41 protein-coding genes and 2 pseudogenes (2 of these 43 only partly in view) are annotated in these 57,671 nt (G+C 72.2%); 19 read left to right on the forward strand and 24 right to left on the reverse strand.

The features are described 5' to 3' along the window. The 3 genes in view from KBY47_RS09445 to KBY47_RS09455 are tightly spaced (at most 52 nt apart) and all read right to left on the reverse strand, a layout consistent with a single transcriptional unit that may run on beyond the window. A protein-coding gene (locus KBY47_RS09445) for a hypothetical protein (protein ID WP_247694441.1) crosses the window boundary here: on the reverse strand, window positions 1-440 show its 5' portion. Its footprint begins 376 nt before the window's first position; only the first 440 of its 816 coding nucleotides appear in the window; its start codon is at window positions 438-440; its stop codon lies beyond the left edge, outside the window. Window positions 441-492: 52 nt separating this feature from the next. Beyond that, window positions 493-1,986 carry an aminotransferase class V-fold PLP-dependent enzyme gene (locus KBY47_RS09450; RefSeq protein WP_210920537.1) on the reverse strand — a complete coding sequence of 498 codons (1,494 nt, stop codon included), beginning with the start codon at window positions 1,984-1,986 and terminating at the stop codon, window positions 493-495. Continuing rightward, window positions 1,976-3,355, reverse strand: coding sequence for an MFS transporter (locus KBY47_RS09455; RefSeq protein WP_210920538.1), 1,380 nt, complete (start codon window positions 3,353-3,355; stop codon window positions 1,976-1,978). Before KBY47_RS09455 ends, KBY47_RS09450 begins: the two co-directional genes overlap by 11 nt. A 162-nt stretch (window positions 3,356-3,517) precedes the next feature. Here KBY47_RS09455 and KBY47_RS09460 point away from each other — a divergent pair, with 162 nt between their 5' ends. Beyond that, window positions 3,518-4,402: an NAD-dependent protein deacetylase gene (locus tag KBY47_RS09460; protein WP_210920539.1), complete on the forward strand. Its 885-nt coding sequence runs from the start codon at window positions 3,518-3,520 to the stop codon at window positions 4,400-4,402. Between the two features lie 2 nt (window positions 4,403-4,404). On the opposite strand, the pseudogene KBY47_RS36385 reads toward KBY47_RS09460, so the two are convergent. The 3 genes and pseudogenes from KBY47_RS36385 to KBY47_RS09470 form a co-directional block, all read right to left on the reverse strand. Next, a pseudogene (locus tag KBY47_RS36385) lies at window positions 4,405-4,488 on the reverse strand (DNA-binding response regulator); the annotation flags it as partial. A gap of 1 nt (window position 4,489) precedes the next feature. Then, window positions 4,490-4,613: pseudogene (locus tag KBY47_RS36390) on the reverse strand (histidine kinase); the annotation flags it as partial. 236 nt (window positions 4,614-4,849) lie between these two features. After that, window positions 4,850-5,575: an alpha/beta fold hydrolase gene (locus KBY47_RS09470; RefSeq protein ID WP_210920541.1), complete on the reverse strand. Its 726-nt coding sequence runs from the start codon at window positions 5,573-5,575 to the stop codon at window positions 4,850-4,852. A gap of 174 nt (window positions 5,576-5,749) precedes the next feature. On the opposite strand from KBY47_RS09470, the gene KBY47_RS09475 reads away from it, so the two are divergent. Next, the gene (locus KBY47_RS09475) at window positions 5,750-6,148 is read left to right on the forward strand and encodes a helix-turn-helix domain-containing protein (RefSeq protein ID WP_210920542.1); all 399 of its coding nucleotides are present in this window, start codon (window positions 5,750-5,752) and stop codon (window positions 6,146-6,148) included. A 49-nt stretch (window positions 6,149-6,197) separates the two neighbouring features. On the opposite strand, the gene KBY47_RS09480 is transcribed toward KBY47_RS09475, so the two are convergent. Genes KBY47_RS09480 through KBY47_RS09495 form a run of 4 tightly spaced genes read right to left on the reverse strand, consistent with a single transcriptional unit; the run spans window position 6,198 to window position 18,754 of the window. Next, complete coding sequence (locus KBY47_RS09480) at window positions 6,198-12,179, reverse strand: hypothetical protein (protein ID WP_210920543.1); 5,982 nt, start codon at window positions 12,177-12,179, stop codon at window positions 6,198-6,200. 31 nt (window positions 12,180-12,210) lie between these two features. After that, window positions 12,211-14,736, reverse strand: a complete 2,526-nt coding sequence (locus tag KBY47_RS09485; RefSeq protein WP_210920544.1) for a hypothetical protein — start codon at window positions 14,734-14,736, stop codon at window positions 12,211-12,213. A 40-nt stretch (window positions 14,737-14,776) separates the two neighbouring features. Further along, a complete protein-coding gene (locus KBY47_RS09490; protein ID WP_210920545.1) occupies window positions 14,777-17,674 on the reverse strand; it encodes a DUF6603 domain-containing protein in 2,898 nt (965 codons plus the stop codon). Between the two features lie 6 nt (window positions 17,675-17,680). Next, on the reverse strand, window positions 17,681-18,754 hold the full coding sequence (locus tag KBY47_RS09495) for a WD40 repeat domain-containing protein (protein WP_210920546.1): 1,074 nt from the start codon (window positions 18,752-18,754) through the stop codon (window positions 17,681-17,683). Between the two features lie 587 nt (window positions 18,755-19,341). Between KBY47_RS09495 and KBY47_RS09500 the strand changes: the two genes are divergently transcribed. Both KBY47_RS09500 and KBY47_RS09505 read left to right on the forward strand, forming a co-directional pair. After that, the gene (locus tag KBY47_RS09500) at window positions 19,342-20,589 is read left to right on the forward strand and encodes a DUF2235 domain-containing protein (protein ID WP_210920547.1); all 1,248 of its coding nucleotides are present in this window, start codon (window positions 19,342-19,344) and stop codon (window positions 20,587-20,589) included. 40 nt (window positions 20,590-20,629) lie between these two features. After that, entirely contained in the window at window positions 20,630-22,576 is a 1,947-nt protein-coding gene (locus KBY47_RS09505) for a phospholipase D-like domain-containing protein (protein WP_210920548.1), read from the forward strand. Between the two features lie 37 nt (window positions 22,577-22,613). On the opposite strand, the gene KBY47_RS09510 is transcribed toward KBY47_RS09505, so the two are convergent. Both KBY47_RS09510 and KBY47_RS09515 read right to left on the reverse strand, forming a co-directional pair. Continuing rightward, window positions 22,614-23,510 carry a peptidoglycan-binding protein gene (locus KBY47_RS09510; protein ID WP_210920549.1) on the reverse strand — a complete coding sequence of 299 codons (897 nt, stop codon included), beginning with the start codon at window positions 23,508-23,510 and terminating at the stop codon, window positions 22,614-22,616. Continuing rightward, window positions 23,429-24,235: a BTAD domain-containing putative transcriptional regulator gene (locus KBY47_RS09515; RefSeq protein WP_210920550.1), complete on the reverse strand. Its 807-nt coding sequence runs from the start codon at window positions 24,233-24,235 to the stop codon at window positions 23,429-23,431. The genes KBY47_RS09510 and KBY47_RS09515 overlap by 82 nt, the downstream gene beginning before the upstream one ends. 293 nt (window positions 24,236-24,528) lie before the next feature. Between KBY47_RS09515 and KBY47_RS36395 the strand changes: the two genes are divergently transcribed. Together KBY47_RS36395 and KBY47_RS09525 are read left to right on the forward strand one after the other, a co-directional pair. After that, window positions 24,529-25,248 carry a peptidoglycan-binding protein gene (locus tag KBY47_RS36395; RefSeq protein ID WP_247694442.1) on the forward strand — a complete coding sequence of 240 codons (720 nt, stop codon included), beginning with the start codon at window positions 24,529-24,531 and terminating at the stop codon, window positions 25,246-25,248. Between the two features lie 9 nt (window positions 25,249-25,257). Beyond that, window positions 25,258-25,926 (forward strand): M23 family metallopeptidase, encoded by a 669-nt coding sequence (locus KBY47_RS09525; RefSeq protein ID WP_210920551.1) that lies wholly within the window; start codon window positions 25,258-25,260, stop codon window positions 25,924-25,926. A 119-nt stretch (window positions 25,927-26,045) separates the two neighbouring features. On the opposite strand, the gene KBY47_RS09530 is transcribed toward KBY47_RS09525, so the two are convergent. The 4 genes from KBY47_RS09530 to KBY47_RS09545 all read right to left on the reverse strand — a co-directional run bounded on the left by KBY47_RS09530 (window position 26,046) and on the right by KBY47_RS09545 (window position 29,438). Continuing rightward, window positions 26,046-26,837 carry an MBL fold metallo-hydrolase gene (locus tag KBY47_RS09530; RefSeq protein WP_210920552.1) on the reverse strand — a complete coding sequence of 264 codons (792 nt, stop codon included), beginning with the start codon at window positions 26,835-26,837 and terminating at the stop codon, window positions 26,046-26,048. Between the two features lie 71 nt (window positions 26,838-26,908). Beyond that, window positions 26,909-27,703: an alpha/beta hydrolase gene (locus KBY47_RS09535; protein ID WP_210920553.1), complete on the reverse strand. Its 795-nt coding sequence runs from the start codon at window positions 27,701-27,703 to the stop codon at window positions 26,909-26,911. 11 nt (window positions 27,704-27,714) lie between these two features. Next, the gene (locus KBY47_RS09540) at window positions 27,715-28,554 is read right to left on the reverse strand and encodes an alpha/beta fold hydrolase (RefSeq protein ID WP_210920554.1); all 840 of its coding nucleotides are present in this window, start codon (window positions 28,552-28,554) and stop codon (window positions 27,715-27,717) included. Window positions 28,555-28,613: 59 nt separating this feature from the next. Further along, window positions 28,614-29,438 (reverse strand): alpha/beta fold hydrolase, encoded by an 825-nt coding sequence (locus KBY47_RS09545; protein ID WP_210920555.1) that lies wholly within the window; start codon window positions 29,436-29,438, stop codon window positions 28,614-28,616. Window positions 29,439-29,751: 313 nt separating this feature from the next. On the opposite strand from KBY47_RS09545, the gene KBY47_RS37175 reads away from it, so the two are divergent. Further along, the gene (locus KBY47_RS37175; RefSeq protein ID WP_210920556.1) at window positions 29,752-30,729 is read left to right on the forward strand and encodes a helix-turn-helix domain-containing protein; all 978 of its coding nucleotides are present in this window, start codon (window positions 29,752-29,754) and stop codon (window positions 30,727-30,729) included. A gap of 96 nt (window positions 30,730-30,825) precedes the next feature. Here KBY47_RS37175 and KBY47_RS09555 read toward each other — a convergent pair whose 3' ends face one another. Beyond that, on the reverse strand, window positions 30,826-31,038 hold the full coding sequence (locus KBY47_RS09555; RefSeq protein ID WP_210920557.1) for an MbtH family protein: 213 nt from the start codon (window positions 31,036-31,038) through the stop codon (window positions 30,826-30,828). A 295-nt stretch (window positions 31,039-31,333) separates the two neighbouring features. Here KBY47_RS09555 and KBY47_RS09560 point away from each other — a divergent pair, with 295 nt between their 5' ends. The 11 genes from KBY47_RS09560 to mpaD all read left to right on the forward strand — a co-directional run bounded on the left by KBY47_RS09560 (window position 31,334) and on the right by mpaD (window position 47,722). Beyond that, on the forward strand, window positions 31,334-36,307 hold the full coding sequence (locus KBY47_RS09560; RefSeq protein WP_210920558.1) for a non-ribosomal peptide synthetase: 4,974 nt from the start codon (window positions 31,334-31,336) through the stop codon (window positions 36,305-36,307). Further along, on the forward strand, window positions 36,308-37,132 hold the full coding sequence (locus KBY47_RS09565) for an alpha/beta fold hydrolase (protein ID WP_210920559.1): 825 nt from the start codon (window positions 36,308-36,310) through the stop codon (window positions 37,130-37,132). Continuing rightward, window positions 37,129-39,123, forward strand: a complete 1,995-nt coding sequence (locus tag KBY47_RS09570; RefSeq protein WP_210920560.1) for a translation factor GTPase family protein — start codon at window positions 37,129-37,131, stop codon at window positions 39,121-39,123. Before KBY47_RS09565 ends, KBY47_RS09570 begins: the two co-directional genes overlap by 4 nt. Further along, the gene (locus tag KBY47_RS09575) at window positions 39,116-40,315 is read left to right on the forward strand and encodes a cytochrome P450 (protein WP_210920561.1); all 1,200 of its coding nucleotides are present in this window, start codon (window positions 39,116-39,118) and stop codon (window positions 40,313-40,315) included. Before KBY47_RS09570 ends, KBY47_RS09575 begins: the two co-directional genes overlap by 8 nt. A gap of 163 nt (window positions 40,316-40,478) precedes the next feature. Next, window positions 40,479-40,649 carry a hypothetical protein gene (locus KBY47_RS09580; protein ID WP_210920562.1) on the forward strand — a complete coding sequence of 57 codons (171 nt, stop codon included), beginning with the start codon at window positions 40,479-40,481 and terminating at the stop codon, window positions 40,647-40,649. 104 nt (window positions 40,650-40,753) lie between these two features. Then, window positions 40,754-42,529, forward strand: coding sequence for a M3 family metallopeptidase (locus KBY47_RS09585; protein WP_210920563.1), 1,776 nt, complete (start codon window positions 40,754-40,756; stop codon window positions 42,527-42,529). After that, on the forward strand, window positions 42,526-43,185 hold the full coding sequence (locus KBY47_RS09590; protein WP_210920564.1) for an O-methyltransferase: 660 nt from the start codon (window positions 42,526-42,528) through the stop codon (window positions 43,183-43,185). Before KBY47_RS09585 ends, KBY47_RS09590 begins: the two co-directional genes overlap by 4 nt. Beyond that, a complete protein-coding gene (locus tag KBY47_RS09595; RefSeq protein ID WP_210920565.1) occupies window positions 43,182-44,426 on the forward strand; it encodes a lipopolysaccharide assembly protein LapB in 1,245 nt (414 codons plus the stop codon). The genes KBY47_RS09590 and KBY47_RS09595 overlap by 4 nt, the downstream gene beginning before the upstream one ends. Then, window positions 44,423-45,676: a PQQ-binding-like beta-propeller repeat protein gene (locus KBY47_RS09600; protein WP_210920566.1), complete on the forward strand. Its 1,254-nt coding sequence runs from the start codon at window positions 44,423-44,425 to the stop codon at window positions 45,674-45,676. The genes KBY47_RS09595 and KBY47_RS09600 overlap by 4 nt, the downstream gene beginning before the upstream one ends. After that, window positions 45,673-46,434 (forward strand): SDR family oxidoreductase, encoded by a 762-nt coding sequence (locus KBY47_RS09605; protein WP_210920567.1) that lies wholly within the window; start codon window positions 45,673-45,675, stop codon window positions 46,432-46,434. Before KBY47_RS09600 ends, KBY47_RS09605 begins: the two co-directional genes overlap by 4 nt. Before the next feature lie 25 nt (window positions 46,435-46,459). Continuing rightward, window positions 46,460-47,722, forward strand: a complete 1,263-nt coding sequence (mpaD, locus tag KBY47_RS09610; protein ID WP_210920568.1) for a daptide-type RiPP biosynthesis aminotransferase — start codon at window positions 46,460-46,462, stop codon at window positions 47,720-47,722. A 3-nt stretch (window positions 47,723-47,725) separates the two neighbouring features. Here the strand turns inward: mpaD and KBY47_RS09615 are convergent, their stop codons facing one another. From KBY47_RS09615 to KBY47_RS09640, 6 genes are all read right to left on the reverse strand, one after another. Continuing rightward, complete coding sequence (locus KBY47_RS09615) at window positions 47,726-48,748, reverse strand: 3-oxoacyl-ACP synthase III family protein (protein WP_210920569.1); 1,023 nt, start codon at window positions 48,746-48,748, stop codon at window positions 47,726-47,728. Between the two features lie 18 nt (window positions 48,749-48,766). After that, on the reverse strand, window positions 48,767-50,566 hold the full coding sequence (locus KBY47_RS09620) for a M3 family metallopeptidase (RefSeq protein ID WP_210920570.1): 1,800 nt from the start codon (window positions 50,564-50,566) through the stop codon (window positions 48,767-48,769). Further along, window positions 50,559-51,932 carry an MATE family efflux transporter gene (locus tag KBY47_RS09625; RefSeq protein ID WP_210920571.1) on the reverse strand — a complete coding sequence of 458 codons (1,374 nt, stop codon included), beginning with the start codon at window positions 51,930-51,932 and terminating at the stop codon, window positions 50,559-50,561. The genes KBY47_RS09620 and KBY47_RS09625 overlap by 8 nt, the downstream gene beginning before the upstream one ends. Before the next feature lie 36 nt (window positions 51,933-51,968). Continuing rightward, complete coding sequence (locus KBY47_RS09630; protein ID WP_210920572.1) at window positions 51,969-52,625, reverse strand: FMN-binding negative transcriptional regulator; 657 nt, start codon at window positions 52,623-52,625, stop codon at window positions 51,969-51,971. 252 nt (window positions 52,626-52,877) lie between these two features. Then, a complete protein-coding gene (locus tag KBY47_RS09635) occupies window positions 52,878-54,056 on the reverse strand; it encodes a Cmx/CmrA family chloramphenicol efflux MFS transporter (RefSeq protein WP_210920573.1) in 1,179 nt (392 codons plus the stop codon). 256 nt (window positions 54,057-54,312) lie between these two features. Further along, entirely contained in the window at window positions 54,313-55,284 is a 972-nt protein-coding gene (locus KBY47_RS09640; RefSeq protein WP_210920574.1) for a pirin family protein, read from the reverse strand. 110 nt (window positions 55,285-55,394) lie between these two features. On the opposite strand from KBY47_RS09640, the gene KBY47_RS09645 reads away from it, so the two are divergent. After that, window positions 55,395-55,889: a carboxymuconolactone decarboxylase family protein gene (locus KBY47_RS09645; RefSeq protein WP_210920575.1), complete on the forward strand. Its 495-nt coding sequence runs from the start codon at window positions 55,395-55,397 to the stop codon at window positions 55,887-55,889. A 12-nt stretch (window positions 55,890-55,901) separates the two neighbouring features. Here the strand turns inward: KBY47_RS09645 and KBY47_RS09650 are convergent, their stop codons facing one another. Beyond that, on the reverse strand, window positions 55,902-57,671 hold the 3' portion of the coding sequence (locus KBY47_RS09650) for a SpoIIE family protein phosphatase (RefSeq protein ID WP_210920576.1). Its footprint extends 375 nt past the window's final position; 1,770 of the gene's 2,145 nt are visible here — the last part of the coding sequence; its start codon lies off the right edge, out of view — the gene reads right to left on this strand; its stop codon occupies window positions 55,902-55,904.

A 57,671-nucleotide genomic window follows, 5' to 3' on the forward strand; every position in this document is an offset into this window, starting at 1 on the left:
TCCGGCCGCCGGGCGGGCTGGGTCCAGCCGGTGATCCGGATCAGCCGGTCCACCCAGTCGACGTCCTCCGCGTCCTCCGCGTCCTCTGGGGAAGCGACCACCAACGGGTCCGGCAGCTTGCGGACGGCGACCGCCAGTACGGCCCGCTCGTCGCCCTCCTCGTCCCGGGCCGATCCCGCGCCGACCCACTGACCGCCGTACGCCCACGCCCGTATCAGCACCGCCCGGTCCCCGAAGGGGGCGAGCAGGGCCGCGCCCGCGGAGTCGTCGACCGTCGGGGCGGTGAAGCCGTCGAGGACCAGGGTGCGCGGGGCGCCGTGCATGGCCGCGAGCCGGTCGATCAGCTCCCGCGGGTCCACGTCGCGGGGCAGGTACAGATGGCCGTCCCCGGGGCCGAGCCGGGTCAGCAGTTCGTGGACGGCCACAAGCGTGAGGTTCATGACGGACAGTGAAGCGCACGGCACTGACATCGGCGGCTCGGGCGGGTCCGGGTCACGGTCTCACCTGGAACAGGGCGGAGACGTACTCCGTCATCAGCCGCTCCTTGAGCCGCACCGGCAGGGCGTCCAGGAGCATCAGCACCGGTGCCATACGGGTGGGCGGTCGCCCCTCGCCGCCCAGGTCCGCGAACGCCAGCACCGCGGCGACCTCCTCGGGGGTGAGGGTGTCCGGGTCCAGTGCGGCCGCCAGGGCGAGCAGTTGGGGGTCGACGGTGACCGGAGCGACGGCGGCGCGGGCGCCGGTGAGCGCCTCGGTGAGGTCGTTCAGCAGGGCCGGGACGTGGGCGGCGGTGGCCGGGGTCAGGGTCAGATGGAGGTTGGGGGGCAGTGCGCCGTACGCCAGCTGCGGCTGGAGGTACCAGCCGCGTTCCCGCATCTCGTCGGCCATGTGCAGGACCCGGGCGAGGTCGGGGGTGGCGTCCGGGCCGGTCACGGTGAACGCGACGAGGTTGCCGACGGGTTCGCCGAGCACGCGGACGTCCGGCAGGGCGCGCAGCGCGGGCAGCAGGCGGTCGGCGGCGTCCGCCACCTGGCGGGTGAGTTCGGTGTAGCCGTCGTCGCCGAGGTGGTGCAGGACCGCCCAGGCCTGGGCGGCGAGCCCGGCCGGCCGGGTGCCCTGCACCGTGGGGTTGACCACCGGGTAGCCGGGCCAGCGGGCGTGCGCGAAGTACTGGTGGCGGCGCAGGTGCGCGTCCCTGTACAGCACGACGGAGGCGCCCTTGTCGGCGTAGCCGTACTTGTGCAGGTCCACCGAGAGCGAGGTCACCCCGGGCACCGTCAGGTCGAAGGGTGCCACCGGGCGGCCGGTGCGGGCGAGGAACGGCAGGAACCAGCCGCCGACGCACGCGTCGACATGGCACAGGACGTCGCGTTCGGCGGCGGCCGCGGCGATCTCGGCCACCGGGTCCATCACCCCGTGGGCGTACGACGGTGCCGACGCGACCACCAGGGCGGTGCGGTCGGTCAGCGCGGCCGCGACGTCCGCCGGCGCGGGGCGGAACGTCTCCGGGTCGACCGGCACGGTGACCGTCTCCAGGCCGAGGTAGTGGGCGGCCTTGTGGAAGGCGGCGTGGGCGGTGGCGGGCAGGACGAGCTGGGGGCGGGTGACACCGCGTTCGGCGCGGGCGTGGTCGCGGGCGGTCTTCACCGCGAGCAGGATCGACTCGGTGCCGCCGCTGGTGAGGGTGCCCTGGGCGCCCGGCCTGCCGAGGACCGCGTTCACGGCGCCCACCAGGTCGTTCTCCAGCCGGAGCACGCTGGGGAAGACGGTGGGGTCGAGGCCGTTGACGGTGGCGTGGACGCGGTAGGCCTCGGCGGCGAGGTCGTCGAGGCCGGGCACGCCCGCGTCGTACACGTAGGCGAAGGTGCGACCGCCCCGGGTGGGGGCGTCCTGCCCGCGCAACTCGCGTAGTTCGGCGAGGAGTTCGGCGGCGGGGCGGCCCTTGGGCAGGGCGGGGGCCGGGGTGGGTTCGGGTTCAGTGGGCACGTCGGGTCCCTTCCTCCTCGGTGGGGTGGGCGAGCCGGGCCGACTCGCGGCGGTAGCGGCGCAGCAGCAGGAGCGAGGCGAGGACCAGGAGCGCGGGCAGCACGCTCATGGCGGTGTTGATGCCGGTGACGGCGGTGTCGGGCTGGCGCACCCGTTCGCTCGCGTCGGAGGAGCGGAACCCGGTGACGGTGAGGACGAGGGCGAACAGGGCCGGTCCCGCCGCCAGGGCGAGGGTCTCCGCCGCCGTCCACACGCCGGTGAAGGTGGCGGCGCGGCGCCGCCGGGTGCGGGCGGCGTCCGCGGCGAGGGTGCGGGCCAGCAGGGTCAGCGGCAGCAGTTGCAGCCCGGCGTAGGCCACGCCCACCCCGGCGACCGCGGCGTAGGCGACGGCGGGGTGGGTGTGCGGGGTGAGGACGAGCAGGGCGCCGGCGCCGGTGAACAGCAGGGAGGCGTACCACAGCGCGGTGCTGGTGCCCACGGCCCGGGCGAGCCGGTTCCATGCCGGGGTGGCCGGTATCAGCGGGCCGATCATGCAGACGAACAGCCAGGTGACGGAGGCCGCCGAGCCGAGGACGTAGGTGGCGAAGTACTGGGTCCCGGCGAGCATGACGCCCACCGCGAGGGCCTGCACCGTCCACATCCCGGCCAGCGCGGCGAACGCGCGGTTGTCCCGGGCCGCCGCGAACTGGGCGCGCAGGGAGGGCTCGGCCGCGCTGCGGGCGAGGACGGGCGCGCGGCGGGTGGCGCGCCAGGCGCCGAGCATGCCGACGGCCAGCAGGACGGCGACGGCCACGCCCATCGTGCGGTAACCGGCCGGGTCCTCGTCGTCGGTCCGGGCGAGGGCCGGGGCCAGCGCGCCGGACAGCAGGATGGACACGCCGAGGAAGGCGACCCGCCAGCCCAGCACCCGCGCCTGCTCGGCGGGGTCGTCCGTCATCTCGGCGGGCATGGTCACGTACGGCACCTGGAACACGGCGTACGCGGTGGCCGCGAGGACGAACAGCACCGCCACGTAGAGGGCGGCGGCGGTGCCGCGCAGCGGGGGCGCGGCGAAGACCAGGGCGAACAGGGGCGGCAGGGTCAGCGCGCCGATCAGCAGGAAAGGGCGGCGGGAGCCGTCCTGGGCGCGGCTGCGGTCGGCGGCGGCCCCGATCAGCGGGTTGGCCACGACGTCCCAGGCCTTGGGCAGGGCGACGGCGGCGCCCGCGAGGGCGGCGGGCACGGCGAGGACGTCGGTCAGGTAGTAGAGCAGCACCAGGCCGGGGACGGTGCCGAAGGCGCCGGTGCCCAGGGACCCCAGCCCGTAGCCGACGCGGACCGAGCGGGGCAGTGCGGTGCCCGGACGGGGTCCGGTGGACTGCTGTGTCATGCGGCTTCCGGGGGGGAGGACGGGAACCTGCGAGGTCAGCGGGCTGGCCGCGTGCGCGGCATTGTCGTCCGCCGGGTGGGCGCCGGACAAGCGGTCGTCGGGCACCGGATGCGGCGGATCGGCGGCGGGGCCGCTTCGCCGCCGGTTCCGTACCCTTGCGGCATGCGCATGCGCCCCACTCTGAGCTGGACACCCACCGAGGACCTGCCGCCGGGTACGACGGACCTGGAGCCGGTCGCGGACGCGCTGCGCGCCGGGGGTGTGCTGGTGCTCAGCGGGGCGGGCCTCTCCACCGAGTCGGGCATCCCCGACTACCGGGGCGTGGGCGGCAGCCTGAGTCGGCACACGCCCATGACGTACCAGGACTTCACCGCCAGCGCGGCGGCCCGGCGCCGGTACTGGGCGCGCAGCCATCTCGGCTGGCGCACCTTCGGCCGGGCCCTTCCCAACGCCGGGCACCGGGCCGTGGCCGCGTTCGGGCGGCACGGCCTGCTCACGGGTGTGATCACGCAGAACGTCGACGGTCTGCACCAGGCAGCGGGCAGCGCGGAGGCCGTGGAACTCCACGGCAGCCTGGAGCGGGTGGTCTGCCTGTCCTGCGGCGCCCTCAGTCCGCGCCGGGAACTCGCCGTGCGGCTGGCGGAGGCCAACCGGGGCTTCGCGCCGGTGGCCGCGGGGATCAACCCGGACGGTGACGCCGACCTCACGGACGAGCAGGTCGGGGACTTCCGGGTGCTGCCCTGCACGGTCTGCGGCGGCGTCCTCAAGCCCGACGTGGTCTTCTTCGGCGAGGCGGTGCCGCCGGGGCGGGTCGAGCACTGCCGCGCCCTGGTCCGTGAGGCGGCGTCGCTGCTGGTCCTCGGCTCCTCCCTGACGGTGATGTCCGGGCTCCGCTTCGTCCGCCAGGCGGCCCGGGCCGGGAAGCCCGTCCTCATCGTCAACCGGGACGCCACCCGCGGCGACCAGTACGCCGTCGCCCGCGTCGCGCTGCCGCTGGGCGGCGCCCTCACCACCGTGGCGGAGGAGCTGGGCCTGCCCGTCGGGTGACGTCAGGGCAGCAGCCGCCGCTCCTTCGCGACGGCCACCGCGCCCGCCCGGGTGTCCACGCCGAGCTTGTCGTAGATGCGGCGCAGGCAGCATGCGCTGGCTGGACGGGCCCTGGGCGAGGGTGTCGTGGATCTCCCGTGGAGAGCCGCTGGCGTTCGGCGAGGGTGCCCGCGCGGCGTTCGGAGGCGGCGAGTTCGCGGCGGGTGCTCAGCGCCGGGCGGGGCGAGGAGTTCGACGGCCTTGCGGTGACTGATGCCGCTGCTCATCGCGCCGGCCCTCGGCAAGCGGTTCTACGGGCGCCGCCACGCCGTGGAACGATGCTGCGACCGCCTAGAGCACTTGCGCGGCACCGCGACCCGTTACGACAAGACCGCCGGGTCCTGCCAAGGAGCCGTCACCCTCGCCTCGCTTCTGATGTGGGCGTGACACATTGACGACAGCCCTTGGCTAGGAAAGCTTGAGAAGCAGTTCGCTGAGTTCGCCCGGCATGGTGATCATGCAGTCGTGGCCGGTCGGCAGCTCCCAGACCTGCGCGGCACTGCCGTTGGGTTGGACCGAGGGGACGGGACGACGGGTGACTCCCGCCGGCATGGCGCCGACATTGTGAATGTGCGTGCGCGGGATCGCGTTAGCGGCGGGGTTGCCCAGTTGCACCGGCTGCTGCAGACAGCGCGCCGGGTGGTCCGAGAGCATCCCGCGCAGCCAGGCAACGTCAGCCGGGTCGGTGACGCCGAACAGGCCGAAGGGCGCGGGCTGCTCGGGCATCGGCGGCACGCGCCAGCCGCTCTCGGACTTCTCGGCGAGTTCGATCAGTTGCCGTGTCACGGGTTGGACGTCGACTGCGGACTCGCCGTCCTCCGGGACCATCGCGTCGAGGTAGACCAGGTGGGCGATGCGTTCCGGAATCCGGTTGGCCGCGGAGGAGATCACCAGCCCTGCGTAGCTGTGGCCGACGAGTACGACGTCGCTGAGGTTCTCCTCGGTGATCAGCCCGACCACGTCGTCGACGTGCGTATCGAGACCCACCTCCGGACCCAGCAGGTGGGCCTTGTCGCCGAAGCCGGTCAGGGACGGCGCGAACACCCGGTGCTCGGCGGCCTCCAGCAGCGGTACCACCCGATCCCAGCACCGTCCGCTGTGCCAAGCACCGTGTACCAGTACAAATATGGACATCGATCTTCCTTCGCGGGAGCAGAAGAGCACGGTTGCGCGCAGGCCGCTGGTTCGCGGCTCTGGCAGTTACCTTTCATACCTCGGTACTGTTTGAGTACCAAGGGCATGCTGGTGCACTCGACGCGCCGCAGGCAATAAGGCACTTTCCGGTGACCCGGTTCTCTGGAGGTAACCATGGACGCGGCACAGGGCGATCCGCGGTCGGCGGCGCGGCCCAGCGACGCGTGCCGGACCCGGGTGGTGCTCGACATCGTCGGAGACAAGTGGTCGCTGCTGGTCGTGCGCAATCTCAAGGACGGACCGCGCCGTTTCACCGAGCTCAAACGGGCCATCGACGGAATCAGCCAGCGCATGCTCACCGTGACGCTGCGCAGCCTGGAGCGCGACGGAATCCTGACCCGCACCGTCCACGACGTGATGCCGCCGCATGTCAGCTATGAGCTCACCGAGATGGGCATCACCCTGCGCGAGGCCACCGCGCCCCTGCTCGAATGGAGCGTCGCGCACCTCTCCCGGATCGACGATGCCCGTGCCGCCTACGACGCCCGCACGGATCCACCGATGACCTCATAGCGCGACGGCAAGTCGGACGAGCACATAGGGCGCGCATCACCTGGGCACGTCACGGCCACGGCTCCGTAGGCCGTACCGTGTCGAACGCCAGGCCGCTCGCGCTCTCCCCCGTGCCGGGCGTCTTCTCCCTGCGTACCCAGCTGTGCCAGGTGCCGTCGGACCAGCGGGCCAGGACGGGGCGGCGGGCGAGCAGGACTCCCTCGCGCGGTACTTCCTCCTCGTGCAGCCACAGCCCGGGGGTGATGAGACGGCCCTCGGGCCGGGAGTCGAGGCCGGGGCCGGTGAGGGTGGCGAGGCGGAACCGGATCTGACCCGCTCGCACCGGTTCGGGGACCAGAGGGAACCAGTAGTCGGGGACGATGGACTGGACCGCGTACGCGGGCACGGCATCGGGCCCGGGTACGGCCGTTGCGGGCGGTGCGGTGCGGGCCCAGCGGTCGCGGCGGTCGACCGGTTCGCCGCGGCCGTCGGTGTAGTGGTGCTGAACCGCCCAGGCCAGGTTGGCCAGTTCGTCGCGGGCGAGGAGGACCCGTTCGAGGGGCTGCCCCGGCTGGCCGCGTTCGGAGGGCAGGATCAGCAGGCCGGACGCGGCGGGGTGGTCCGGGTCGGGGCTGCTCAGGGTGAACATCGTCCAGGACGGGTCGTCGCGGCCGGCCCGCTCGACCAGGTGGTGCCGGCCGAAGACGTCCCGTACGAGGAGCCGGTCCAGGACGGTCAGTGACGCGGTGGGCACCTCCAGCGGCACCAGGAACCAGTCGTTGCCGAAGACCGTGGCGAACGAGATCAGCAGCAGCCGCCCGGTGTCCAGCGCGGACACGTCCGCCGCGCCGAGGTCGACGCGCGCGTCCTCCATCTCCCAGAACCGGTCGGCCGGCAGTCCGCCGTACCGGACGGTCGAGGGCAGGCTCTCCTCCTCGAACGCCCGGCTCCGCCCCGGCGGCGCCGCCTCGGCGTCGGGGTCGGGGTGGACGTCGAGGGAGTACCAGTCCAAGCCGTCGCCCTGGTACTCCTCGGCCCGCAGGACCGTACCGCCGGTGGACAGGTCGGCCGCGTACTCGCCGCGATGCGGGTCGAAGCAGTCCGGGCCGTGCTCGGCCAGTTGGGCGGCCCACCAGTTCCGCCAGCGGGCGGCCACCTCGCCGAGGCGCGGGTCGGGTCCGGCGTCGAAGGTGCCCGCGTCCAGAGCCGCCGCCACCGACGCCGCGTCGGGCAGTCCGCCGTCGAGCAGGCCGGTCAGACCGGCGCCCGCCTCCTCTCCGGTCGAGAGCCGGAGCGGGGCAAGGGCGGTCCGCGCGGCGGCGAGCAGTCCGGCGTCGTCGGCCATGCGCAGCAGCGCGGCGCCGCCCTCCGCGCGCAGCCGCTCGTCGACCTCGACGGGCTCGTCCTCGATCTGGGTGTCCAGCGGGCCCTGGCCGAGGTCGTACGGCACCCAGTCGGTGGCCCCGCCCGGTCGCCAGGCGTCGACGGGCACACTGCTGCCGCTCATCCGCACCACGGCCGGGGACCCGGCGTCCTGGGCGGTGAACTCCCCGAACTGCCACTGCCGGGTGAGCAGCCACAGCGGGTCGTGCACCCGGGCGGCGAGGCCGACGTCGACGTCGGAGGCCCGGTGCCGGGGTTCCAGTTGGAAGGGTCCGTCCGGATCTGTGTCCCCTCGTTTCGTCTCGATCCTGGACAGGGCCCGGCCGGTCGCGCCCCGCTGGGCGATGCGGATGCCGGGGAGGAGCGATCTCAGCGGGGCCAGGTCCTGGTGGTCGACGGCGCGCAGCTTGGCCAGCTCCAGGGTCTCCCGCAGTACCTGTGCCAGTCCGTCGGCGGTCCAGCCGCGCTCCAGGTCCGGGGGGACCGCGAGGAGCACACTGTGCGGGGCCTTGGCGTCGGGGCGGTCGAAGTGGAAGGCGACGCCCGTCAGTTCGGACTCCGGGACCGGTTCGGGTCCCGGCGGCGGCTGGTCGGAGCCGGGGAGCAGTTCGATCCACTCGTCCAGGACGACACCGGTGATTTCCGCGTCCGGCGCCAGGTCCTGCGGTGCGTGCCAGACCAGGTGGGCCGTGGCGGGCGGGCGCTGCCCGGCGGGGAAGGAGCCGCCGATCCAGGCGTCGCCCTCGGCCGTCGGATGCTGGGCCGCGCGCAGCCGTTCCACCCGCCCGGCCCGGTTCCCGGCCAGCAGCAGCGTCTCGTGCAGGGTGCGCACGGTGGGTCTTACGGCCGCGTTGCGCCGCAGCCAGTCCTCGAGGTCGGCGCCGGGCACGTCGCCGCGGCCCGCCGGTGGCGGGGGCGACGGTGTCCCGGTGAGGGCGGGCAGCAGCGGGAGGTCGGCGCCGAGCAGCGGGGACAGCGCCGTCCGGGCGCGCGCGAGCCACGCGTCGGTCTGCTCCGGTGCGACCGTCTCACCTGCCAGTTCCCGCACCTCTGTGATGGCGGGGTGCCCAGCGAGCGAGGGGGTCGCGGCGAAGGCGGCGAGGCGGGTGCGCAGTCGTGTCGTGTCGACCGAGCGGCCGGCCGCGCCGCCGGGCAGGCGCGAGGGCAGCAGGGGCTGTGCGGTGGACAGCAGGGACCGGAGGCGGGCCGCCCGGCCGTGCAGCCCGTTCCATCCCGGTCCGGTGAACACGACCGGGGTCTCCGGCGGGACACCCGTCGCGTCCCGCACCGCTCCGCGCAGCCCGACCGGTTCGGCGGCAGCCGCGTCCAGTACGGCGCTGAGGGCGCCCAGACCCAACTGGTCGGCGGTGAGTTCGAAGGGGCGGGGCTCCGCCTGGTCGTCGTCACCGAGTCGGCCGGCGAGGGACCAGCCCGTCGCGGCGCCGAGGAGATGGGCGACCCACGCCTCCAACTCGGGTTGCAGCGTGGCGAGGGGGTCGGTGGGCCAGCCGGTGGGCGCGGCCGGTTCGGCCGGGAGCAGGGCGGCCGTGCGGTGGGTCAGGGCGCGGGCCCGGTGCGGGGTGCGCAGTACGCGGAAGGTGTCCGGCACGTCCTCACCGCGCCCGAGGGTGTCGGCGGTCAGGCCGGCGCGGATCGGGTTGCCGCCCACCAACTGGTGGACGCTCTCGGCCAGTACGAGGTCCCCGACCGCGTCGAGCGCGTCGGCGAGGTCCTCCAGCAGCGGAGTCACCGCCGCCCGGTCGTTCTCCAGGCCGACCACCGGTGCCTGGTCGATGACGCTGGCCAGGTCGGGGGCGCCGGACCCGGCGCGGGCGAGGGCCATGCCGTCGACGACGTTACGCGCGGAGACCGCCTCCGCGCTGCGCGCCCACAGGTCCGCGTCGGTTTCCGGGGGCGCCGTCGCGGGGACGAGGGGCGGCGGGAACTGGCGGCGGAACCGCTCGATGAGGTGGTCAAGTTCGGCGTCGTGCAGGGCCCGTTCGAACCGGTATCCCAGCAGGGATCCCAGGTTCTGACCCTGCCGTACCCCGCCGAGCAGCCAGCGGGCGACGCGGGCCCGGCGGGAGCTGAGGTCGACGGCGTAGCTCCGCTCGTCGGGGTTGCCGAGGAACCCGGAGCGCAGGACGGCCGCCGTGGCCGCGTGGTGCAGGGACGGCGCGTGGATGTAGCCGTCCTTACCGGACAGCTCCACGGTCGTGGACACGTCGTCCAGCTCGATCTCCAGCTGTTCCCTCGGTACCGGGGGACGGAGGTCCTCCACCCACCCGTAGCAGCCGAACCGGACGCCCTGTGTGCCGGACGTGCGCAGTTCGGTCAGCCGTTTCGACGCCAGTGAGGTGATCCAGGCGTCCAGGCGGTGCGAGTGGACGTCGATGACCTCCAGCAGCAGTTCGGGCAGCTGGGTGACCGGTACGGCGGCCAAGGTGCGCAGCGCCTGCTCCAGGCGGGTCAGCGCGGCGGCGGCCCCGGAGGCGGCGGCGACGCGTTCCGCGCGCTCGCTCTCGTCCAGGCCCTCCAGCACATCGGCGACCAGCTGGTCCACATCGCCGGTGACGGCCAGGGCCTCGCGCAGAGGGTCACCGGCGGGATCGAGGTCGTCCAGGAAGGTGGACCAGTTGGGCAGGAACAGCAGCGCGTCGAGCACGCCGCTCATGTCCCGTTCGTCATCGGGGACTTCCTCCGTTCCCACCTCGTCCTCGACCGGCTCCTCACCTTCGGTCGGCGGCTCCTCCTCCAGGCCCGGAAGATCGAAGAACGTGCTGCGCCGAGCCGGGGTCTCCCGTCCGGTCGAGAGCTCCACCGGCCACTGCGTGTCATACGCCTCGGCCGCCAGCTCTCCCGCCAGAAAGGCCCGTACCGCACCCAGGTAGTCCGCCGTGGCAGCCGCCCGGGCCGGGAAGGCCTCGGCGTCCGGGGTCAGCCGGGTGACGAACTCCGGGACACCGGTCGCCTCGTCCAGGCTCGCGCCGAGCGACGTGAAGCCGTCGCTGGTCGTCGTCCAGCGGAGCATGCCGTCGGGCGGCAGACCGGGCAGGCCGAGCAGCGCGGGGGGCGCGTCGAGGGGGGTGAACGGCACCGCGCGGGCGGGCCCGTTCATCCGGGTCATTTCCAGCCCGGTGGCCACGGGCAGCCGCCGCAACGCCTCCACCGCGACCCCGTCCACGGGCTTGCCCGGTTCGACGCGGGGGATGGTCACCTCCTCCTCGCCGTCGTCGTGCACCACCCGGTGGGCCACCACCGCCCGCCAGCGTTCCCGCAGCCGCATCAGCCAGGGCGCGATCACTTCGTCGACGGCGTCGGCGCGTTCGGCGCGCCAGTCGTCCAGCGCGGTCACGGGCAGTACGCCGTAAGGCTGACGGCCGACGCGCAGCATCGGCAGCGGCCCACGGCCGCGCACGTGTGCGGCGATGTACTCACGGACCGCCCGCCAAGGTCCCTCGGGGACGACACCGTTGGGCTGTCCGGTGCCCAGGTCGACCGTGGTCAGCGCGGCCTCGGCGAAGCCCTTGCCCAGCGTGGGCCAGGTGAGCAGGGACAGGGCGGCGACCGCCGACGGCGCGGCGTCGTCGGCGCCGGGGCAGCCGCGCAGGAACCCGGCGTCCGGCAGGCCCAGCGCGGTCGCGAGGGTGTCGGCGACCGGCCGGTGCCCCGCCTCAGGGTCGGGGTCCGGGCCGGGGTAAGCGGGGGCGGAGGACCAGCCCGACCGGGAGCGCGGGGTGTTGTTGGTGACGGTGCCGGAGGGCAGCAGGCCGAGGCCGCCGCCGTAGCGGTGACCGTGCAGCAGGTCGCGCAGCCGGGCGGCGCCGTCCGCGGGCGCGTCGTCGCGTACGCCGACCACCAGCAGCTGGTCCAGGTTCTCGGTGTTCTCGGGCGGGACGATCAGCTCGATGCCCATGCCCGCCTTCACCGCCTCGAACCAGTCGGTCTCCCAGCCCTCCTCGTCGGCGCGCAGGAGGCCGATCGGCAACGGGTCGGGGACCGGGCGGCCGAGTTTGTCGACCACCACCTGGCCCTCGAACAGCCCGAGGAAACGCCAGCGCCTCGGCATCGCCACCGCGTGCGGACGGTGCTCCTGGGGATCGTCGGAGCGCGGAGTGGGCGCCGGAGCGCCGGGGCGGCAGGCGCGGACCGCCCAGGAAGCCCGGGCCGGTCGCAGTTTCGTGAGCACGTCGTGCCAGGCCTCGGTGCCGGGGTGCTGCCAGTACGCGGTACCCGCGGCGACCTCGGCGGGGGTGAGCGCGGGCTCGAAGCGGGACAGCAGGATGTCGTCCGGGTAGATCCGCACCCGCAGGGTCCTCGGCTCCCACCAGATGGTCTCCACCCGCACCGGCAGCAGCGCGATGGGCGCGGTGTTGTCCTCGGGGAACAGTGCCTCACCCTCGGCCAGCGCCCGGGTCAGCTCCTCCTGGGCCCCGGCGGCCAGGCGGTTCGACTCCTCGGCCCGGCTCCGCAGTTCCGGCAGGGCCGCCTCGGCCGCGGCGAGCGCCTCGGCGGCGGTGGGCGGAAAGGGGGGATCGGGCAAGCCTGCCTGGACGTGGGCCCGCAGCCGCCGTGCCACGGCTTCCTGCTCGTCGGCGAGGGCCCGCGCGGTGTCCGCTTCGGTGCGGGCCCGGTCCAGTTGCGCGCGGGCGGCGAAGGCGTCGGTCATGTCCCCACTGCTCCTGTCCTCGGTTCGGTGCTCAGCCAGCCAGCAACCTGATGGCGCGGAAGGCCAGTTGGAACGGCTGCTGGAAGGCGATGCGGGCCATGTCGCTCGCGTCCCGGGCCCACACCGGCGGGTCGGGCTGGGTGAGCCGGGTCGGCGTGGCGGGCGCCTGTCCGAGCTGGACACACCGGGTCTGCTCCACGCCGACGCCCTGCCAGGTGAGGTCGGCCCAGGTCTTCGTCTCGGCGGGCTGGTCGCCGGTGTCGAAGCCGAACTGGGTGCCGCGCATGGGTTCGCGGAACACGAAGAACCAGTCCTCCGTGCGGGCCTGCTCCGCGTCCAGGTCGTGGAACAGGTACAGGACGGTGGACTCATCCAGTGCCAGTGCGGTGGCCTGTACGCCGTCGGAGAAGGCGGGCGGCAGCTTGCCGTCCACTCCGCGTACGGCGAGCAGGGCGGTGCCGGGGAAGCGGCGCAGCAGATCGCCGCGCACGAGCAGCGCCAGATCCCCCTCGCCGCCGGTGCGCAGCTGGCTGCCCAGCGCGGCGTCCGGCGGCCACAGCGCGATCTCCTCGACGTCCGCGCTGTCGCCGGGCCAGAACCGGGCGAACGGGGTGCCGCGCTGGTCGGTGGGGAACTCCCGCCACAGCAGCTCACGGTTGAACTCGTGGTTCAGCCCGACCAGGAGCGCGGCGATGAACTCGGGGTTGGTCTCCAGCAGGGTCACCGAGTCCTGCGGCAACGCGCCGATGCCGGGCAGCGCCCACTCCGGCCAGCGGGCCAGCACTTCCTCGGCGATCGGCACGGTGAACTTCGGGTGGGCCATGATCGGCCGCAGCGGGCGGTCGTCGGCCTCGGTGCGCCGCGCCCAGAAGTCGGCGGGTACCCGGTCGGCGAGACGCAGCAGTTGCAGCCGCATGGGGCTGAGCCCGGCGCGCAGTTCGCCCGGCAGGCCGCCTTCCGGCGCGTCGTCGCTGACCATCCCCATCAGTTTCAGCTTTCCGGCGAGGAACGACTCGGTTGCTTCGCCGTCCGCGGCGAGGTGGGCCCGCCGGGCGAGCGCGCCGTTGGCGCGGGTCAGCCGGACGAACGAGGTGCTGGCGGTGCCGGCCGGCAGTTCCTCCCCGACCGAGGCCAGCTTGGCGGCCAGGGTGGTCGACTCCGCGTCCGGTTCCGTCACGGACACGGACATCCGCCCGCTCACCGGTGCCATGACGCTGACCAGTTCGGACGCGTCCAGCGGGTCGAGGTGCTTGTGCTGGGCCCGCTCAGCGGCGACGGCCGCCAGCTCGCCGGCCGCCAGCAGCCGGTTGGCCCGCCGGATCTCGCCGGCCTGTTCCCAGGCCCGGGCCATCAGGAACTCCTGCTCCAGCTGCACGTATCGGCAGCCGAGGGCGGCGGCGACCCGGCGGCGGACCTCCACGTTGAGCGTGTTCATCCACACGTCGGGCTCCACCGGCACGGTCTGCTCGCCGGTGTGGTGGCCGCCGTAGAGCGGCGGGGCCACGGCGATGTCGTCCCGGTCATCGGCGGGTTCCCCGCCCCCCTCCGGTACGGGCTCTCCGCGCATCAGCGCCGGTGCGTCCACCCGCTCGCGGATCAGGGCGCGGAACCGGTCCTGTGCCGCGGGGTCGGACCATTCCTCGGGGGCCGCCGTGCCGGGTGGCCGCAGGGCGCCGTCCATGGCGACGGTGGCGGGGCCCGCGGCCTCCTCGGCGGGCCAGGGACGGCCGACGTCGACGGTCCGGGTGCCGAGTCCGGACTCGGCGGCGGGCCGGAAGCGCAGCCGTCGGGCGAGTTCCTCGAAGGTGCCCGCCTGCCCCGTACGGAAGGTCCACCAGTGGTAGACGGGCAGGTCGACGGTGTCCCGGCCGGGGACGGGCCAGGCGTCCGCGGTGGCCGCCGCCCGGAACGTCACGTCGAGGCCCGCGTCCCGGCCCGCCGCGGTGGCCGGCACCACCGCGGCGATCCAGCCGCGGCCCGGGGCCAGCCGGCGCGGACACAGCAGCCGTCCGACGACACCCGCCGAGTGGAGGCGCACGCCCTGTTCCACAAGCCGGCGGGCGCCGTCGAGGCCGGTGACCTCGTCGGGCAGTCGTGCCTCCACGTGGGTCCAGGCCCACCGTTCGGCCAAGGGGGGCAGCGCGGCGACCGGCGCGGTGAGGACGGGCAGGGGGTGCCCGGGGCGGGGTGGGGCGGCCTCGTCCTCGGCCAGCACGATCAGCGCGATCCAGGGTTGCGGGGTGGTTCCGCCCGCGGTGGCCACCGTGCCCGGAGACAGCAGCCAGGGCAGGTCGGCGTGGGCCAGTTCCACGCTCGCCAGCACGTTCTCCGCCGCATCGGGCGTGCCGGGCGGCGGTTCCTCGCGCAGCACCATCGAGCGGTCGAAGCCGAGCACCTCGCCGGGCCCGACCAGCGACAGCCGCGGTCCCTCCACCTCCGGCTCCTCGCGGCGGCCCTCGATGTCCCGGAGGAACCGCACCGCCGTGCGCAGCTGCTGTCCGTCGGCGGACGCGGCGGCGCCGACCCGCACGGAGGAGAAGAACCAACGCGTGCTCATACGACGCCCCCGACGGGCCGGAGCGTGGTGCGGGGCGCGGTCATCGGCCCACCTCCCAGCTCTCGACGAGCCGCAACGCCTCCTGCGGCTGATCGAGCCGGCCGCTCATCGCGTCCCAGGCGTCGGCGGTGGCGTCAACCAGGGTGACGTCGTCCAGCAGCGGCTGCAGCGAATCGGTGGCGGCCACGCTCAGCTTGGCGGGGCGCACCTTGACGGCCGCTTCGGGTGTACGCCACCGCTCGAGCCGTTCGGCGGTGCTGACTCCGAACATTGACTCGCGGCGGAACAGCCCGGGCCAGAGGGAGAACTGCCGCTCGTCCAGCGGGGGTTCGTAGCCGGTCTCGTAGCCGTCGTCCACGCGGTGTCCGACGCCGACGACGGCGCCGTCGCCGCGGGCCCGCAGTCCGCTCGCGCGGCTGATGAAGGCGGGCTCGCTGAGCTGGGCGTCCTCGGTGAGGTCGAAGAACTCGCCGGGCACGAACCGCTCGGACAGCGAGGGGAGTCCGGCGGCGGGCTGGGGGACGCCGAGGGTGATCTCCTTGACCGTCCAGGTCTGCGCCGGTACCGGCCGTCGTTCGAACCGGGTGATCGGCACTCCCAGCGGGACCACGCGCTGGGAAACGCGCAGAGTGGCGTCGGGGTGCACGAGGGTGCCCCGGTTCAGCCTCTCGTTCGCCTCCCCGGTGAACACCAGCGCGGTGCGTTCGGCGGTCGGCCGCTCCGCCGCCCAGGCCTTGGACTCGGCCAGTTCGGGGGTCAGTGCCTCGATCGGATCGCGTCCGGGCTTCGGCCTGACGGCGGGCGGCGAGCCCCAGCGGACGTCGAAGTCCAGCTCGACGTCCCAGAACAGCACCGAGATGCTGCCGGTGCCGAAGGCGTGCCAGGGGGCGGGCCCCTCCAGTGTGAAGTCCAGGGCGATCCCGGCCAGTCGGCGCCCGAAGGCGCGTACGGCCACTCCGGCGCGTACGTGCACGGAGAACGCGAACACGGGGTCGAAGACGAACAGCGCGTCCATTCCCAGCCAGCCCGTCACACCGCAGCCCGCGATCGTGGCGTCGAGCTGTACCTGGCCGCCGAACATCACCGCGTTGGAGGTGACCGCGAAGTAGGCCTCCATGCGAAGTCCCCAGCCCTGCCCGGGGGCCAGGTCCACCTGGAGGCGGTTCAGCGCGGGCACCCGGGCGGGGCGGGCGTAGCGGGGGTGGAAACCACCGGCGGACAGGACGAACTCCGGCTGCGGGCCACCACGTACGAGCAGATACATCTCGCCGCGCACGGCGAGCCCGACGATCCACGAACCGGACAGCGACACCAGCAGTTCGACCAGCGGTTCGGCCGGTTCGACCCGGCCGAGCACACTGGCCTGGAGGCGGACGAGCGGCACGTCCGGGTCGGGCAGCCCGACCAGCAGCCGTCCCAGCAGCAGGGCGCGGGCCGGTGCGGGCAGTTCGAGGATGAGTGCCCCGGACAGGGAGACCATCCGACCGCCCCAGTTGAGGCGGAGCATCGGCCCGACCAGGACGCGACCGGAGGCGACCGGGAACGCCGAGCCGAGCGAGCCGATGATTTCCTGGGCGCGTTCCACCGCGCGGTCGGGGAACAGCACATGGTCGGCGTTGCCGTCACCGACGAGTTGCTGGAGGGCGGTGAGGTCGGCGCGCCGGTTCACCCCGACCAGACCGCCGACCGCGTCCAGGGCGAAGCCCAGGCCGAGTTGGATGCCGGGGGTCGGAAAGCGGGCGGCGAGCAGCGCCAGGAAGCTGGTGGGGCCCTTGCCGTCGGGCGGCCGGAACAGGGCGACCGCCTGGACGCGGAGCACGCCGAGGTCGATGGAGATCAGGCCGCCGTAGCCCTCGTCGGGGGTGCGCCGGACCAGGCCGCCGCCGGAGATGGGCGGCACCTTCAACTCGGTGCCGATGCCGTCCGGGAACAGCTCACGCAGCCTGCTCGGGTCGAGGCCGGGACGGTTCGCCGGGGCGAACGTGACGGGCAGTTCGATCCCGGCGCGTTCCAGGTGGACGCTCAAGGGCAGGCCCGGGAGTCCGGCGCTGGCCGACACGGACACGGCCAGCCGTGGCTCGCCCCCGTCCACGGTCAGCTCCAGGGCGGCGCCCCTGCTGGACACCGCCGGGGCGTTCAGCCGGAGCGGCAGGGGGACGTTGAGGCCGCCGGTGCCGGCGAAGCGCAGGCCCGCGGCCCGGTCGGCGCGCAGGACGACGGGCGCGGGCGGCCCCGACATGGGGCTCGCGCCGCCGATGCCGAGGAGGCGGGCGAGCGCGGCCGGGAGCACGGCCGCGGTGAACCCCCGCAACTCCAGTTCGGCGGCCGAGGGGGTGCCCGGCTCCGAGGTCACGGCCAGCGCGATGCCGTCGACGCTCACGCCGGGACCGTCGGTCATTCCGGCGGTGAGCCTGCCGGTGCGGCGCAGCCGGATCGCGGCGCTGCCACCGGGCGGCGCGGGCGGCAGGCCCGGTCCGAAGGCGGCGTCCCAGCCCTGGGCGGCGGTGACGGTCGCCTCCGCGCTCCACGGCCCGTGGACGGTCTGGGGCAGGGTCAGGGCGGCCCCGGGGGTGACCACCACGTCGAACACCGGTCCGTCCGGGGTCACGCCGAGCACGGCGCGTCCGCCCGCGGCACCGGCCGGGTCGGCGAGCACCAGGGCCACGCCGAGGGGCGCGCCGGGGGCCCGCCGCCAGCCGTGCAGCCGTACCGGCGAGGCGGCGTCGAGGTCGCCGAGTGTCTCCCGTACCAGCTCCACCAGCGAGTTGCCGGGCGGCAGCTTGTCGTGCGCGGCGAGCAGGCGCCCCGCCAGCACCGTTCCGGCGGCCGAGGGGTCCTCGCCGGGTTCGGGCAGGGAGCGGACGAGGCCGTCGACGGCGTCCGCGGCCAGTGCGCGCAGTTGGCCGGCGACCTGTTGGAGGAGTGCGTGCGGGTCCATGGCGGCTCATCCCCGGTGTGCTTCGCCGTTGTCGATCACGAGGGCGCCGTTCACGGTGCCGACGCCCAGCCAGCGGCCGTCCGGGCTGAACCGCAGTGCCAGCACCTCGTCGGTGGGCACGGTGTACAGCTCCTTGCCCTCGATGTCGAACAGCCGTACGACGTTGTCGATGGAGGCGCTGGCCGCGTGCTTGCCGTTCGGGCTGAACGCGACCTGGGTGACGGCTCCGAAGCTCTCCTCCTCCGGGTGGCCGGGGTCCAGTTTCGGCGCCCGGCCCCGTTCGACGCCGGTGTCCGCGTCCAGGACCCGGGCGAGCCCGTCGGAGCCGCCGACCACCGTCCATCTGCCCTTGGGGTCGAAGGCCAGGCAGTTCGGGGCGGTGACCTGGTCGTCGATGTCCTCCGGGGTGGGCCACACCTGCTTGCCGGTCTGTGCCTCGAACATCCGGGTGGTGTCGTCGGCGGCACAGCACAGCACGTTCAGCCCGTCCGGGCTGAACGCGACGGCGAGGACGGCGTCCTCCGGGGTGAGCCGCGAGACCTGCTCGCCGGTGGCCAGGTCGTGCACCCGGGCGGATCCGGCGTGCTGGTGGTTGCCGCCGTGGCGTTCGTCGACGGCGAGCGCGACCCTCGTGCCGTCCCGGCTCAGGTCCACATCGGCGATCTGCGGAGGGTCGACGGTGATGCGCTGCTGCATCTCCCCGGTGGCCTGGTCGAGTACGGCGACCAGGGTGTCGGTGGCCGCGATCAGCCGCCCGTCCGGGGCGAACCGCACGGAGTTCACCGAGTTGCCCGGGGCGAGCGGTCCCTGCCAGAGGGCCGTGCCGGTGGCGCTGTCCCGCAGGAACACCTGCTCGAAGTCGGTCACGGCGATCCTGGTGCCGTCCGGGCTGAAGGCGATGCCGGACACGGATCCATCGGTGGGCACCTCCAGCGGCGGTGGCCCGATGCCGACCGACCGCACCCGCAGCTGGGTGTCGCTGCCGCCGCTGGCGAAGCGCTTGTTGTCGGGGCTGAACGCGACGGCCTGGACGGAGCCGTCCTGGAGGGCCCGCAGGGCGACGGTACCGGGCTCGCTCATGGGCGGGTCCTCCTCGTGCCGGGATGTGCCTGGCGGACGGGCGCAAGACGTCGACGAGCCTTCAGCCGTCGCGCGCGTCGATCCGCTGTCCGCGGAAGTCGCATCGATCTTGAGGAAGGGGCCGGGCGTTCCGAGACGCGGGAGCCGGGCAGTTCCGGGCCGCCGTCGCCGTGTACGAGAACTGGTGCGGCGCGCCCTTCGCCGCGGCGGCGGTGTCGGCGGACCGGCGTCGGCGAACACCGTGTCGGTCTCGGATTCGCGCGTCTCGAACTCGCCGCCGCAGCACACCTCGGGCGGCGTGCGCTTGCTACAACTCACCAGCCTAGCCCGAATGTCCACGCTCGCCACATCGGCCCGCGGCGACTCGATGACCCCGTCGACCAGCGCACGGGTACTGGGCGCCCTCGCGCTCGGCGGGGATGGTGCGGGGGGTCGTAGCGGACGTGCTCGCCGTCGCGGAAGGACAACGCGAGGGCGACGTCGCGACGAGCACCCGGTCCACGACGGTCGCATGGCGGGGCGTTCCAGGTGGTGCCAGCATGGAAGTGGTGCTAGGCGCCGCTCCACTGTCGTGAGAGGGGATGCTCATGGCCAAGCGTCTGGCCGTCTGCTGCGACGGCACCTGGAACTTCGCCGACCAGCCGAGCAAGACCAACGTCGCCAAGGTCGCCCTGTCGGTGATCCCCGGAACCGCCGCGGGACGGGAGCAGCGCGTCTACTACCACGGCGGCGTCGGCACCCACCGGCGCGAACGGGTGCAGGGCGGCGCGTTCGGTGTGGGTCTGTCCCGGAACGTCGTCGACGCCTACCGCTTCCTCGTCGAGACCTACGAGCCCGACGACGAGCTGTTCCTCTTCGGCTTCAGCCGGGGCGCCTTCACCGCCCGGAGCCTGGCGGGGCTGATCCTCAACAGCGGCATCCTGCGCCGCGACCATGCCGACCGGATCCCTGAGGCCTGGGCCCTGTACCGGGACCGGATCGAGCAACCCAAGGGCGCCGCCGCCACGTTGTTCCGCCGCTCCTACGCCCGCGAGACGGAGATCAACTTCATCGGGGTGTGGGACACGGTAGGTTCGCTGGGCATCCCGATGCCGAGCGAACCGTGGCTCCAGCCGTACGCGACCCGGTTCAACCGCCGCTGGGCGTTCCACGACACGGAGCTGAGCAGCTGGGTCCGCGCGGCCTTCCACGCGCTGGCCGTCGACGAGCAGCGCTCGGCGTTCCGGCCGACCCTGTGGCACCAGCGGCCCGGAGCCGACCAGCAGGGCCAGGAGCTGAAGCAGGTGTGGTTCGCCGGGGTGCACAGCGATGTCGGCGGCAGCTACACGGAGACCGGGCTGTCCGACATCGCCCTGCTGTGGATGGTCGACCAGGCCCGCAGATACGGCTTGGAGTTCGACGTGGACGTCCTCAGTGAGGCCGGGCCCAGGGTGATGCGGCCCGAGGCGAGCACCGACTTCCGCGTACGGCCCGATGGTTCGGGGCCGCTGCACTCCTCCCGGACCGGCATGTACCGCCTGGCGAAGCCGTTGCACCGGCCGATCGGCGAGGCGGCGAACGACAAGGGTGAACTCGACGGCAACGAGTTCCTGGCGGTGCCGGCCAAGGAGCGGTACGACCGCGACACGGGCTACCGGCCGCCGCAGCTGGAGCGGTATCTCGCGGCCCAGGAGCGGGTGCGGCTGGAGCCGGTGCTGTTGCCGGGCCTCGCCGCCGGTCTGCCGCCCATGCCCCCCGGGCCGTCCGGGGCGTCCGGGGCGTCCGGGGCGTCCGGGGCGTCCGGGGCAGCGGTCGCGGCGCCGCAGCCTCCCGAGAAGCGGCCCCGGACCCCCTGAGGGCAGGGCCCGGCACGTCCGAGAGGCAAGGAGATCCGGGATGCTCACCTGCACGCTCTTCGCCGGCGACACGCTGCTGCAAGCTGTCGCCGACGACCAGGACCGCATCTCCCGGACCCGGCACCGGAGGAATCCGGCGGTGCGCAAGGTGCAGATCGCCCTGCTCGACCGGGACCCGGGCTGTCTGCCCCGGTTCGGCGCGGACGGGGACTACGGCGACGAGACGGCCCGCGCGGTGGCCCGCTTCAAGATCGAGGTACTGGGCGTCCCGCCGGCCGAGGTGATCGACGACGTCGGCCCGCTGACGGTCCGCACGCTGGACGAGTTGCAGGCCGCCGCCGAACGCCCGCCCGAGCCGGGCGTCACGCCCGAGGAATGGCTGCTGACCGGCGCCGAACTCGGACCCTTCCGGTCTCCCGCCTTCACCCGCGACAACGTGGTCGACTTCTTCGTCGACGCCGAGGCGTACTACAACCTGCTGGCCGACCGCCTGGACGCCCTGCTCGCCGGGGACCGGGTGCTGTTCGCCGGCTGGCGGTTCTCACCCGAGCAGCTGCTGCGCCCGACGGTCACCGGCTCCCCGGGGGTCCTCGACCGGCTGCGCAAGCTCCGCGCCGACGGCATCGTCGTACGGGCCCTGCTGTACGGCTCGCACTTCTCCACTCTTCCCGTGCGCAGGCCCAGGGTGCCGACCCTGCCGTCCAAGGACAACTTCGACTTCCGAACCGGCCTGGTCGACGCGGGCGCCCAGGCGATCCTCGACGCCAGGGTGGGTCACTTCGGCTCCCACCACCAGAAGTGCGCGGTCGTGCAGGGCGCCGCCGAGGGCCCGTGCGCGTTCGTCGGCGGGATCGACGTGTGTCTCGACCGCTGGGACAACGGCGCCCACGTCGATCCCCCCGTACGACAGCGCGAGCCGGACTTCCTGGGGACGAAGATCTCCCTGCCGGGCTGGCACGACGTGCAGTGCGCGGTGTTCGGACCGGCCGTCGGCCAGATCTGGCAAAGCCTGGTCCAACGCTGGAACGACCCCACCCCGCCCAGCCGCATCGACGCCCCGCCCGTCCCGGTCCCGCAGTCCGAGGCACCCGGACCACCGACACGGTCGGGCACCCAGGCGGTGCAGGTCCTGCGCACCCTCACCTGCAAGGGCGTCTACTCCTTCCTGCCGGGTGGCGAGTTCACCGTCACGGCCGCCTACCGCAAGGCGATACGCCGGGCGCGGCACTACATCTACATCGAGGACCAGTACCTGTGGCCCTCCCCCCTCGTCGAGGACCTGCGGGACGCCGCGGGCCGGGGCGTCCAGCTCATCCTGGTCACCGCCCGCGACTTCGACGCGCCGGGGCTCAAGGACGCCCACGAGGCACTGCGTACGGAGGCGTTGCAGCGCATCGCCTCGGCCGCCCCGGCGCGTGTCCACTGCTTCCACCTGGAGCAGGCGGCGAGTTCGGCGCAGATCTACGTCCACGCGAAGCTGCTGATCGCAGACGACCAGTACGCCGCCGCGGGCAGCGCCAATCTGAACTTCCGCTCCCATACCACTGATTCCGAACTGCATCTCGGGGTCTTCGACACGGACCTCGCGGACGGCACCATGGGGGGCGCGCCGCACCGGGTGGGGGTGTCCGTCCGTGACCTGCGCGCCCAGATCTGGGGCGAGCACCTCAACGAGGACCCGGCCCTGCACCAGGACGCCCTGGCGGGCCTCGCGCGCATGCCCACCGGGGGCGGCAAGACCGGACACCTGGTCAGCTTCGCCGTGCCCGCGCAGATGCCGGCCGTGGACTGGCGCGAGACGGTACGGGAACTGCTGCGCAGCATCCAGCACATGGAGAACTGGCAGCTTCTGGCACCCGTGGTGCTCGGCCCGCTGGCCCTCCCCGTCACCCTGGTACCGGACATGGACCTCGGCGTTCTCGCCGACGCCATCCCGAACCCGGAGTCGTTCCTGCGGGACCTGCTCAATCCGCGCACTGTCTGCTGAGGATGCCTCAGGACGGGCAGGACGGGGGTGTCGTCCGTCAGGCTCCGAACACGGTGAACCCGAGGCCCGAGAGCTGGGCGGCGAGGGCCGCCACGGTGTCCGGGTCGTCGAAGGCACCGTTCTCGCCGAGGCCGTTGGCGGACTGGAACTCCTTGACCTTGCCCTGAGTGCGGGGGCCGTCGACGCCGTCCTGCGACAGCGGGGTGAAGCCCAGGGCGAGCAGCGCCCCCTGCACGCCGAACACGTCCGAGACGTCCAGCGCGATCTGCTCCGGAGGCAGTCCCTGGTCCTCCACCTCGCGGGACATCAGGAAGTGGGCCCGGTCCAGCTTGTTGCGGATGCGGATGGTGCCGACGTCCGGGGTGAAGTGGCATTCGTCAGCGGCACCGATCCAGTTCCGGCCGCTCACATGGCCCTGGAACTTGGGGAAGCGGAACTTCGGGCCCATGGCCCACGCCATGCTGAGCGTGGCCAGCTGCGCGTTGGCCGGCCAGGAGGCGAACTCCCCGAACGGGTGGTGCCCGGAGCTGTCGACACGGCCGACAAGCACCGACTCCATCTCGTCCAGCTTCTCGAAGACATGCCGGTCGATCTCGTCGTTGTCGACGTGCAGACGCGTCAGCGGCGGCGCAAACCGGCGGTGCCCGAGCGGCGCGAGGTCCATGCGGGACTTCACCGTGTCCCACTCGGCGGCGATCTCCCCGGACGCCGCGTCCGTGCCCGTGTCGTTGACCAGCCAGCGCAGCCTGCCCGCGGCGGCCAGCGAGGCGCCGCGCTCCTGCGCGGTCGGTGCGGAGTTGTCCCGTGCCGTCTGGTCGATCTTGTTGCCGATGCCGGTGCTCACATACCCCTTCACATCCAGGTACATGAAGTTGACGCGCCCTTCGAGCGGGTCGTTGAAGCTGATCCAGTAGTCGCGAACGCTCTGGTGCATGATGCCGCCTTCCTGTCCGGGTCTCCTGGCCGCACGGGCAGCATCCCGGCGAACCGTGGTGAGGGCTCGACGCCCAGTTCCTCCCGCAACAGCCGGCTGAACCCCTCGTAGTGGCGCACCGCCTCGCCGACGTTGCCCTCCGCGAGGTGCGCCGCCACGACGGCCCGGTGGGCGCTCTCACGCAGCGGTTCCGCACGGACGCTCGCCCACGCCGCCTCCATCGCGAGGGCCGGTCTGCCCTGTCGTACGAGGGCCTCGGCGAGCGCGTCGAGGGCGTGCAGACGCAGCTGCCGCAGCCGCTCACGCTCCATCAGCACCCAGTCCTCGTCCCAGCCCGGCAGCAGGTCCTCTCCCATCAGCAGGCCCAGCGGCGGGCGTACGTCGAGCGGCGGACCGCACCCTTCCACCACGCCAAGGGCGGTCCGGGTGAGGGCATGCACGTCCACCCGCAGGGCCGGGGCGACCAGCAGAGCGTCCCCGCGACAGGCGACGAGGGGCGGCTCGCCCCGGGGCAGCTTCCACAACGTGGTGCGCAGGCTGCCTCTGGCGTGCCCCTCGGTGACCTCGGGCCACAGGGTGCCGGCGAGTACCGTCCGTGACACCCGCCCCCGCAGCGCCATGCAGGCCAGCAACCGCTGGCCGTTGCGGCACAGTTCCACGGGCTCGGCGTCCAGCTCCAACCGGAACTGGCCGAGCAGTCGCAGCCGGGGAGGATCAGGGATCATGTTGACCGCTACCGCCTCACGAGCGATGGCCCACCCGGGCGCGCCCTCCGACAGGGCGTGTCGTCACCAGTTTCGGCTCCGCCCGCACCCCGTGCAACTTGGCGGAGCACAGCTGGAAGGAGGTGGAAGGCGCTGATGACGGCGTAATGACGCCGCGCTGACACCGTTCTCCGTACCGTCGAAGCGGACGGACGGATCAGCCCGCGCACGAGGCTTGGGCGCGTCCCCGGCGGCGGCTCACGCCTCTCCCGCCGCTCCGTCACACCATCGGTTCGACTCAACCCCGGTGCGCCATGGTCGCTTTGTCCAACGTCCGGTTCGGAAAGCGGAACAAGGACGTACTCACCGTGCAGAAGGCCCTCCTCAGGCGGGGCCGCGAGATCCCCGACGGCGCCACCGGCCTGTTCGGCGAGCAGACCAAGGCCGCCTACCGGGCCGAGCAGATCGCCCAGGGCTTCAGCGGATCCGACGCGGACGGCGTCCCGGGCCGCACCTCCCTGGCCGCCCTCGGCGGGATCACCGGCCTGTTCCGCCTCGACGACGAACCCATGTCGGACAGCGGCGCGGGACGGCTGACGCTCGCCCAGGTCACCTTCCGTGATCCGGGCGACGACTCCGGCGAGGAGGCCATGCGCCGCTACGCGCGCCGGGCGTGCGAACTGACCGGAATGGACCCGAAGTTCGGCGTACCGGCGCTCGCCACCATCGCCCAGCGCGAATCCGCCTCCAACCATCCGAGGTTCCGGGTCAACATGACGGACAGGAACGCGCGCGGCCGGATCGCCCCGGACGGACATCCGCTGAACTGCTCCCGGGGCGCCACGCAGTGCGTTCCGAGCAGCTTCGCCAGCCACCACCAGGCGGGCACCGCCACCACGCCGTACGACGTGGTCGCCTGTATGTGCGCCACGGTCAACTACGTGCGGCACCGCTATGACGTCAACCAGTCCGGCTCGGACTTCGCCGCCCGCGTCCAGCAGGCCGATCCGCGCCGGGCTCCCCACTGGTACTAGGAGTGCCCCATGGTCTCCGTCTCCAACGTTCAGTTCGGCAAGCAGAACGAGGACGTGCGCGCCGTGCAGAAGGCCCTCATCAAGCGGGGCCGCAAGATCGACGAGGCGACCGGCCGCTTCGGTCCCCAGACCAAGGCCGCCTACCGTGCCGAGCAACTGGCCCAGGGGTTCAAGGGTGCCGACGCCGACGGCGTCCCGGGCCCCACCTCCCTGGCCACCCTCGGCCGGATCACCGGTCTCTTCCGCCTCGACGGCGAGCCGGCACGGCGCGGCAGGGGGAAGGTCGCCTCACCTGTGCCCGGCCACAAGGTCACCTTCGGGTTCTTCCAGCGCGGTCCCTACGCCTGGAAACCCGACGGTGTCGGCCGCCACACGGGGCAGGACTTCGCCGCCAAGTCCGGCGTCCCCGTGGTCGCCGTACGCGGCGGGAAGATCGCCTGGTCGAACGGCCAGGGCGGCGCGTACGGCCAGTGGATCGGCCTCGCCGCGGACAACGGCCACGTCTACACCTACTCGCACCTCTCACAACGCCAGGTGAAGGCCGGCCAGCGAGTCGCCGCCGGACAGCAGCTCGGCAAGGTCGGCAGCACGGGCAACTCCTCCGGCCCCCACCTGCACTTCGAGATGTCGAAGGGCTCCTCCTGGTCCTACGGCAATGTCGCGAAGCCCACGTGGTGACAGCCGCGAAGGCCGCGGCCGGACGACTCCTCGCGGCCCTCCTCAGAGCGGCCGCATGGCACGATGACCGCCATGTCAGGTCAGGTCTGGGTGCCACATAAACACATCGCCCGATGCGACTAGGCGCTGAGGTCCGTGGCGACTCCGGTGGCGAGCCAGCGGAAGCGGGTGCGGATATCGGTGGGTGCGCGGGCGAGTTCGTGCTCGATGGCGTCGCGGCCCTCGTGGAAATGGTGCCAGCCCTCGTAGTGGACGGGGATGGCGGTGCGGGGTCGCAGCAGGCGGCACAGGCGTACGGCGTGCGCGGTGGTCATGGTGTAGCGGACCGGTCCGGTGATCGGGAAGCGCACACCACCGACATGGAGCAGTGCGGTGCCCACGGTCAGGCGCCGGGCCACCTCGCGGACGCCGCCGTACAAGACGGTGTCGCCGGAGATCCAGAGGGCGCCGTGCTGCTGGCCTTCCCAGGTGAGGGCGAAGCCAGTGACCTGTCCGGTCAGGGGCCGGGACAGGGGCGGGCCGTGACGGGCGGGGGTGGCCGTGACGGTGATGGTGGGGCGATCCGGGGCGTGCAGGCGGGTCACGGTCCACGGGGCGAGGCCGTGAGCCCGCTGGCCGAGGCGGCGGGCGCCGGCCGGGGTGGTCAGGATGGTCCGGGCGGTGCGCAGGACGTCGCGTCCGGTGTGGTCGAGGTTGTCGCCGTGCTGGTCATGGCTGAGCAGGACGGCGTCGACCGGCGGCAGGTCGGAGGCGGCGAGGGCGGGGCCGGCGGACTTGTGGGAGGCGGTGCCCCAGCCGAAGCCGTAACGCTGCCCGGGCGGGTCGAAGGTGGGGTCGGTCAGCAGCCGCCAGCCGCCCGTCTCGATGAGCGTGGTCGGACCGCCGATGTGGGTGATGCGTATGGTGCCCATGTGGGAGGCTCCCTTCCTCGGGCCCGGACAGAGGAAGCTGTCCCGGGCCCGGTGCGTGCCGCGGGCGGCGGTCAGGCGTGGGCGAGGGCCCACTCCAGGGCGTAGTCGGCGACCTCTTCCCAGCCGTCCTGGGCGGGCATCAGATGAGAGCGGCGGGGAAAGACCACGACCTCCGTAAGGGTGCCCTCGGCCTTGTAGTGCCTGGCGTTGGACTGCTGCACCTTGGGCGGCATGAGGTGGTCGTGCTCGCCGGAGCAGAACAGCAGTGGCGCCCGGTCCGCGTTGCGGTAGTCGACGTAGGTGTCCGTGTGGCCGGGGTGGAGGTTGGCCAGGGCGCTGCCCCAGACGATGCTGCCCGGTGCCGGGACGTGGTAGCGCTCGTAGGTGGCGTGGGCCTGGTCCTCGGAGAAGGTGTTGGTGAAGGCGTAGCGCCAGTGGTCGTAGTCGAAGCCGACAGCACGGTGGCGGTTGGCGGGGTTCCTCAGCACCGGGAAGGTCGAGCGAACCTGGGACAGCGGAACGACGGCGACGCCTTCGGTGGGCGCGGAGTTGATCGCCACTCCGGCGGCGCCGAATCCGCGGTCGAGGAGGATCTGGGTGAACGCGCCGCCGGCGGAGTGCCCCATGATGACGGGTGGTCGATCCAGCTCGGTGATGACCTTCTCCAGGCTGGAGATGATGGCGGGGACGGTCACGGCCTCGATCGGGGCCGGGTCGGCGTTGAGGGCCTCGACCTCCACGTCGAAGCCGGGATAGGGCGGGGCAATGACGCGGAAGCCCTTGTCCTGGTAGTGGATGATCCACTGCTCCCAGGCGCGCGGGGTGACCCAGAAGCCGTGGACGAGGACGATGGTGTCGGGTTGCATGGGTGTGCTCCTCAGCGTGTGGCCTGGTGGGCGGAGTGGATCTGGCGGACCACGATGTCGGGGCGGGACATCATCACGACGTGGGAGGCGCCCTTGACCTCGACGGTGCGGCTGTGGGCGCGCTGGGCCATGTAGCGCTGGGCGGCGGCCGGGATGACGTTGTCGCTGCCGGGGATGACGTACCAGGACGGCAGGTCCTTCCAGGCCGGCGCGCCGCTGGGAGCCGCCAGCCCGTCCACGCTGCCGGGGCGTTGTGCGGCGGCCATCAGACGGGTCTGGGAGGACGGCAGGTCGGCGGCGAACACCTCGCGGAACTTCGCCGGGTCGATGTAGCCGTCCTTGCCGGTGCTGCCGTCCGGTAGCGGGTAGTCGCGGGTGATCAAGGCGTCCGGCAGCTTGCTGCCGGGGTACTTGCCGGCCAGTTGCAGAGCGCTCTCGCCCTGGTGGGGGGCGAACGCGGCGACGTAGACGAGAGCTTTGACGTTGGTGTGGCCGCGGGCGGCGTTGGTGATGACCTCGCCGCCGTAGGAGTGGCCGACCAGGATGACCGGGCCGTCGATGCTGTCGAGGACGCTGGAGACGTAGGCCGTGTCGCTGTCCAGGTCGCGCAGCGGATTGGCGGGGGCGATGACCGGGTAGCCGGCCTTCTGCAGGGCGGCGATGGTCTGGTACCAGCCGGAGGCGTCGGCGAAGACACCGTGGACGAGGACGACGGTCGGTCTCGGGCCGCTGGTGTGTGCCGGAGTGGCGGAGACGGGGGCGACCGCACCGCCCAGGCCGGCCACGAGCGCGGCGGCGAGCAGGCACGTGCTGACGGTACGGCGGTGAGGCCGCTGACCGCTGAAGATCATGTGTTGGCTCCTTGCTCGGGCATCCCCGGCGGGCGGCCGGGGACGCGGGCTTTGCTCCGTCAGGAATTGAGGAACTCCAGCAGGTCGGCGCCGAGCTGCTCTTTGTGGGTGTCAGTGATGCCGTGCGGGGCGCCCGGATAGACCTTCAGCGTCGCGTTCTTGATGCGGGCGGCCGACGCCTTGCCACCGACCTCGAAGGGCACGACCTGGTCGTCGTCGCCGTGGATGACCAGCGTGGGCACGTCGATGGCGTCCAGGTCGGTGCGGAAGTCGGTGGCGGAGAAGGCCGCGATGCACTCGTAGGCGCCCCGGTGCCCGGCCTGGAGGCTCTGTCGCCAGAACGCCTCTCGGGTGCCTGGGGAGACGACGGCACCGGGCCGGTTGTTGCCGAAGAACGGCCCGTCGGCGAGGTCGTGGTAGAGCTGTGAGCGGTCGGCGAGCGATCCGGCCCGGATCGAGTCGAAGGTCTCGATCGGGACGCCGCCGGGGTTGTCGTCGGTCTTGAGCATGAACGGCGGGACCGCGGAGACGAGCACGATCTGGGCGAGCCGGGCGGTGCCGTGGCGGCCGACGTAGCGGGCGACCTCGCCGCCGCCGGTGGAGAAGCCGACCAGGGTGGCGTCACGCAGATCCAGGGTGTCGATGAGCGTGGCCAGGTCGTCGGCGTAGGTGTTCATCTCGTTGCCGTTCCACGTCTGGGTGGAGCGGCCGTGACCGCGCCGGTCGTGGGCTATGGCACGGAAGCCATGGCTGGCCAGGAACAGTTGCTGGGCCTCCCAGCTGTCGGAGTTCAGAGGCCAGCCGTGGCTGAGGACGACGGGGCGGCCCGTTCCCCAGTCCTTGTAGTAGATCTGGGCGTCGTCGGATGCGGTGACGAAGGGCATGGGCTTCTCCCAACCGGTAGCCGGGGTGCCGCATGAACCCGTCCTCCCCGCCGCACCCCGCCGTTTGTGAAGGACTTGTGCGGGAGCGTGGCACGGGCATCATCCGTCGGATTTACCCTGCCTGCCCGATCCTGTCCCCTGTGTGCCACGGCTCCGGCCGGCCACCCGCGCACCTGCTGCTTCGCGAGCCACAGGAGAGGAGACGTGCCCCGCATGCGCGTGTTGCATACAGGCATCTTTGCCTGGAAAGCCGCACACGGCGGACACTCGCGTCCTAGGCGGCGACCCGGCGCTGCCCGGAACGGGAGGCGCCGTGCTCGTCCTCGACACAAACGATCTTCGAGTCGGTGACCGGATCGCGGCCTTCGAGGCGGTGGCCGCCGGTGAGGGCGGCGTCTCCGCCGTCCAGGAGGAGACCGAGGAGGGGGTCTGGAAACGACTCGAACTCTGGCACCTCGGCCCGCTCACGCTCTTCCACACCCAGGGCACGGGGGTGCGCATCTCCCGCTCGCTCCGGCAGGCACGGCGCGATGCGATGGATACCGTCGCGATCAATATCCACCGCCAGGGAGCCGGCGGCTTCACCTGGGCTGACCACCGGCAGCGCATCGGCCCGAACAGCGCGACCATGCACCACATGCCTGCCGGGTACGAGTACTGGTGGTCCGGCCTCGGCAGCACGCTGGCCCTGATGTTCGACACCGAACGCCTCAGCCTGCCCGAGGACACGATCCGGGCATCGATCCCGACGCTCGAGCACAGCCCCGTCGGACGGCTGCTGATCAACCACGTCCTCGGCGTGCACCGCATCGCCGACCAGGTCAGCATGGGCCCGGAAGCCGATGCCCTCGCCTCCGCCACCGTGGAACTCGTCCGAGCCTGGGTGGTGTCGGTGGCCGGCGACGACCTCACCCGCCGGGCAGTCGCACGGGAGACCCTCCTCACCCGCGTCCTGGCCTACGCCCGCGCCCACCTGAGGGAACCCGACCTCACCCCTCAGCGGATTGCCTGGGCGCACAACACCTCCGTGCGGACGCTGTACCGGTTGTGCGACGACGGCGGAGTCAGTCTCGAGAAGTGGATCATCCGCCGTCGGCTCGAGGGTGCACGTGCCGACCTCGCAGCCCCCGGGCACGCACACCGCACAATCGACACCATTGCCCGCAGTTGGGGCTTCACCAACCCCGCCTTCTTCTCCCGCCGCTTCCGCCAGACCTACGGCACCACGCCCAGCCAGTGGCGAAGGCTCTCCCCGCAGGACCGACTCCTGTCGCCGCCGGACGATCTCTGACCAAACCTTCCAGTAGCAGCCTCGGGAACGGGGTGCACACCAGGGGAACGGGCAGGTCCGCGAGACCGCCGCACCCGCCGCCCCCCGCCTCACCCGCTACGGCCGTGCCCCTCCCGCCCCGAGGCTCCTCGGCAGGATGTCCGTCCAGTTTCGCTCCACGTACTCCAGGCACGCCTCCCTGGTGTCCTCCCGGTGCGCCTCGCGCCAGCCGTTGGGGCGGTCGGCGAAGGCCGGCCACAGGGAGTACTGCCCTTCGTCGTTGACCAGCACGACAAAGCGGCCGTCGGAGTCGTCGAACGGATTCGTCATCGTGGTGCTCCTCTCCATGGCTGAGTGGAACTACGGGGAGTGACACGGCCTCTCACCATAGGCACTGCCGTCGGCTTGAAGTTGAGCCTCCGTCCATTTCCGCTTCAGTACGGCTCGACGCCGGGCGGTGCCGCACGGAGGATCAAGCCGTCAACTGCGCTTTTGCCAACTCCGTTGGGCGGGCGGGTGTTTGGTGTCCAACGCACGAGTTTCCACGAGGGAGCGGTTGGACAAGTTCGAGGCGCGAGCCTCCACGCGTTACGCAACTGACCTCACGGGGCGGGAGAGACAGGTCATGTTGAGCAGCTCACCGCCCGGCACGCTCCCCGACGAGGGCGTGCCGGAACTGTTCGAGGCACAGGCGACACGGACCCCCGATGCCATCGCCGTCATCCGGGGTACGGAGCACGTGACCTACGCGTCGTTGCACGACCGCGCCAGGCGGCTGGCCTCGGTGCTGCGCCGTCTCGGCGCGGGTCGCGGCACGGTCGTGGCGGTGTGTCTGCCGCGCTCGGTGGGCATGCTCGTGGCGCTGCTGGCCGTACAGCGGACGGGCGCGGCGTATCTGCCCGTGGACCCTCGGTACCCCGCGGAACGCGTCCGGTTCATGCTCGCGGAGTCGGGCGCGGCGCTGCGGCTGGTCGCCCCCGGCACCGCCGACGACGGCGCCCCGGCGACCCTGACCGTGGACGAGTCCGGTGCCGCTGTCGCGCCACCGCCCCCGGACACCGGGGATGTCGTGACCGGGCGACGTCCGCAGGATCCGGCGTACGTCATCTACACGTCCGGCTCCACCGGCCGCCCCAAGGGCGTCGTGGTGCCGCACCGGGCGCTCGCCAACCTGCTGGCGTCGATGCGCAAGCTGCTGCCGATGGACGGCGGGGACCGGCTGGTCTCGGTGAGCACGGCTGCCTTCGACATGGCCGTCCCGGAGTTCTACGTTCCGCTCATCAGCGGCGCCGCGGTCGTGCTGGCCGACGCCGAGACCGTACGTGACCCGCGGCTGATGACCGAGCTGCTGACCGAGACCCGGGCGACGGTCCTGCACGCCACTCCGTCGCTCTGGCGTGAGCTGCTCGCGTACGAGCCGGAGGGGCCGCGGGCGGTGGAGGGGATAAGGGCGTTCGTCGGTGCCGAACCGTTGTCGGAGCACGTGGCGGCGCGGCTGCGCGGCCTCGCGGCCGAGGTGGTGAACCTGTACGGGCCGACCGAGACGACGGTGTGGTCGACCTACGCGGACCTCGGGCGGCCGACCGGCCGGGAGGTCCCGATCGGCAGGCCCCTGGACAACACCCGGGTGCACGTCCTGGACGCGAGGCTCCGCCCGGTGCCGCCCGGTGAGACGGGGGAGCTGTACATCTCCGGGACCGGTGTCGCGCACGGCTATGTCGGGCGGCCCGCGTTGACCGGCACGCGGTTCGTGGCGTGCCCCTTCGGGCCGCCGGGGGCCCGGATGTACCGCACGGGCGACCTGGTGCGTGAGAACCCGGACGGAGAACTCGTGTTCGTGGGCCGGGCGGACCACCAGGTCAAGGTCCGTGGCTTCCGGGTCGAGCTGGAGGAGGTCGAGGCGGCGCTCGAACGGGACCCCGATGTCCTGGAGGCTGCCGCCACCGTTCGCGAGGACTGGTCGGGAGGGAACCGGCTGGTCGCCTTCGTGGCCCCGGTGCCCGGTGGGCCGGAACCGGACGGTGCGGCCGTACGGCACCGGCTGGCGCGGCATCTGCCGGAGCACATGGTGCCGTCGGCCTGTGTCGTGCTCGACCGTCTGCCGCGCACACCGCACGGCAAGATCGACCGGGCGGCACTGCCCGACGACCGGCGGGCCGCGCCGTACCAGGCTCCCGCATCCGTCGACGAGGACGCCGTGGCCGCGCTCTTCGCGGAGGTCCTGCGCGTCCCCCGGGTCAGCCGCGCGGACAGCTTCTTCGCCCTGGGCGGTCACTCCCTGCTCGCCACCCGGCTGGCGGCCGGGGTGCGCTCGGCCTTCGGCGTCGAGCTTCCGATCCGCGTCATCTTCGAGAACCCGACGGTCGGCGCGCTCACCGAGGCCGTACGGGCGCGCTCGGGTCGCGACACGACGCGACCGGCACGTCGGCCCGCCCTGTCGGGGGATCCCGCGCCGGTCTCCTTCGCCCAGCGGCGGCTGTGGCTCGTCCATGCCGCCGACCCGCAGGGCTGCACCTACAACATGCCCCTGGCCTGGCGGCTGACCGGGCCGCTGGACACCGACGCGCTGTCAGCCGCGCTGACGGACGTCGTCGCCCGCCATCGAACCCTGCGCACGGTGTTCGAGGAGGTCGACGGGCAACCGGTGCCGCGCCTGCGGGACGCCGCTCCCCGGCTCCGGCTGCGCACGGTGGCTCCGGCCGAGCTGGAGTCGGCGCTGCGTTCGCAGGCGCGGCATCCCTTCTCGCTGTCGTCCGAACCGCCGCTGCACACCACGCTGTTCAGCACCGGCCCGGATGAGCACGTCCTGCTGATGGTGACGCATCACATCGCCAGCGACGGATGGTCCGAGGGCATCGTGGCGCGTGAGCTGTCCCAGGCCTACGCGGCCCGGCGCTCGGGTACGGCCCCGGCCTGGCAGCCGATCGAGGTGGAGTACTCCCAGTTCGCCCACTGGCAGCGGGACCTCGACACGGGGCCTGAGGGTGACGGCGGGCGCGTCGAGGGGCAGTTGGACTACTGGCGGCGGGAGCTGGCCGACCTGCCGCAGCCGCTGCGGCTGCCCCAGGACCGGCCCCGGCCGGCCTCCGCAAGCCACCGGGGTGGCACGGTCCCCCTCACCGTGTCCGAGGAGCTGCTGGACCGGCTGCGAGCGGTCGCCGGGCGGCGCGGTGCGACCGTGTCCATGATCCTCCAGTCGGCGCTCGCCGTGCTGCTGCACCGGCTGGGAGCCGGAGCGGACGTGCCGATCGGCGCGCTGCACGCGGGCCGCGCCGACGACGCGGTCACCGGCACCGTCGGGGACTTCGGCAACACCTGGGTGCTGCGGGTCGCGCTGTCGGACGACGCACCGTTCGACGGTGTTCTCGACCAGGTCCGCGGCAAGGCGCTCGACGCCTACGACCGCCTCGACGTCCCGTTCGACCGGGTGGTCGAGGCGCTGAACCCGGAACGGTCGACGGCCTACCACCCGCTCTTCCAGGTGATGCTGGCCTGGCACGAGCGGACGATCGCCTGGCCCCCGCTGACACTGGAAGGCGTCGCCGCCGCGCCGTGCGCCGTGACCACGGGGACCTCGAAGTTCGACCTCTTCTTCGATCTGAGCGAACTCCCGGACGGGGGCGCGACCGGAACCCTGGAGTTCGCGACGGACCTGTACGACGCGGCCACCGCGCGGCGGATGGCCTCACGGTTCCTGCGGGTGCTGGAGCACGTCGCGGCCGACCCGGGTGTCACGGTGGGTGCGGTGGCACTGGTCTCCGAGGACGAACGGCGGGAGCTGCTGGCCCGGTCCGGTGGCGCGGCGGCGGCCGTGCCGGGAGTCTCGGTCCCGGCCATGGTGACCCGTCAGGCCGTGCGCACCCCGGACAGGCCCGCCGTCACCTGCGACGGTGTCACCCTGACCTACCGGGCGCTGGAGGCGAGGTCCGACCGTGTCGCCGCGGGGCTGCGTGAGCGCGGGGTCGGCCGCGGCGGCGTCGTCGGCCTGGCGCTGCCGAGATCGGCGGACCTGGTGGTGGCGATGCTCGGCATCCTGAAGGCCGGGGCCGCCTATCTGCCGCTCGACCCCCGCTGGCTGGGCGGCAGGCTGCGGCCCCTGCTGGCCGACGCGCGGCCGGTGCTCGTGGTCACCGACGCCGGGACCGAGCCGCTGCTGCCCGCCTCCGACGCGAGGTGCGTGCTGGTCGACGACCTCGTGGGGGGTGCGTCCGCCCACGGGCCGGAGCCCGTGCCACCGGTCGGCGCGGACGCTGGCGACCCCGCCTATGTGATGTACACCTCCGGTTCGACGGGTGCCGCGAAGGGTGTGGTGATCACCCACGCCACCGTCGTCAGCGACGTACTGGCGCTCGTGCCGCGGGTCGCGCCGGACGGGGTGACCCGGGTGCTGGGGAGCACTTCGGTCAACTTCGATGTCTCGGTGTTCGAGATCTGCGCGGCGCTCTTCACCGGCGGCACGCTCGATGTCGTCGGTGACCTGCTCGCGCTGCGGGAGGGCGCCGGCTGGTCGGGCACCGTGCTGTGCGCCGTGCCCTCGGTGCTGACCGAGCTGCTCGACGGCGGTGTCGGCCACATCCGCCCCGAGACGGTGGTCTCGGCCGGTGAGCCGCTCACCGGCGGCCTGGTCCGTCGTATCCGCGCGGAGTGGCCGAACGCGCGGCTGGTCAACGCCTACGGTCAGACGGAGTCGTTCTACGCCACGGCGTACGTCGCCGACCCTGCGTGGCAACCGGCGGTCTCGGCAGGTGCGCCGATCGGCCGCCCGCTGGCGAACATGGCGGTCCGGGTGCTCGGCGGACGGCTGGAACCGCTGCCGCAGGGCGTGGTCGGCGAACTGTACGTCGCGGGCGGGCTCGGCCTCGGCTATCACCGGCGGCCCGGGATGACCGCGGAACGCTTCGTCGCCGATCCCTACGGGCGGCCGGGGTCCCGTATGTACCGCACGGGTGACCTGGCCCGGTGGAACGCCGACGGGGAGCTGGAACTCGTCGGCCGCGGCGACGCCCAGCTGAAGGTACGGGGCATCAGGGTCGAGCCGGGTGAGGTCGAGGCGGCTCTCACCTCGTGTCCGGGCGTCGCCGAGGCGGTGGTGGTGGCCTCGGCGGTGGGCCGGGGGGACACCCGGCTGATCGGCTATGTCACCGGGGCGCGGCGGCGGCCGGGCCAGCCGCCGCACCCGCCCCTGTCCGAGGCGGCGCTGCGCGGTCATGTGGCGCGGCTGCTGCCGGAGTTCATGGTGCCGGCCCGCCTGGTGGTCCTGGACCGGCTGCCGCTCACTCCCAGCGGGAAGGTCGACCGGAACGCCCTACCCGAGCCGCCGCCCCGTCCGGGTGCGGAGCGGCCCTCGCCCCGCACCGAGGAGCAGCGGGAGCTGGCACGCCTGTTCGCGGAGGTCCTCGGGCTGGAGGAGGTGGGAGTCGACGACGACTTCTTCGATCTGGGCGGCCATTCCCTCCGGGTCGCCGCGCTGGCCAGCCGGATCACCCGGGAGCTGGGTGTGAAGTGCTCGATGACCGACATCGTCAAGCACCGCACGGTGGGACGGATCGCGGACGTGTGCGCCGCGAGACGTGACCCGGCGCTCACGGTGGGAGAGTGAATGCTGTCCCCCACCGGGTCCATGGGCGGCCACGTCACCGTGGCGGGCCAGCGCCTCGACTACGAGGTGCTGGGTACGGGACGGCCCCTGCTGTTCCTGAACAACATCGCGGTGCCGTCGTCCTCGATGCGGCCGTTCGCCCCGCTGCTCAACTCCGCGGGATACCAACTGGTGCTGGTCGACCGCCTCGGCCCGCGCGAGGAGTCGATCGAGGCGATGGCCGGGCACCTCGGCGCCCTGCTCGACGCGATCCCGCTGCGGCCGTGGGTGTGGGGCTGGTCCCAGGGCGCGTTCCTCGCCCAGGAACTCGCCCTGCTGCGGCCCGACCGGGTACGGGGCGCGGTACTGCTCGGCACCCGGGGCCGCCCCACCCGGTTCTTCCGGGAGTACCTGCTGGCCTGCGAGGAGATCGAGCGGGGCGCGGTGCCGGACGCCGTGGCCACCGTGTTCGAGCTGTTGGCCACCATGTCGCCGGGGCTGCTGAGCGGTGCGGACGACACCGTGTTCGCGCTGGCCGGGGCCCGCGGACCGGACGCCGTCCGGGACCGTGCGCGGGCCGTCCGGTCGCTGCGTGCCTCGCGGGGCTACGGTAACCGGCTGACGGCGCTGACGGGGGTGCGGGTGCCGTGTCTGGTCCTGTCCTTCGCCCACGATCTGCTGTGCCCGCCGCAGTTGGGCCGGGAGGTCGCCGGGGCGATTCCCGGGTGCGAGTACCAGGAGGTGCCCGGGGCGGGGCACCACGGCATGGTGACGCATGCCGTGGAGGTGCTGTCCGCCGTCACCGCGTTCCTCGACCGGCACAGCGCGGCGGGGGGATCCGCATGACGGCCGTGCTGCCCGAGCCCGCCACGGAGCCGACGACGGTCAACATCGGCATCCTCGCCCATGTGGACGCGGGCAAGACCACGCTGACCGAGCGACTGCTCTTCGAGACCCACACCATCGAACGGCCCGGCAGCGTGGACGAGGGCACCACACAGACGGACAGCGACGAGATCGAGCGGCGCCGCGGCATCACCATCCGGACCGCGGTGGCGTCCTTCACCTATCGCTCGCTCCAGGTCAACCTGATCGACACACCCGGGCACGCCGAGTTCATCGCGGAGGTCGAGCGCGCCCTGCGGGTCCTGGACGGGGCCGTTCTGGTGGTCTCCGCCGTCGAAGGGGTGCAGGCACAGACCCGCGTCCTCATGCGGACCCTGCGCGCCATGGCACTGCCCACGCTCCTTTTCGTCAACAAGATCGACCGGATGGGCGCGCGGACCGACGACCTGCTGGCCGACATCCGGGACACGCTGTCGGTGCGGACCGTCCCGCTCAACCGCCCGCTCGCCCCGGGCACTCCCGACGCCACGGTGACCCGTGTGCTGGGCGACGCGGCGGGAGTGGCGGCCGCCGCCGAGGTGCTGGCCGACTCGGACGACGATCTGCTGGCGGCACTGGTGGCCGGGGAACTCCCGGAAGCGGCCGAGGTGTGGCGGGGGCTGGCCGCCCAGGTCGCCGACGCGGGTGTCTGTCCGGTCGTGTTCGGCTCCGCCCGCGACGGGACCGGAGTCGCCGACCTCCTGGAGACCATCGACAGGTCGCTCCCCCGCACCGCCCAGGAGTCCGAGGGCTCGGCACCACGCGGCACGGTGTTCGCCGTGGAGCGGGGCGGTGACGGTGAGAAGACGGGCTTCCTGCGGCTGTTCGGCGGGCGGGTCCGTGAGCGGGAGCGGCTGACCTGGCACCGGCTCGGCGAGGACGGCGTAGACACTTACCGGGCCACGGTGACCGGCCTGGACGTCGTCGGTGGTTCCGGGGACGACGTGCTGCGCCCGGGGGGCATCGCCCGGATCCGGGGTGTCGCGGACCTCCGTGTCGGGGACTGTCTGGGCGGCCCCGGCACCCTCGACGGTGCGACGCGGTTCCCCCCGCCGACGCTCGAGTCGGTCGTGTCGCCGCGCCGTGCCGGGCAGGCGGCCCGCCTGCACGCCGCCCTGCTGGAGCTGGCGGCCCAGGACCCGCTGATCAACGCCCGGTCGCTGGCGGGCGGGCGCACCTCCGTGCTGCTCTACGGCGAGGTGCAGAAGGAAGTCATCGCGGAGCGGCTGCGCGAGCAGTTCGGTATCGAGGCGGTCTTCAATCCGAGCCGGATCATCTACACGGAACGCCCTGTGGGCACGGGATCGGCGCGCGTGGACATCGGCCGCAGTCCGTTCGTCGCCGGGATCGGTCTCCAGGTCACGGCCGCGCCCCGGGGCGCCGGTGTCCAGTGGTCCACCGAGACCGAGAAGGGGTCGCTGCCCCAGGCGTTCCGCACCGCCATCCAGGAAACTGCCCGCACCGCACTCCACCAGGGCCTCTACGGCTGGCCGGTGACGGACTGCCACATCACGCTGGTGCACAACGCCTTCGACAACGCGTGCAGCACCGGCGGTGACTTCCGGGGCCTGACACCGGTGGTGGTGATGCGGGCGCTGGCCAGGGCGGGCAGTGCCGTCTTCGAACCGTGCCACGCCTTCGAGGTGGAGTTCCCGGCCGACACCATGGCCGCGGTGAGCGGTCTGCTGTCCCGGGCGGAGGCCCGGATCTCGGCCACCGTGCCGCGCGGCGGCTTCTGGCGGATCAGCGGCGAGCTTCCGGCCCGGAGCGTCACCGGCTGCAAGACGGCGCTTCCGGGCCTGACCCGCGGGGAGGGCGTCTGGTGGTCCCGCCCCGAGGGCGACCGGGCGGTGCGCGGCGACACGCCCCGCCGTGCGCGCACCGACGGCAACCCGCTGAACACGGCGGAGTACATGCGCAGTCGACTTCTGGGGAGGAGGAACGGTGGCTGAGGAGAGGACCGGCACGGCCGGGCTGAGCTGGGTCGCACCCGAGTTCTGCGCAGACCCCTACGCGGAGCTGCGGCGCCACGGCGACGACCCGATGGTCTACGACACGTCCCTTGAGGGCTGGATCGCCCTGCGCCACGCCGAGGTCGAGGAGGTCCTGCTGGGCTCGGTGTACGCGAAGGACCCGGAGAAGGCGCTCGACGGTCCCTACACACGGGTGCAGCGGGCCATGGCGGGATCGTCGATGATGTTCATGGACGATCCCGACCGTCGCCGGGTGCGGGGGCTGATCAGCCGGGCCTTCACCCGGGGCCGGGTCGCGGCGATGCGTCCGCACATCGAGGCGATCGCCCACACCCTGCTCGACGCGGTGGCGGGGCGGGCCTCGTTCGACCTGATGGCCGCCTACGCGGCGCCGATGGCGATCTCCACCATCGCCGCACTGCTCGGGGTCGACGACTCGGACCGGGACCGGTTCAAGGTGTGGTCGGAGGACCTGGCGCTGGAATACGACCCGTCGCTCTCCGAGGAGACCCGGGAGCGCATCGCGCGGGCGCGCGACGAGTTGGTGATGTTCTTCGTGGAGGCCATCGAGGAACGCGCGCGCAGCCCCCGCGACGACCTCATCACCGCCCTCGTGCTGGCCCACGACGAGCACGACCAGCTGAGTCTGGAGGAACTGGTCTCCACGCTCGTCATGCTGCTGGTGGCGGGGAACCTCACCACCACGGACCTCATCGGCAACGGTGTCCTGGCTCTCCTGGAACACCCTGACCAGCTCGAACTGCTGCGCCGTGACCGTTCGTTGCTGCCGCGGGCGGTGGAGGAGGTGCTCCGCTACGACAGTCCGGTCACCGTCACCGACCGGATCGCCACCACGGATCTGGAAGTGGCGGGCTGTCCGGTCCGCAAGGGCCAGTGGGTGTGGGCGGCGCTGGTCGCGGCCAATCACGATCCGGGGGTCCATGAGGATCCCGGTCGGTTCGACATCACCCGGCAGCGCATGGATCACGTCTCGTTCGGGATCGGTGGGCATCGCTGCCTGGGCGCACCGTTGGCCCGGCTGGAGGCCCGGGTCGCCCTGGAGGTACTGCTCGACCGTTTTCCCACCCTGTCCCTCGATCCCACCGCGCCGCCGAAGCGGAGGGCCATTCCCGCATTCCGCGGTCTCACGGAGTTGATCGTGCGCAGGTAATTTCGAGTCCGATTCTAGTGGAACTCCACTACACCAACCGAATTCCGACGGATATTTATCCACCAGCCATTGTCACGAGTAGCAACGCTTGATAATTTGGAATTCTGCTCCATGGAAAAATTCCATGGAGTACCGACGCCCACGAGGCAGATAGGGGAAAGGCATGACCAACTACCCGCTCACCAAGAAGCCCGCATTCTTCCCGTCACCGATGGGAGAGATCTTCTTCGAGGCCGACGCCAGCACGGCCGGCGGTCAGGAGATCCTCTTCGACACGGCGCTGGACGCCGAACTGGACGCGATACTCAACTCCAGCGAGGACGCCACCGCGTAGGTTCGGCATAGCCGCACCCGAGAATCACAGCGGTTGATCTGGTAGGGACGCCCCCGGGTGTCTCTACCAGTATCAACCCGCACCTATCGGATACGGATGGGTTGATGCTTGTGGACACCATCACCGGCCTGGACCAGGTGAGCCTCCAGGAAACCCACGAGATGCTCCGTCGCATGAAGGCACGGCTCGATGAAATCCTTGCCGGGTCAACCCTGACCGAAGCATCCTTCGCGGAAGCGACCGCCATCTACGACAACGTCGCGTATGTGTTCCTCTATCTGGAATCCAACGAGGAGTTCGTCAACTACGAATGGCTGCTGCCCTACCGGGACACCTTCTTCAGGAACGCCGTGGACGACGCGCGACTGCTGGCCCTGTGCGGTGATCTGCACTGCACCGACAGCGACATCGAGGCGTCCCGGCTCGCCTACGTCGAGCACCTCACCGCCAAGCGGAACACCGATCAGTCCCGTACGGACAGGCTCGAACAGCTCCAGGCGAGCGCCAAGGACATCGTCAGGGCCGGACAGCGGGACCAGCTGGACCTGCTGGGCCGCCTCGGCCTGGACACCCGTGGCGGCTCACCGGAAGCCCTCGCCTACACGCTGATCAGCACTACGGCCGACGCGTCACGCAGGGTGAAACTGAGCCGCGCCATGGAGGTGTTGCGGGACAAGCGGCGCGAGGCGCTGGCCGAGGTGATCGACCGCAAGATCTCGGTCCGGCGCGAGATCAGCAAGGGCCTGGGACACGCGACGGTCCTCTCGGAGACCCTGCGGCGCTCCTCGGTGCCCGGGGACGCGATCCGGCGGCTGATCGACGCCTATGTGGTCACCGCTCTCCAGGAGCACGCGGCCCTGGAGTCGGAGATCCGGGAAACGGTCACCGACACCGGCCCGCCGATGGACCACTTCGGCCACTACGTCCGGCGCCTTCAGGGCGATCTCCCGGTTCCCCTGTTCGACCTCCGCGCCTGTCTGGCGTTCCTCACCGAGGTCGCCCAACGCGTCTTCGGGCTGCGGGTACGCGAGCTTCCGACGTCCGGCACCCATGTGCTGACCGTGTCCGTCAGTCGCGGTGACGAGATCCTGGGGTACATCAACTTCGATCTGTGGGAGTCGGACCGCAAGCGGATCGCCGCCAACACCACCCAGGGCATCCGCAACAGGGCGGACTGGGGCGGCATCGTCCAGCACCCGGTCGCCTATGTGTCGTGCCGGTTCCACCGGCGGCCGGACGGCCGGGACCTCATCACGTTCCAGAACGTGCACAGCCTGTTCCACGAATTCGGGCACGCGGTCAACCACATCCTGATCCGCAAGCGGCTGCCGACCCAGTCCGGTCTTGACTACCTGCCCCTGGAGCGCATCGAGAACCTCAGCATGTGGAGCGAGAAGTGGGTCTACCACCCGGATCTCGCCGAGCACTTCGGCCTCTCGGCCGAGGAACGCGTCGGTCTGGACTTCTGCCGCCGGGTGAAGGTCCTCGAATATCGCCGCACCCATGTCGACCGGGCCGTCACCGCCGCCCTGGACTTCGAGGTGCACGGCGGTGCGGCAACCGGGGTCCGCGAAGCGTTCGACGCTCTCGACAACAGGTTCGGAATTTCCCGCCACTGCGATCTCGGCGAATTCCTTCCCTACTTCACCTGGCCCATGATCAATACGAATCCGGGCGCCTCCTTCACCTATTTGTGGGGAGCCGCGGCCAGTGCCGAGATGTTCGCACCCCTCCTCACCCGGAGACTTTCCGACCTCGATCCGGCAGAATTCGAAGGAACATTCACCGCGTGTTTCGAGTTCGATGAGCCGAGCATCGCACCGGATGTTCAGGCCGTGTTCGACTTCTATGACGCGACGATGAAACAGTCGATTTCATGACAGAGAATGCGATGACATACATCCGCTCCAGACTGGGCCCGAGGGACGAGATACTCGACCGGGTGCTGCGCGACGCGCTGCTCCACGAGGGCATGCCCGCCATCCAGGTCGACGACAACGGCGCCCGCATGCTCCAGTTACTCACCCGGATGTACCGGCCCCGCCTCGTGATCGAGGTCGGCACCCTGTTCGGGTACTCCGCGATCCACATCGCCCGTGGGCTCCCCCCGGAGGGCCGGCTGGTCACCATCGAGGCCGACGCCCGGGCGGCCCGGCTCGCGCGCGGATACCTCGACGAGGCCGGGGTGGGCGAGAAGGTCGAGGTGGTGCACGACGACGCGTCCGCCTATCTCGCCACGCTGCCCCGGGAAAGCGCCGACATGGTGTTCATCGACGCCGACAAGAAGTCGTACCCCCACTACCTCAAGGCGTGTTTCCCCGTGCTGCGCAGCGGCGGCGTCCTCATCGCCGACGATGTCGCCCCAGGCGGCGACTTCAGCGCCGAGGCCGGCCCCGGCGACGACCCGGACCGGGAGGCCGCCGCCATCGACACCTATGTGCGGGCGGTGGGCAGGAGCAACCGCCTCTTCTCAGCGTTCGTCGGCACCGGTCACGGGCTGCTGGTCAGCTTCAAGGACGGGGAGGACGCGCGGTGACGGTCACCAGTGAGCGGGCGACGACCGCTCGGAACGCCTTCCAGCAGACCATGGTGGGGCTCGAATGCGTCACCGACGCCACCGGGCAGCGGCCCGACATCTTCTCCCAGGCCAGTGTCGAGGCCTTCGAGCACACCGACTGGCAACGGTTCGGGTACCGGTTCACGCAGGTCTTCGAGCCGAGTGTGCTCCAGGAAGTGGCCGTTCTCGAAGGCGTACCACACGACGACCTGGCGTGGCTGCGGCACCGGCCCACCACGGCCGCGCGACGGCTGGGCGACCTCGTCGACGGGCACGCCGAGCTGGGTTTCGTCGAGCAGGTGAACCTGGCCTCGGTGCTGATCAATCTGGCGCGCCACGACCTCGCCGAGACGGTCCTCACCAGAGCCGCCGCCCGGGCGGACGGCAGCCGGGAGCGCTTCGAGGTCGCCTGGCTGGAGTTCATGATCTCCAACCGGAGGGAGGACGGCAGGACGTCGGGACCGGCGTTCGCCGCGATGCGGCAGGCCATCACCGAGGGGGGCGTTCCCCCGCACCGCACGCTCGACGCGTGCACCCAGGCCGTCGTCTGGTACCTCAAGCGGCAGGAGGTGCCGGCGGAGGACTTCCACTGGAGCGTGCGGGTCGGTAACGCCATCGCCACCCGGCAGGCCGGTCTCGACCCCAGTGGCCTGTCGTCCTGGTACCGCGGGCTGGCAATGCTCCCGGCCGCCAAGGGGCTGCCGCAGCAGACGCGGGCGTACATGGAGGCCGCACGGTCCGCCGCCGAGGAGACCGTCAGGCAGCAGGCCTCGCGGGCCTACGAGCTGAACCTGCTGAAGACCTACCACGAGTCGGCGCTCAAGGAGCACATGTACGTCACCAAGGACCGCGACCGGGCCATCGAGGCCGGACGGGCGCTGATCGACCTGGACCCCGCGTGGTCGGTGAGCTACGGGGAACTGGCCGAAGGGTACCGTCGGTTCGGCAGTCCGCGGGAGGCAGCGGAGCTGTACGACACCGCGGCCAGGACCGGCCCGCCGTACGTGGGCCACCACCTGATGATGGCCGCCTCGTGCTGGGAGCAGGTCGGCGAACCGGAGGCGGCGCTCGCGGACTACCTGACGCTCACCGAGCTGGTCCCGGGCAACGCCGACGTGCTGTCCAAGGGCGCCCGGTGCGCGCGCCGGCTGTCGCATCCGGCGGCGGCGACCCTGCACGCCGCGCTGGAGCGGCTCACCGGAAGGTCCGACGGCCGATGAAGGCCGTACCGCACAGCCCCGGCCGGCCCGGGCCGGCCGGGCACCCACGGCCCGCGCCACAGCCACCGCCCCGGTTCCGGCACGACCCGCGCCGGTCGGTCCTCCCGCTGGGCAGGGGCGACGCACCGCCCACCCGGTGGGAGGCGGAGCCCCAGGTCTGCGGCTACCGCAAGCTGGTGCACCACCGCCGGCAGGAGACCATCCCCGTCCCGGTCTGCGCCTCCCCCGTGCTGGTGCCCGGTGTGGGCGCGGTCGTCGCCGGATACGACGGGTACGTCCGTCTCCACGACCGCTCCCTGAGCAAGGTCTACTGGGAGCGGCGACTGGCCGGTCCCGTCTACGCCTCGCTGGTCGTGGACCGCTCCCGGCGCCGGATCATCGCGGCGACCATCCACGGGCAGGTGGCCTGCCTCGACCTCCGGGGGCGGCCGGTCTGGTCCGTGGAGACCGGGGCGCCGCTGTACGCCACACCCCTGGTGCTGGAGGGCGCGGACCTGCTGGTGCTGGCCGCCTTCGGCAGCCGCTGCCTCGGCCTGGACCTCCCCACCGGCGACCTCCGCTTCACCCATGAGCTGCCACGCCCCTGGCAGGCGGCGCACGGCGGTTCCGCCGCCCACCGTGATCCCTACGCCAGTCCCGTCGCCACCGCGGCCGGGGACGCCGTCGTGGCCTGCGCGGAGCATCTGGTGTGCCTGGCGCCGGACGGCCGGGAGCGCTGGCGGCACGACGTGGGCGCCACCATCAGGTCCTCCCCGGCCGCGCTGCACGACCTCGACCAGGTCGTGGTCTGCTCCGTCGACGGCCGCTGCCACTTCCTGGACACGGCCGCGGGCCGGGCGGTCGGCGCTGTCCCGCTGGGCGCCAAGGTGGTCTCCAGTCCGGCCGTCTCGGGGGACGTCCTGGTGGCCGGGACCGAGGACGGTACGGCCTTCGGCGTCGACATCCACCGTCGTACGGTCCGCTGGAGCGCCCCCGGCTACGGCGCACGCTCCTACACCTCCTTCACCGTGCTGCCGGACGGCAGCTTCGGTGCCGTCGTGGGCCGGGGCAACGCGGTCTCGCTCGACCGCGACGACGGCCGGTTCCGCTGGGAGACCAGCCAGCTGCTGGGACTGCCCGAGCACGACCCCGCGATGGACACCACCCCGGTGGCGGGCCCCGACGGCAGCATGTACGCGGGCTCCTACACCGGCATGGTCTACCACTTCCGCTTCCGACCGGCCGCCGCCGCCGAGGAGCCGTCACCGTGAAACGTGCCCTGGTCGTCGGTGCCAGCCACAGCCTCGGTGCCCATCTGGCCCGGGGGCTGTCCGAGTCCGGCTGGGCGGTCGTCGGGACCGGACGCCGCCCGGCCGGCGAGGTGCCGTACGCGCACACCTTCGACTACGTCCACCTGGACCTGTCCGTTCCCGGCCAGCTGAAGCCCTTCCTCGACCGTCAGGACGAGGGCTACGACCTGATCGTGCACAACGCCGTGTCCTACGGGCGGACATACCGCGGGCAGGGCACGGGCGAGCCCGATCTCGCCGAGTTGGAGACCCTCTTCCGGGTCAACGCCCTGGTGCCGTACCAACTGCTGCACGACCTGCTGGCCGCTCGACCGGCCGGCCGGTTCTGCTCGTGTGTGGTGGTGAACTCCGACGCGATCTACCACGCCAACCGGCGCTCCGGCCCCTACGCCGCCAGCAAGGCCGCCCTGCGGGTCCTCACCACCGCCCTGGCCGACACCTTCCGCTCCGGCGGCGCCAGTGTCTCGACGCTGCTGCTGGGACCGCTTCCGGACCCGCAGAAGCTCACCGACCTCGGGCGGCTGGCCGAGCGCCACTCGACCGGCACCGCGGAGGTCACCCGGGCGTACCTGCGCAAGGCTCATCCGTCCTACGTCATCGACGAACTGATCGATTTCGAGGCCTGCCTGCGCAGCGTCGAGTACCTCGCCGGCCTGGGCCGGGCCGCCAACGGGATGGTGTGCAGGCTCGACGGCGGATCATCCGGCTCCCTCCTCTGACACCGCCCCCATCCCGGAGGTACTCATGTCCCGCCCCACCCGTCCGCTCTGGCCGATGATGACGCCCGTCGAGAACCAGGGGGACGACGCGTACTGCGCCGAGTCGGCGCACGGTGTGCGCGTGCGCTTCAAGGGCGGGCCCGAGCTGCTGTGCGGCACGAGCGGGCTGTGGAACTGTGTTCTCGGCTACGGGAACCTCGCCATCGCCGACGCCGTGCACGCGGCGCTGCGGGACGCCTCCTATCTGAGCCTGTGGGGGTACGAGAACTCCTACGCCCGCCGGGCCGCCGAGGCGCTCGTCGAGGTGGCCGGCCCCGAGCACTACGGCCGGGTGCTCTTCTCCACCTCCGGAGGGGCCGCGAACGACCTGACCATGAAGCTGGTGCGGCAGTACTTCTCGCTGCGCGGCGAGGACCTGCGCAAGGGCATCGTGGGCCTGCACGGCGGCTGGCACGGCCTCACCTTCGGCGCGGCGGCGCTGACCAGCGCGAACCTGGGCGACCGGATCTACGGCGTGGACCGCAGACTCGTCACCCATGTACACGCCAACGATCCCGAGGAACTCGAGAAGCTGCTCGACCGGCACCGCGGGCGGATCGCGGCCGTCGTGGTCGAGCCGGTAATCGGCACGCCCGCGCTGCCGCTGACCGACGACTACATCGCCGCCCTGCTGCGGCTGCGCCGGGAGCACGGTCTGCTGCTGGTCGCCGACGAGGTCACGACCGGCTACGGGCGGGTCGGCCCGTTCTTCGCCAGCCAGGCCTGGCCGGAGCCGCCGGACGTGCTGATCACGTCGAAGGCCCTGACCAACGGCACGCTCGCGGCGTCCGCGGTGATCGTGTCACGGCCGGTCGCCGAGGTGTTCACACGGGCCGGCGCGGTGCTGGGGGCCGGGGAGACCCAGGCCGGTACCCCGGTGACCGCCGCGGCGATCCTGGCGACCCTGGACGAGATGCGCCGACTGGACGCCGTCGCGCGCGGCGCGGGGCTCGCCGCCCGTCTCGACACCGAACTGGCGACGCTCGTGAGGGACGTCGACGTGGTCACGTCGACCCAGGGCAAGGGCTGTCTGCGCGCCCTGATGCTGTCCCGCCCCGACGGCGGCGAGTTCGGCAAGCAGGACATCGCCGACCTGGTGGCCGCGATCCGCCAGGAGGGCGCCATCGTCCACCCCGGGCCGAGTTCCCTCCTGCTGCTGCCCGCCCTCGTCTACACGACGCAGGACCTGAAGCTGCTCCTCGACCGCGTCAGGGCCGGTGTGGCGCGGTACCTGCGGCACACCGCCTGAGCCTCAGACCTCCAGGACGGTGCAGAACCAGTGCAGCCCGGCGCAGACACCGGCCAGCGCGATCCGTTCCCCCCGCCGCAGGTCACCACGGTCCTGACAGAGGTCGAGACACACCAGGGGGTCCGCGCTGCCGAAGTGCCCGAGCCGGGCGGCGAGTTCGGCGTTGGTGCGGTCCAGCGGCACGTCGAGGGCGCGGGCCATCCCCCGCATCGCCTCCTGGTTGGCGTTGAGCAGGAGGATCCTGGACAGCTCGGTCCGCTTGGTGCCCGTGCGGGCACAGGCGTTGTCGACCACCTCCGCCAGCCGCGCGTCCGTCATCTGGGCGTAGGCGATGAACCGTTCCGGATCCCCCTCGAACGTCCGGTAGAGGAGCTGCGCCGGGTCGATGTCGTGGTTGCGCGTCCCCTCGGGTGGGAAGGGCGCGGCGCTGCCGCCGTACTCCAGGCGGTGGAAGTCGGCGTACCGGGCGTCCGTCAGCTGCTCGGTGGCCAGCCAGCGCAGCGATCGGTGACCGCGCCGCAGCACCACGGCGGCGGCGCCGTCGCTGTCCGCGGTGGTGCCGCTTCCCATCCGGCTGTGCTGCTCCTCGCTGACGCGTTCCGGACACGCCAGCAGCACCGTACGGACGTCGTCGCGGGTGGCGAAGAGACCGGCGACGTACTGGAAGGCGAGCACTCCGGACGTGCAGGTCTGGGTGAGCAGCAGTGTCCGGACGTCCCGCATGCCCAGTTCGCGGGCGACGGCGGTGGACGGGTCCCAGTTGAAGTACTCCGGGATGCTGGCGCTGGCCACCACCAGGTAGTCGACCTGTGAGGCGTCCACCTGGGCCCGCTCCAGCGCGGTACGGCCGGCCGCGGCGGCGAGCATGGGAGTGGTCACCCCGGCGGGTGCCCTGTGGTAGGTGCGAAATCCCATCCGGGCCGCGAGTTCGGGCGCCACGCCGTAGCGGTGCGCGTCCCTGAGCACGTCGGCGGGCTCGCCGAGACAGGTCCCGAGGCCCGCGATTCCGAAGTCGACCACTGGCATGGCAGCTCGCCTCCCGTGTCAGGTCCGTACCGGTGCGACGGGCAGCCGCGCCGTGTCGCAGAGCCGTCGCAGGGCCGCGGTCCCCGGCACCCGCGACGCCGCGGCGGTGTCGAAGCAGGGCGTGAACATCTCGCGCAGGGCGGGCCGGGCGGCGATCTCGTCAAGGGTGAGGCCCTGGTACGGCGCGAAGGTCTCCGCGCTCTGTGCGGCGCCCCACAGATAGCTGAAGTGCAGGCCGGGCCGGGCGGTGAACACCGGCCGGGCGAACTGTGCCGGGAAGCGGCCGAACTCCACGCAGTCGGACAGCCCGTGCCGTTCCTCCAGCCGTGTGTAGACCGCCGCGAGGCCGCCGGTGTCCGGGCGGCGGTGCGCCTCGAAGTCCAGCGCGGCGGCGACGGCCTGCTCCGCGGCACCCTGTCGGTACTCCAGCCATCGGGCGAGTCCGGTGTTCTCCCAGGCCTCCGCGTCGGCCGGCGACAGCGCCAGGAAGCGGGCGAACTCCGGGTGGTACACCCACTTCTCCCACCACAGGCTGAGCCACTCCATCCGTTCGGCGGGCAACCGCTCCAGCCCGGCGGCGTGCGGCAGCCGGTCGCGGATCAGCAGGTGGTTCAGCGCGTGACCGAACTCGTGGAACAGACTGTGCACGTTCCGCGGGGTGAGTCCCCCGGCGGCGGAGTCGGCGGGGAAGGCGCAGGACAGGTAGGACACCGGTCGCTGGACGAGGGAGCCCCATGCGGTGCGGTTACGGATGCCGACCGTGTGGTGGGCGGTGCTCTTGCCCGGGCGTTCCCAGAGGTCGAGGACGATCCGGCCGAGCGGTGCGCTGTCGGAAAAGACGTCGGCGGTCAGACGGCCGGAGCCGTCGTCGGGCGCCAGCCGCGCGGTCAGGCCGAAGGCGGCGCGGGTGACGGCGAAGGCGAAGTCCAGGCAGGCACGCAGCGGGAATCGCGGGGTGCGCAGACCACCCAGCGCGGCGCGGATCGCCCATCCCGCGTGGGTCATCGGAGGGTCGGTCGTCCCGAGGAAGTCGCCCAGCTCGGCCCGCAGTTCCCGGTGAGTGCGCAGGGCCAGCGGCAGCCAGTGGTCCAGGAACCCCTGGATCTCCCCCTCCGTGGTCCGGCTCCCGAGCAGGGAGTGCGCCAGCACGCTGGGATGGCCTTGGGCGGCACTGCCGCGATGCCGGGCGGCGATCAACTCGTCGACGTGGCGGGTCAGTTCGGGCAGCTGCTGGTCGGACCGCTCCCGCCAGGCGAGCGCCAGCTTGTCCCTGGTCTCGGCCCGTGGGACGCCGCTGACGAGTTGGGTGAACACCGCGGAAGGCTCGGCGCCGGAGTCCACGCCCAGCCGCCGGAGCAGGGCCCGCTGCTGGTCACGCAACTTTCCGAGGGAGGCCCGTAGTCCGGTGAGCGCCTCGACGACAGGCCGCCCGGTGTCACGGGGCTCCTGGCACAGTCGTACGTACTCCTGCCGCGCCGACTCCACCCCGGGGTCGGTACAGGACAGGTCCGTGACGTACGCCAGGAGGCGGGAGCGGAGGGCGGGGTCCTCGTTGAACGACCAGCGCAGGTCGGCGAGCCGCGCCAGGCCCGTCGTGTCGCCGCTCCCTTCCAGGAACAGGCACACGAACCCGAGGTCGTTGTAGAGCGACATGATCTCGACGAGGCCGTCCTCGTCCGGCTCGGGGCGGTCCAGGACGGACCGCAACTGACGCAGCATGCCGTCGAGATGGCCCTCCGGGGACGCGATGTGGTGTCCCTCAGGGGTACTGAGTCCGTGCCGCTCACCGCCACGGGTCGGCACGAGGGCGTCAGACACCGCCCACCGCCGCGGGCTCCGCCGCCGCCTGGGCCCAGTGGTCCCGGTGAACCGCCCGCCAGAGCACCGCCACGATCACCACCGAGGAGACGATGCCGCCCAGCGCGATGGCCCAGAACGCGGACTCCAGCACGAACACCGCGTACCAGGAGAGCGGGATCATGATCCCGTAGGTCGTCACGGCGGAGGTCACGGAGAGCAGCGCGGCGCGCTGGTGGATGGTCAGCACGGCACTGTAGACGGCCTCCAGGACGTACAGCGGCATGGTGGCCATGAAGGCGGCGAGCAGGATCGTCGCCAGTCGTACGTCGAGTTCCTCGCCGCCGCCGAAGACCTGCACCAGCCAGGGACCGCTCACCATGATCAGCAGGGTGCCGACGGCGGTCGGGATGGCGGTGTACCACAGCAGCGTCCGTCCCCGTCGCGCCAGTTCCCGGGGCGTGGCGCCCTTGCCGACCTGGTAGCCGTAGTAGGTGAAGACACCCGCGACACAGGACTGGGGGACCCGGCAGAACAGGGTGTAGATCTTCGAGGCGACGACCGCCGCCGCCACCGAGCCGGGGCTGAGCGTGCCGATGAACAGGAACGGGACGATCGCGGCCATGTAGTCGTTGACGTCGCGCGCTCCGATGCCCGGGGCGATTCGGGCCATCGACCGGAACTCGGTCCTGACCTCGCCCGCCGCGGGCCGCTCGAAGCGTTCCCCCTGCGCGCGCATCCGCTGCCGGAACAGCGCGGCGCAGCCGCCCGCCATCAGCACCTGGACGATCACCGTGGAGACCGCGACGGCCTGGGCGGGCGAGGCGAAGACGGTCTTGATGCTGGTGTACAGGACCAGGTAGTTCAGTCCCGCGTTGGCGAAGAACCCGACGCTCACGACGCCGAAGGACAGGTTCTTCATGCCGCAGATCTTGAGTGCCTCGCTCACCGCGGCGTACCCGACCAGCACCATGACGCCGAGCAGCCGGACCACGATGTAGTCGGCGGTGAGGGGCACCAGCTCCGGGTCCTGCCCGATCAGGTCCAGGAACCATTCGGAGCCCCACGCGATGGGCAGCAACAGGAGCTGGCAGGCGAGGCCGCACCACAGCAGTGCCATGAGCAGTACGGGAAGCCGCCGCCCGCGCTCCCCCTCGCCCTCGGCGATGGCCAGGCGGCTGCAGAACACCCGTACCAGGCCGCCCGCGAACGCCAGCACCCCGGTCACGACCAGGTCGGCCAGGCCGACCGCGGCCACGTACCGAAGGCCGAGCGGGGCGACCATCGCCAGGTCCACGGCGCTGAAGGCGGCGCCGACGGAACTCATCAGCAGGACGATGCCCGCGTAGCCGGCGAAGTTTCTCCGTGTCAGCTCGGTGTGCCTCACGTGTCCGCTCTTCCCCCAGTCGTGTCGCCGTGGCCGTCAGGCGCCGTACTCTCGTTCCGTCGCTTCGTCGAAGTTGCGCATGGCTCTGCCGAGTTCCCGGGTCGGTCCGGTGCCGTCCGCCTCGAAGTGCTCACGGATCCGGCGCCGGACAGCGGGCTCCTTGTCCTGGCTGAGCTTGAACATCCCCTGTGCCGAGCGGACTTCGAGGCGGAACGCGCCCACGCCTGGGAGGATCTTACGGAAGTAGTCCAGTGAGCCTTCCTGATCCCAGCCAGCACCGAAGCGGCCTTCCAGGCGGGCCGCGGTGCGTCGGACGACCGCGAGGGTCTCCTCGTCGTCGTGCACCGGCTGGAGCACGCCTTCCACGTGCACCGACACGAAGTTCCAGGTCGGGGCGGCGGGGTCGGAGGGGTACAGCATCGGTGTCACATAGGAATTCGGCCCCCAGAAGACGGCCTTGGCCGCAATTCCGGCGCGCAGCGCGGACCAGTGCGGATTGGCGCGATTCATATGTCCGAGCAGCGTCGACCCGACGAGTTCGTCCACGTCGGTTTCCGAGGCGGGAATCACCGGAAGGTGCGTGGAAAACGGGGTGGACGGGCCATTGGTCATCAGTACGGCGAGCGGGTACTGACTGACCACCTCGACCAGCTGCCGACCCTCTCGGGCCTGGTAAACGGCCGGAACATACATGACTGACCACTCCTGTGTTCCCGCCGGAATTCGCAGCTTCTGTAAACCGCCCCCATCTGCAATATGTAAGCGCGATTCGACGGGATGTTACCGGACGCCTGAGTGACCCCGCCATGGCACTGGACCGGAATTACAGCGTTACTCAAGCCGACATGAGGACGGCCATGGGGAGGGCGGGCGCGGCGCGGGCAGGCGTCCTCACGGTCGAAGGCCACCCTGAACGACGACGCGAGAAGGGCGTTCGGGCGTGAGTCACCGCAGCATCTCGGTGTTCTGGTTTGCCGTGATGACGGTGAGGAGGGGGAAGGCGGTGAGCAGTGTGATCGTGACGAGGAGCGCGCTTGCCCATAGCGGCCCGAGGGCCCCCGCTTCGGTGTCGAGAGTGGCCGCGGCGATGACGGGGCCGGTGGCGGCGCCCACGTTGAGCGCCGCTGTCGCGTACGACCCGGCCATGGTGGGGGCTCCCGCTGCCTCGTAGAGGACCCGTGTGATCAGCGTGCTGCCCAGCGCGAACGACAGTGCGCCCTGCACGAACACGAGGGTGAACAGGGCGGCCGGGTCGTCGGCCAGCAGCGACAGAGCCAGCCAGCCGACGAGCAGCAGCGGACCGGCGACCGCGATGACCGGACCGGGGCTTCGGTCGGACAGCCGTCCGGCGGCGGTGACGCCCACGAAGGAACCAGCGCCGAAGAGCATCAGAGCGACGGAGACCCACCACTCGTCCAGCCCGGCGCTGTCGGTCACCACGGGGGCGAGGAACGTGAGGCTTCCGAAGGTTGCCGCGTTCACCAGTGCGCCGAGCAGCATCACCAGGATCAACCGCGCCCTGGTGAGCTGGGTCAGCTCCGCTCGCAACGACGGCCTGCCAGTCGCCTCGGGCTCATCACGTCCTGCTGGGATGCCTTTCAGGATGCCGACAGCCGCGGGCAGGCAGAGAGCGGCGACAGCCCAGAAGGTGGCCCGCCAGCCGAGCGCCGTGCCGAGCACCGACCCACCGGGGACACCGGCGATCGTGGCCACCGTCGTGCCGGACAGCAGCACGGCCAGCGCGCGTCCCTTCCTGTCGGGTGAGACCAGCACGGCGGCGGCCGTCAGAGCGACGGCGAGGAACCCCGCGTTCGCGAGCGCGGCGACGACTCGGGCGGCGAACATGACGGGGAAGCTCGTTGTTACGGCGCCCAAGACGTGAGCTGCCGCGAAAACGAGGACGAACCCGAGAAGGGCCGGGCGCCTCGGCCAGTTACGGGCAAGGGCGGCCACCAGTGGGGCGCCGACGATCATGCCGATCGCGAAGGCCGAGGTGAGCACGCCTGCCGTCCCGACGGTGACGTCGAAATCCGAGGCGATGTCCGGCAGGAGACCGGCGAGCATGAACTCCGAGGTGCCCATGGCGAAGACCGCCAGAGCAAGCAGGTACAGCGGGAGAGGCATCGAGTGGCTCCGAGGTGAGGAGAGGCACGAGAAGGTCATCTCGTCACCGCGGCCAGCCCCGAGCGCACACTTACGCGTCCCGCCGCGGAATGCGGCGCGACGACAGGGCTACGGGCTCAGTGGTGCAGGGGGCTGACGGCGTGACCGAAAGCCCCCGACTTGTCCGACTCAGGACTCGACATGGCTCCCACGCTACCCGACCGGTGCCGCGACAGAGCGGGCGACAAGGCCCCTGCTGACGCGGGAGCCTCGTGGGTCAGCGTGCCCTTCCCCGTGGCTTCAAAGGCGCGTTCGGCAGCTCCGGCGCGGGCAGTGGGGCGCCGTCGTAGCCCTGCACCTCGCCGAAGCGTGATCCCTTCATCCAGTCCTCGCGGGCCTGGACGATGTCGTCGTGGGTGCGGCCGACGAAGTTCCACCACATGACGATCTCCTCCCCGAAGGGCGGTCCGCCCAGCAGGACGAGGCGGGCTGCCTCGGGCCCGGCGTTGGTGACGGTGAGGGTCGTGCGGCCGGGGGCGGCGTAGCCCATCTCGGCCGGGGCCAGGGGCGTGCCGTCGAAGCGGATGTCGCCGGTGTCGACGAGGAGGCCGTGTTCGAAGAGCGGGTCGGCCTCCAGGCGCACCGTCGCTCCCGGGTCCACGGAGAGTTCGGCGCCGAGGAGCGGGGTGAACGTCGGCACCGGGGAGGTGTCACCGGCGAGCGTGCCGAGGAAGACCCGGGCGGCCCCGCCGTCGAGCGGTACGGGGGCGGGCGCGTAGTGCTGGAAGTCCCGTGGGGCGTCGCGGTGTTCGTCGGGCAGCGCGACCCACAGCTGCACGCCGTGCAGCAGGGTGGTGCGGGGCGTGGACACCTCCGTGTGGCTGATGCCGTGGCCGCCCGTCATGAGGTTGAGTTCGCCGGGCCGGACGAGGGCGTGGCTGCCGAGGCTGTCGCGGTGCTCGATCTCGCCGCTGAAGAGCCAGCTCACGGTCTGGAGGCCGGTGTGCGGGTGCGGGGCGACGTCCATGCCGCCGGTGCTGGAGACGTCGTCGGGGCCGTAGTGGTCGGCGAAGCACCATGCGCCGATCAGGGTGCGCGCCCGCTGGGGCAGGGTGCGCCGTACCGTCATCGCGCGGGGTCCGCCGAGGGGGACCTCCCGGGCCGTGAGGACCTCGACGACGGGCGGAGGGCCCGCGTCCGAGGGTCCACCGCACGACAGTTCCACGGGATGTGCTTCGGTGTTGCTCACGGTGCGTCCTCCCGGAAGCAGAACGTTTGACACTCAACTCGTTCGACATTCAACTTTCTCTTGGTCATGATAGGACGTGGCACGGATGATCACTCGATGAAGGAGACCAGGTGACTGGGACGGCGGCGAGCACCGGCAAGCGGGTCTACGTCGACAAGCAGAGCCCCGACGCCTACCGCGCCCTGATCGCCACCTCGGAGGCGGTCAGGGACGTGGCGGCACGGTCCGGTCTCGACCGGATCCTCGTCGAGCTGGTCAACCTCCGGGTGTCCCAGCTCAACGCCTGCGCGTACTGCCTCGACCTGCACACCCGGGCCGCGCTGCGGGCGGGCGAGACCACCCAGCGGCTGAGTGTGCTGGCGGCCTGGCGCGACACCGAGCTGTTCAGCCCCCGGGAGCGCGCCGCGCTCGCCCTCGCGGAGGCCACCACCCACCCCGCGGACGCCACCGCCCAGACCACGGCCTACGCCGACGCCCGGTCCGCGCTGACCGACGACGAGATCTCCGCGGTGATCTGGGTGGCGATCACCATGAACGCCTTCAACCGGGTCTCGGTGATGAGCAAGCACCCGGTACGGGGTTCCACGGCGCCCCGCGAGCGGTAAGAGGGGCGAGGCTCACGTGTGCGGTGCCGGTGCCCGGGCACCGGCCGCCTCATGCCGCAGGACGAGGAGCGCCACGTCGTCGGTGCGGCGCCGGGCCGCCTCGGTGTGCTCCAGCAGGTTCTCGATCAGCAGGTCGAGGTCCTGGTCACCGGCGTCGGCGAGCTGGCGGGCGAGCTGCGCGATGGAGTCGTCGAGATCGCTCCCGGGCATCTCGATGAGTCCGTCGGTGTAGAGCGCGAGCAGCGACCCCGGGGGCAGCAGGACCTCCGCCACGGGGAACGCGGCGTCGGGGTCGATCCCCAGGAGCGGTCCCGGTGGGACGACGAGCGGCCGGGTGTCGCCGTCCGGCAGCCGCAGCAGCGGGGGCGGGTGCCCGGCGCTGGCCACGGTCACCCGTTGGCGTACGAAGTCCAGATGGGCGTAGAGACAGCTGGTGAACAGCTCGACGCCGAGGTCGTCGAGGAGCCGGTTGGTCGCGGCGAGGACCTGCCCGGGAGAGGCGCCCAGGGTGGCGTGGGCGTGCACGGCGGTACGCACCTGGCCCATGAGGGCGGCGGCGGCGACGTTGTGGCCCTGGACGTCGCCGATGACGGCCGCCGCGGCACCGGGACCGAGGCGGATCACGTCGTAGAAGTCGCCGCCGATCTCCATGCCGCGGGTGGCGGGAAGATAGCGGGCGGCGACCCGCAGTCCGGTCACCTCGGGGAGGGCGTGCGGCAGCAGCGCCTGCTGCAGTCCGTGGGCGAGCGCGTGCTTGGTGTCGTAGAGCCGGGCGCGGTCCAGGGACTGGGCGACGAGACCGGCCAGTGAGGTGAGGACGGCGCGTTCCTCGGCGGTGAACTCGTGCGGCCGCTCGTAGGACAGGACGCAGCAGCCGACGGGCTGCCCGGAGATGACCAACGGCAGGAAGGCCCACGCCTGTTTCCCGCTGACCTGCGGCGCCTCCGGGTAGCTGCGGCGCATCTCGTCGGCGTCGGCGAAGAAGGCGGGCACTCCGGTGGCGAGCGCGCGTCCGGCCGGGGTGAAGTCGGTCTCCAGGGCCAGGGCGTCGAGGCGTTCGATCGCCCGGGGTGCGTAGCCGCGGTGGCCGATGATCCGCAGTCGGCCCGCGTCGGCGACGGACAGCACCAGCCCCTGCGCGCCGAAGGCGGGCATGATCTGGTCGGCGATCAGGTCGATGATGTCCCGTACGCCCACGACCTCGGTCAGCGCGGCGGCCAGGTGCATGAGCTGGTAGAGCTGACCGGCGCGGGCGGGGGCGGCGCTGTCGGTGGCGGTGACGGGTGACGCGAGCTGTCCGGTGGTGGCACCGGCGGGGAGCACCCGCACACTGATGCCGCTGGCGTCGGGGAAGAGGTGGAACTCCAGCCACTGGCCCGGGGGGCGGCGCGCGGTGAACGTCACGTGCTGGCGGCTGAGGACGGCGGCACGGTAGTGGTCCTCGTAGACGGGGTCGTCGAGCCAGCGCAGGGACAGCCAGGGCAGGGTGCCCAGCAGCTGGTCGGCGTCGCGGCCGAGCAGCCGCTCGGCGCCCGAGCTGAGGTAGGTGAAGTGGCCCTCCAGGTCGAGGGAGCAGCTGCCGCCCGGCAGGCGCTCCACGAAGTCGGCCGCGGCCATCGCCGGGCTCACGGCCGGACGGCCGGTGGGGTCGACGACCCGCGGCTCCCCGGAGGTGGGCCGGTAGCCGTCGGCGGTCTCCTCCAGGAGGCGGGCCAGGCGCCGGCCGCGGGACATGAGGTGGCCGTGCTCCCGGCCGGTCATGTACGGGGGGCGGGCGCTCGG

The organism is Streptomyces sp. B93, assembly GCF_018070565.1.
In the GTDB taxonomy this organism is placed as follows: domain Bacteria; phylum Actinomycetota; class Actinomycetes; order Streptomycetales; family Streptomycetaceae; genus Streptomyces.

What these genes read in the sequence shown, in the direction of transcription:
- KBY47_RS09455 (WP_210920538.1), bottom strand. Translation starts at nt 3,355, where the DNA reads ATGACACAGCAGTCCACCGGACCCCGTCCGGGCACCGCACTGCCCCGC.
- KBY47_RS09460 (WP_210920539.1), top strand. Translation starts at nt 3,518, where the DNA reads ATGCGCATGCGCCCCACTCTGAGCTGGACACCCACCGAGGACCTGCCG.
- KBY47_RS09470 (WP_210920541.1), bottom strand. Translation starts at nt 5,575, where the DNA reads ATGTCCATATTTGTACTGGTACACGGTGCTTGGCACAGCGGACGGTGC.
- KBY47_RS09475 (WP_210920542.1), top strand. Translation starts at nt 5,750, where the DNA reads ATGGACGCGGCACAGGGCGATCCGCGGTCGGCGGCGCGGCCCAGCGAC.
- KBY47_RS09480 (WP_210920543.1), bottom strand. Translation starts at nt 12,179, where the DNA reads ATGACCGACGCCTTCGCCGCCCGCGCGCAACTGGACCGGGCCCGCACC.
- KBY47_RS09485 (WP_210920544.1), bottom strand. Translation starts at nt 14,736, where the DNA reads ATGAGCACGCGTTGGTTCTTCTCCTCCGTGCGGGTCGGCGCCGCCGCG.
- KBY47_RS09490 (WP_210920545.1), bottom strand. Translation starts at nt 17,674, where the DNA reads ATGGACCCGCACGCACTCCTCCAACAGGTCGCCGGCCAACTGCGCGCA.
- KBY47_RS09495 (WP_210920546.1), bottom strand. Translation starts at nt 18,754, where the DNA reads ATGAGCGAGCCCGGTACCGTCGCCCTGCGGGCCCTCCAGGACGGCTCC.
- KBY47_RS09500 (WP_210920547.1), top strand. Translation starts at nt 19,342, where the DNA reads ATGGCCAAGCGTCTGGCCGTCTGCTGCGACGGCACCTGGAACTTCGCC.
- KBY47_RS09505 (WP_210920548.1), top strand. Translation starts at nt 20,630, where the DNA reads ATGCTCACCTGCACGCTCTTCGCCGGCGACACGCTGCTGCAAGCTGTC.
- KBY47_RS09510 (WP_210920549.1), bottom strand. Translation starts at nt 23,510, where the DNA reads ATGCACCAGAGCGTTCGCGACTACTGGATCAGCTTCAACGACCCGCTC.
- KBY47_RS09515 (WP_210920550.1), bottom strand. Translation starts at nt 24,235, where the DNA reads ATGATCCCTGATCCTCCCCGGCTGCGACTGCTCGGCCAGTTCCGGTTG.
- KBY47_RS36395 (WP_247694442.1), top strand. Translation starts at nt 24,529, where the DNA reads ATGGTCGCTTTGTCCAACGTCCGGTTCGGAAAGCGGAACAAGGACGTA.
- KBY47_RS09525 (WP_210920551.1), top strand. Translation starts at nt 25,258, where the DNA reads ATGGTCTCCGTCTCCAACGTTCAGTTCGGCAAGCAGAACGAGGACGTG.
- KBY47_RS09530 (WP_210920552.1), bottom strand. Translation starts at nt 26,837, where the DNA reads ATGGGCACCATACGCATCACCCACATCGGCGGTCCGACCACGCTCATC.
- KBY47_RS09535 (WP_210920553.1), bottom strand. Translation starts at nt 27,703, where the DNA reads ATGCAACCCGACACCATCGTCCTCGTCCACGGCTTCTGGGTCACCCCG.
- KBY47_RS09540 (WP_210920554.1), bottom strand. Translation starts at nt 28,554, where the DNA reads ATGATCTTCAGCGGTCAGCGGCCTCACCGCCGTACCGTCAGCACGTGC.
- KBY47_RS09545 (WP_210920555.1), bottom strand. Translation starts at nt 29,438, where the DNA reads ATGCCCTTCGTCACCGCATCCGACGACGCCCAGATCTACTACAAGGAC.
- KBY47_RS09555 (WP_210920557.1), bottom strand. Translation starts at nt 31,038, where the DNA reads ATGACGAATCCGTTCGACGACTCCGACGGCCGCTTTGTCGTGCTGGTC.
- KBY47_RS09560 (WP_210920558.1), top strand. Translation starts at nt 31,334, where the DNA reads ATGTTGAGCAGCTCACCGCCCGGCACGCTCCCCGACGAGGGCGTGCCG.
- KBY47_RS09565 (WP_210920559.1), top strand. Translation starts at nt 36,308, where the DNA reads ATGCTGTCCCCCACCGGGTCCATGGGCGGCCACGTCACCGTGGCGGGC.
- KBY47_RS09570 (WP_210920560.1), top strand. Translation starts at nt 37,129, where the DNA reads ATGACGGCCGTGCTGCCCGAGCCCGCCACGGAGCCGACGACGGTCAAC.
- KBY47_RS09580 (WP_210920562.1), top strand. Translation starts at nt 40,479, where the DNA reads ATGACCAACTACCCGCTCACCAAGAAGCCCGCATTCTTCCCGTCACCG.
- KBY47_RS09585 (WP_210920563.1), top strand. Translation starts at nt 40,754, where the DNA reads ATGCTTGTGGACACCATCACCGGCCTGGACCAGGTGAGCCTCCAGGAA.
- KBY47_RS09590 (WP_210920564.1), top strand. Translation starts at nt 42,526, where the DNA reads ATGACAGAGAATGCGATGACATACATCCGCTCCAGACTGGGCCCGAGG.
- KBY47_RS09600 (WP_210920566.1), top strand. Translation starts at nt 44,423, where the DNA reads ATGAAGGCCGTACCGCACAGCCCCGGCCGGCCCGGGCCGGCCGGGCAC.
- mpaD (WP_210920568.1), top strand. Translation starts at nt 46,460, where the DNA reads ATGTCCCGCCCCACCCGTCCGCTCTGGCCGATGATGACGCCCGTCGAG.
- KBY47_RS09615 (WP_210920569.1), bottom strand. Translation starts at nt 48,748, where the DNA reads ATGCCAGTGGTCGACTTCGGAATCGCGGGCCTCGGGACCTGTCTCGGC.
- KBY47_RS09630 (WP_210920572.1), bottom strand. Translation starts at nt 52,625, where the DNA reads ATGTATGTTCCGGCCGTTTACCAGGCCCGAGAGGGTCGGCAGCTGGTC.
- KBY47_RS09635 (WP_210920573.1), bottom strand. Translation starts at nt 54,056, where the DNA reads ATGCCTCTCCCGCTGTACCTGCTTGCTCTGGCGGTCTTCGCCATGGGC.